The sequence below is a fragment of the Terriglobales bacterium genome (assembly GCA_035487355.1).
Classification (GTDB): Bacteria; Acidobacteriota; Terriglobia; order Terriglobales; family Acidobacteriaceae; genus QIAW01.
In genome coordinates this window covers 1-48165 of the sequence record DATHMF010000021.1, presented here as the reverse complement: position 1 = coordinate 48165, position 48165 = coordinate 1, and the positions used below count along the sequence as shown (strand labels likewise).

Genomic DNA, 48165 nt, shown 5'->3' with positions numbered 1-48165 from the left:
AGCACCCCGAGCGGAGCCGAGGGGGCTGCGGAGCCCTTAGCACAAAGTTACGCATTCAAGAGTGCGGGGCTTAGGCCCATGTGGTCTTTGAAAACTCATTTGTGGTGCCGTAGTTCTGAGGGCTGTGCATCCTGAGGACTGAGGACTAACGACTAAGGACTGTCCAGCTAGTCCCCCGCCTGAAAACAAGTTTCCCCAGTAAATACAAGCCTATCGGAGTGTTTTGGGGGCTGCACCGACCAGCTAGCAAGGGTGATAATATACTTGACGAATCAAACTTCCTCCTGTATGCTGTTTTTATGTTCAGATTCAAGCCTAAGTACAAAAGCTTTAACGAACGCAACACCTTTCGAGATGACCCATGGGGAACATTAGCGTTCATAGCTTTCATTGTTGTTGTGCTTGTTCTGATCCTATTAGGAAAATGATTATGCCCTCTCCAAAGACATTGCAGCAGGCTATCTTGTTCTACTCCAACCCGGATAACTGCCTTGAGTACATGAAGGCTATACGGTGGCCTGATGGTAACGTCTGCTGCCCGACCTGTGGCCGCACTGATGTTGTGTTTCTCAAGAATCAAAGGAAGTGGCAATGCAAGAGCGTACATCCCAAGCGCCAATTCAGTGCCAAAGTGGGAACCATCTTTGAAGACTCGCCTATCGGTCTGGACAAGTGGCTCACCGCTGTCTGGATGATTTGCAATTGTAAGAACGGAGTTAGCTCTTACGAGATTGCACGCGCTATTGGTGTCACTCAGAAGTCGGCATGGTTCATGATGCATCGCATTCGTCTGGCAATGCAGGACGGCTCTATGGTGAAACTCGGTGGTGGTGGAAGAGAAGTAGAAGCCGATGAAACCTTCATTGGTGGCAAGGCGAAATTCATGCACCTTGCAGAACGTAAGCGCCGTATCACTTCCAGAGGTGGCCACAACGATAAGACTACCGTCTTTGGAGTTATGGAACGCGGGGGCAATGTTCGCTGCCAAGTGATATCTACTACTAGACGGCACGCCATCCAAAAGGCAGTTAAGGAAAATGTTGCTGCTGAGTCGGCTCTGTACACTGACGCCTTGGGTTCCTATCGCGGAATGGAAAACGAATATGCCCATCAGGTGATTGACCACGCTATCGCTTACGTCAATGGCCGGGTGCACACTAATAGCATGGAAAACTTCTGGAGCCTGTTGAAGCGTTCCATCGGGGGAACCTACGTTAGTGTTGAACCATTTCATCTCTATCGTTACCTTGATGAGCAATGCTTCCGTTTCAATAACCGGAAGGATGCAAACCGTAAACCTCTTAGCGATCTTGCCCGTTTCAATCTCGCCATGAATAACATAGTCGGAAAGCGTCTCACCTATACTGAGCTAACCGACAAGGTGGGACAAACGGAAACCTTCTAAGCATTACCGTGGCGCTTTGCGTCAGATGCGCGGGGGCCGGAAGCCTTAGTTTTCCGGCCTTTTGCTTTCTTCTCCGCATCTAGCTTGGCCTTTAGTTCCTTGTGGCTCACTTTGATTATTTGGCGCATTGTTTGGTCGAAGTTCTCAAATTCCTTGTTGCTCATCTCGTCTCCTAACTACGGCTAGCCTTAAGTCTATTGATTGCATGTTTAGATTTTGGACTGTCATCCGGTTCAATGCCACCATACATAATCTGCTGAGCGAATATGCTGTAGAACGTTTCTGCTACTGTGTCTTCGCCTTCAAGGTGTTTGCGGATGAAATAACAAGCTAAATCGGCGAGCTGTAGCCCAACAGAATCTTTGGAGTCTCCAAAGTACATTTCGTCATGGAGATACCATAGACCTGTTCCCCAGTGCGGAGGGCGCATTTTTGTTCGCAATTGACGATATGTCTCCTTAAGAAGATTGCGCTTACCTTTATCCGTGCTATCTAAGATCAGGAGTGCGTACTCCAACCCATGCTCAGCTCCTAATTCTTCGGTTTTCTCAGTCATTACAATCGGAATTACAGGCATACAGATACGAAACGCAATATCTGTTGGACTGGCGGATGCGTAACTTTTTTTTGCGATAGCGCTAGTGTCAACGGCACCATAAATGATTGGAATTTGTAATTGCTTGAGAGTACCAAGCAAATAGCGTATAGCTGAAAACCGCACTTCTTGATCAATCCCATCAAATACGCCACTTCCATGATAGAGTTCCCACCCCTTGAATTCTTGAAACTGTACTAGACGGTCTGGTGGAATGATATTTGAGATAGTGATTGCCAAACTTTCTTCGATTGTTTGGAATTGTTTGTCATGAATAAATACAGCGGCTAGAGCTTCACACTTTACATGTTTCTCATCTGCGGAATCGTCAATATAGCCAATAAACACAAATGTTCTCCCTTTCACTGAAGGTGCCATTACCGCACCACCGCCTGACCCATCATCCCCTTGCTTAGATGATTCGTCAAGTATATTATCACCCTAGCAAGGTACCCCCCTCCCCACCCGCTTCGCAAAGTCGGACGAGCACGAGGATGCTGAACCCGCGAGGCCAAACTCTGAGGCAAAGCGAAAGGATCGATCAGTTTGGAGCTCTCAGCAAGTTACCCGCTCAAAAGCAGGTTTCCCCAGTAAATACGCGCATATCAGAGTGTTTTTGGGGGATCCACTGACTAGCAGCAAGTCCCCCCATGCCGGACGCGCAATCTGTACAAACAGGGCCGTTGGTCCCCACACCAACGGCCCAAATTGCTTTAAGACGCAGGCTCTCCTATTGTCTTACGGCCCAACCGTGATGTAGTCCATGTCCGGACCGAAGGCGGTGTTGTTGTAGAACTTCACGTTGTTCGACCCTGCGTTCAGCGTAACCTTCACCGCGATGCCGGGAGCGGTCGCAGTCCAGCTTGTGCCTGTCGCTGACACTGAACTTCCCGTCCCGCCGTTCACGCTGTAAAACAGTGTACGCGTACCGCTCACCACCGGAAAGATGGTCAGCGTATAGGTACCGGCGGTTGAGACCGTGATGTTGTTGATCACGAGGAAATTCGAAGTGTTACTCCCGATGAATCGCACTCGCTGGCCCCCGGAGCAACCCGCACAGGCCGCCACGGCAACCGCTCCGGAAAGCGTATTGCCGCTGGCCTCGGCTTCGTACTTGGTGGTTGTGACTGCAGCGCTCACCACCAGGGTTACCGTGGTGCTGTGGCTGAGGCTGCCGCTGGTGCCGGTGATCGTCAGTGTGTAGGTTGCCGGCGTCGTGGAGCTGGTGGTGGAACAACTCACGGTCGATGATCCTGAACCGCCACTGATGGAGGGCGCACTGCAAGTAACACCGCTCGGCAGTCCGCCTACCGCCAAACTCACTGTACCGCTAAACCCATTGCTGGGCGCAACGGTTGCCGTATAGCTGGTACCGCCACCGGCGGTTACCGTCTGCGATGATGGTGATGCTGAGAGCGAAAAGTCCGGTGGAGGCGGAGCGTTCACGCCCAAAGTCACTGTTGCGCTGTGACTGAGGCTGCCGCTGGTGCCCGTAATACCCAGTGTGTAAGTCCCTGCCGCCGTAGAGATGGCCGTCGAACAATTCACCGCTGCCGAACCCGATCCACCACTGATTGAAGCCGGACTGCAACTCGCCCCGCTAGGCAGACCGCTCACACCCAGACTTACCGTTCCGTTAAATCCGTTGCTGGGCGTTACGGTGGCGGTGTAGCTTGTGCTTCCGCCGGCGGTCACGGTTTGCGAAGCCGGCGCCGCCGACAGGGAAAAATCTGGCGGAATAACTGAGCCACAAGCGCCGCTGTAGCCTATATTCGCCGCCGCCGCCGCACCCAACCGGTCGCACAACTGTGCCAGATACAAGCTGGATGGAGTGACGTGCGTACCCAGAGATTCGTAAATACCGTTGGGCAACGTGGAAGGGCCACCTGGAGCACCAGTGGTAACTTCTGTTCCCACGCAGCCGATGCACCAGTTGTTTACTCCCGGAGGCTCTTGTACCAGGAAATCTGGACTGGTAACGTTCCAGGCCACGGCCCATCCTGCATCCCAACCCTGGCCAGAGCCAAAGTTGCCGCGATCGGAAAAGGCAATCCCTGGAGTTCCGGACGTACCCCCCGGGAACTGGCTGCTATCCGCCAATATGCCGGTCGCCCAACGCTGGTGGGGGGCAAAGCCCCGGCTATCAGAGTTGCTATTGAGCAATACAACCGGGCCCGTGACCTCAGCCTGAACCACATACGCCCACACGCCAGTATTGCCCTTGGAAGAGCACTTGTTTAGCAGGATTCGCGTACCACTGATGCCGAAGTCGGCCGGTCCTGCCGAATGGGTGAAGGCCAGGCTATGAGTGATGGTGACATTGTCGAGTGTGATCTGCTTGGTACCACCCCCGATGCTGATGCTGTTGTCGGTGTCGTGCACGATGAGGTCCTGAACCCATCCATTGATAACAGTGTTCATCGACAAAGCCTGAAATTGTGGCATTGAGATATCAACATCCGCGGCTGGTGCCGTGACGCTGAGATGTTCGACGCCAACCTGCGCGATGCGGCCAGCAAATGTGTACTTGATGATGGAGCCGGCGGGCGGGTTCAGAAGACTGGAGTCAAAGGAATCGGTGATAGGAGCGTCCAGGGTGATCTGGTTACCGTTGATGGCGGCGATGGTGCGATCAGTGTGAATAATGCTACCGACCGAGATCCATGTCTGGTGCGCGCCGTTGCGCGTCAGGGTATCCATGTTCATGAAATGGACCCAGGGCGCTGTCACCGGCCGTTGAACCAGGATCGTGTCGCCTACGTTGAAACCCGAAGTGCTGTTGACGTTGAAAGAAAGCGCACCCGAGGGGACAAACGAGTCAGTGATCGAAGCAGAGCTGCCCACCGTGGTTGCCGAACCAGAACCGCTGATGGAGAGCAGCAGGTGAGGCGAGCCGGTCATATTCAGATTGCTGCCGCCTGTTCCTGAGCCGCTGCCGCGCAGCACGACACCACCGGCCGTGATGCTGATTGTGCCGGAGACATTGTAAGTCCCAGCCTGTAACAGCACTGCGCCTCGAAAACCATTGGCATCCGGCGTAAGCGCTGAAACCGCGTTGATAGCAGCCTGTATGTGTGCGGTATTGTCACCACTGACTGGACTAATGGTTTGGACCACGGGCACGACCGGCAATTTCATGCCACCGCCTTCGTATCCCGCATAGGAATAATCCAGGATGCGGTTGCCGTTAGCATCCGTCTTATAGTGCAAATGGCCATCCGAGCCAGTAAAGACCCATGTGGAAGTCGCCTGCCCAAAGAGCACACAAGGGACTACTAAAAATGCGACCGCTAAATGTAAAAACAATAACAATCTCTTCATCGTGGAGCCTCCGTTGAATCGTGTTTTCTTTGCGATGCTGTTCAAAAATAAGGGTGGCCCCAAGTTCGAGCGCCATAGCACGCGAACCAAAGACTCACCCGATCTCTCACAAGGCCGTTACTGCGCCGTGAAATTACACACTTTCAGGGTTCCGCTGGACGTGCTGCTCACCAGAGCACCCCAATGGTCGAGACTGGTCACCGCGTTTTGCTCCGTGCGAAAAGCAAAGTTCGTGCCCACTGTCTGCTCCGAACCGCCTGCGGGCGTCACGAACACAGAATAGGTATGAGCAGTAACATTGATTGCCAGCCGGAAGTGATAGCTGCTTCCTCCCGAATATTGGATTGTTGAGTTGAAGTAGCCGCCGCCGTTGCGTGCCTGTATGACTCCTGAGGTGGCAAAGGCAACAATGTTGGCAAATCCGGTGAATGCGGTCTGCGCTCCTTTCGATATTCCTACGGCTGAGCTCTGGCCCGAAACGGATGGGGTGGCATCAAACACTGCCGTAAAGCTTCCACTGTGCGCGGAGAAGGCAGTGTTGTTCCAGGTGCCATTCGCGGTTGCGGTGGTGCAAACCATCGCCGAGTTCACGGTGAGATTGACGGTCGTGCTGTGGCTGAGGCTGCCGCTGGTTCCAGTGATTGTCAGTGTGTAGGTTGCCGGCGTCGTGGTGCTGGTCGTGGAACAACTGACCGTCGAGGATCCGGAGCCGCCGCTAATCGAAGGCGCACTGCAACTGGCCGCACTCGGCACACCGCTAACCGCCAGATTCACTGTCCCGCCAAAACCATTACTGGGCGTTACGGTTGCCGTATAGCTGGTGCTTCCGCCCGCCGTCACCGTTTGTGATGACGGTGATGCGCTCAAAGCGAAATCCGGCGGAGGCGGAGCGTTGACCGTCAAACTGACCGTCGCACTATGACTAAGAGTGCCGCTCGTTCCCGTAATGGTGAGAGTATAGGTTCCCGGAGGCGTCGACACCGTGGTTGAGCAACTCACGGTTGACGAACCCGAACCGCCGCTGATTGAGGGTGCGCTGCACGTAGCTCCGCTGGGCAATCCACTCACACCCAGACTGACCGTCCCGCTAAACCCATTGATCAGTGCAACAGTAGCCGTGTAGCTAGTCCCGCTGCCAGCGATCACCGTCTGCGATGCGGGCCCTGCCGACAATGTGAAATCCGGCGGAGAAGAATGAACACTGATCCAGTGTTTCATCCAGAGAATGCCCGACGTCATGATGGTCGAACCCTGTTGTCTTCCCGAAGCAATGGCAGCGTTGGCTATCGGCTTGTAAATGGCCGTGTTGTACGGCGTCAGGAAAAACCATCCGGGGAGAAGATAGTTTTGGGTTGTGCCGCCCGAGCCATCAACCTTCGTAAAGTAAAGATCCGGACCGTCTGCAATTGCATGGACTACCGTATCGGCATAGGTTTTCATCTGTTGGGCCGTGGCGTTGGTATAACTGCCTGCGTAGGCCCGCGTGAGTCCCCACATATCGTACTGGCCGTGTCCGACGTCCTCGCCGGTGGTGCGGCCGGTGCAGTCGCCGAAGTTGCAATATCCCCAGTTGAAGACGGCGGCGCCGTCGGGTGCGGTAGACGGCAGACCATGATTCACAAACAGGTTCGTCGTGTTCTTGACGATGGCCGTATACATTGTGACCTGACCGGGATTGTCGCCCAGGATCACATGGCATTGCGCCAGCCGCTGATAGGCATTGAGCAGCATCATCATCACATTCCAGGCATTGACGTTATGAAAGCCAGACTGGTACCCAAGTGATGTGCTGGGGCGCCTGATCAAGAGCGTATTGGGATCAATGAAGTACTTCGTGAATGAAGTACTCATAGTGAATTCCAGCATGGAGACATAGGTCTTTGCCCGCGCCAAATAGGTCGTGCCGAAATGATTCGGGTCGCCGTCAGGCACGGTATCGTTCCAGATGGAGGGGGTCTTCAAAATGTTGTAGGCGGTATAGCCCATGTGTCCAACCGTATCCCCAACCTCGCTTTCGTAGTAGGTGGGGTTGGAACAGGTGGAGCAGTTCGGCGGCCAGACGGGCTCTACGTTCCCCGTCCACATCACCCGGTGCTCGCCGAGAGGAAGATCGTTACGATGAATCAGCCAGGTATCGTTCCACCGGATAGCCAGATTGAGCAATTGAGTGTGCTCTGCGCTCAAGCTGGGAATGTCCCCGGTAATCACGTACAGGTCGTTCATGGCCTCGAGCGTGACTCCGCCAGGACCGTCCGCCAGATAGTTGTGGCTGGTTCCCGGATCCTCAATGGTTGGGATCGGAAGAGCCGTCACGTTGTTGATGAAGGTATCAACCTCGTGCTGCGTCACCTCGCCATCCAGGCTGTCAATTACATACTGGGCGTGCACGCGTGTTGCCGCCCCTAACCAGAGGCACACGCAAACTGCAACTGCTATCCAGTGAAAAAAATTGCTCTTGGATTTTCGTGTTGCGCGAATCTTTTGCCGCGTTGTCAACTGTCTCTGAGACCAAATCATGTATCCTCCGTTGTGGTTGCATCTTTAATAGATCAATAGATCCCGCTATTAATAGATCCGCTATTGCCTTCAGCACCCCTCATCGCCGGGATCTGCATGGGGGCTCACTGGTGCCACAAATATCGAGCAGATATGAACTGTCGACATTGCGCACCCTGGTTAAGAGGATGCGGTCCAGCTTATCTGCAGGACCGCATCCCTCACTTTGGGCCATTGGTCCGCACACCAATAACTCCAAAACCTCTTAAAACTGTTCTATTTATGTCTTCAACGGATGCTGGCGGGCCTGGCTTGAACGCGGATATCCCACAGAATCCCTGGTGCGGGCTGACTTTTATACCCGCGTCTATGGCTTCGGCAAGTGAATTTACGGTATAGACAGATGCTTAACCCGTTAAAGGGCTTGATAAATATCGTGGTTAGGGTTCCAGGTTAAAAGAATGTCAAGACTTAGGTTAAAGACCACTATTTAGGAGGAATTTCTTCTTGTAATCTGGGGGCGCGATAGGTCACGACCGAAATATCAGCGGGCGCCATCGGTCGTCGCGTAATTCTGAGCAATGCTTCGAAGTATGGAAAGCTGTTTTTCCCGGCGCTCCGCGCTATGTCGCCGTTCTGTTGAAGGCGCCATCGAAATTTCCACATGTAGTCTTCAAAAGTCAGAAAATCGCCGGTAGAGGAGTAATCCTGCGGGCTCATACAAGAGATGATGGCCACGTTTCCCTTCTTTCCAGGACTCGGCAGAAGGGCGATAATCGCATAGCTCTCCTCTTCGTTCCCATTTTGTTTAGGGATCCGGTATTGGTCCTGCTCCGCTCCGGTTGCCCACGTATCCACAGGATAATAACTTTCCGATGCGCCATCGTACTTCCACCGCAGGCCTACTTGTTTGTCAAAGAGCTGTATCCAGGGATTTGAATTTCCATTGCCCAGCATGATTGCGTTGAACATCTGCAGCCGTCTTCGGGAATATTCTTTGGGAAAACGTACCACGGTGTGCGCCGAGAAAAATTGTGACATGCGCGAAAGTGTCCAGAAAAATTGGATGGTTGCATTGCTGGAAGACCCTTTTAACGCCATGGATTCCGCAAAATCCCGATCTACTTTCGCGACGGCCGGCATCTTATCTGCCTTGTGCATGTAATTTCCATCGAGATAATCTTCGAGACTGACCGGCTTATGTAACATCTGTTGGTAGAGTTCCAGCGCCGAATCGTCCAGAACTACATCTGTCGTGCCAGCTCCCTCTGGAACCAGAATTTGCGACCAGAATTGATTCACCGTAGGCGCCAGCATGCGCTCCTGTAGGCTTGGGCGTAGAGGCGGTCTTGGAGCAGGAGCAGAACTAGGTACAGGTATAGGTTGCGCCGGGCGAATGAAATGAAGCACTGCGAGCGTTGAAAAACACCCAAACATTGCTGCCAGTATCACCGCAATCCAGCTCTTCCAGTTGGACCTCAGTGGGATGGTTGGCTGGGCAACAGGCGTCGCCCCAGGCGCAGTTGCAGGTGACGGCATCGGTACGGCTGCAGCAGGCCGCGCGCGAAAAACCGGCGCGTAGTTCCCTTTCACAATTTCTATGATGATCGGTTCGTCGCGGCCTTCTTCTTCAAAATACTGTTCCAGGCGTTTGCGCAGCAGTGAAGCATGCACACGCGCAATATTGTCGGTCGCGGTATCGTAATCCCGGGGACGCTCGAAAACATTGCACCCAATCTCCTGCTCACCGATTTCCTGGACATCATCGTCAAGAACGCGGCCGCAAACATACATCAACAGGTCATGCAACCGGGCAGACTTATTGAAGTAGCGGCTCGAGGCAACTCGCTCCACCAGCGTTCGATGAGAATCGGTCACTTTATTGTCGATTGTATGGTGGTTCGCGATAGAACCCATATGGGGAAAACAACTCCTCGGCTGGCCACAACTCGAGGCTCGGTTGGGGAGAATAGCAAACGTTCAACCTATTTACAACGCCGAATTCAGCTTGTGAAACGCTGGTTCCGCAGGTTGTAATATCGCTTTCACTTCCCCGTGTCAAACAAAAACTACCAAACAAAATCTATAGCGGAAGTTGAAGCATTTTGTGTGAGTTGTGAGTGGAGCGCGTACAGCGGATTTCACGCGGCTATTCAGGAGCGTTAAGACTTGGGCCGCGCGGGCCTTTTGCGCAATTGCCAATTATCTCTTGTTCTTAGAGTAGATAGGATATAGATACTAGATTAATGACTACATTTGTATGGACGGCCCGCCTGGGTGCGCTGACAGCGCTGCTTGTCATCGCACGCCTCTTCTATATAGATGATACCGGCTTCAGCGTCATTTTAGTTCTGCCCGGCTTCCTGTTTCTTATCAATCTGCTGGCTTTGCCGCGAAAAAGAGCTTTGGCGTGGTCGGTGGTCCTGGGATGCACTGCATTTGTCATCTGTGGTCTGATTTTGTTGCTCGCTGCTATCGGGTTCTTCGATGAAAGGTCTTCCACGATTTTTGTCTTCAAATACGTTGGCCTGCTCACTGTTGCCCAAGTTGCACTCGTCTGGGGGGCCATTCGGACGTATTACTCACGGCAGCGCAAAGATCCAGAATACGAGAGCCCGGAGCGCAAGATCAAAGACGGCAAGATTCTCAATGGCGCCATCGTCGGGGGTGTAATTCTTACTGTTCTCTTTTTGGTCATACTCGCCGCTCTTCCCACATTCATCCGGTCGAAGGTTCATCGCAATGATGCTGGGGCCATCTATTCCTTGCGCGTTCTTAACGAGGCTTTGGCTGCTTACCGCAAAGATCATTCTGGGCAGGGATATCCTGCGAGTCTCACGTCTCTTCAACCTTATTCTTCCTTCAACGGACACAGAATTGACCCACGCCTGCTTTGTAGCAATCCCTCCTGCATCAAAGACGGCTACGTTTTCACATATAGCTTAAGCAATTCAAAACCTCTGATGGCCGGCTATTCCCTAATAGCCCGGCCAGTGCGTTATGACCGAACTGGATCAAAGAATTTTTATACGGATGAATCGGGCGGCATTCACGCGGCCAGCGAAGACCGCGTCCCTCTGGCCAGTGATACCCCGCTCGACTACGGCCCACTCAAACCCGAGGAGCAAAAACCTCTGCCTGAAGATTTGGATTAGCAATCAATCCCTTGTTTTCAGATACCAGGGAACGTTGATGACAACAATGCGGCTGTTCCCCAGAAAGTACAGCATGGTTTTGAGCACTGCGGCCCGTTTATTGTGGAGAAGGTGGTTATACCAGCGGTTCTCAACCAGCTCCGGGATCACGACTGCAATTTGTCTCTCCGGATGCTTCTTTGCCTCTTTTTGGACGATTTCGAGGATTGTGGTCAGCACCCGCCGATAAGGACATGGTGCGATCTCGAGTACTGGAGCAGGATAACCTGCTTGCACCGCAGGCTCAGTAACCAGGTGTTTCCAATTTTTCTTAAGGTCCTCGCCATCGCCTTCGACGACCGCAACATGGATTGCTTTAACCTCCGGCGACAGCTCTAAAGCAAAACACAGAGCTTTTTCTGTAATTTTGTTCCAGCCGGTGATGGGCACGATCGCGATGGGAGGAGTGAGCTTCTTCAATTCAAGCGGTGTATCTGATTTCAGCTCCCTAGCGATTCGCGCATAGTGCCGCCGGACCGCCTTCATCGTAATGAGCAAAATTGGTATCAGAAGCACCGTGATCCATGCGCCCTCAACGAACTTTGCAACCAGGACCACAACCACTGTCACCAGCGTCACCATCGCGCCGAGCCCATTCAACAATTTGCTATGGAACGCACCTTTGCCGCCAACGCGCCTCCAATGCATCACCATGCCGGCTTGCGAGAGAGTAAAGGCGAGAAACGCACCAATCGCATACAGCGGAATCAGACGGTCGGTAATACCTTTAAAGATAATCAGCAAAACTCCCGCGAGAATCGCCAGCACGTAAATCCCATGTGAGAAAACCAGTCTGCGGCCGCGGGATGCGAACGAGGACGGCAGGTATTTATTGAGTGCAATAATCTGGCAGAGGCGGGGAAAGTCGGCAAATGCAGTATTGGCAGAGAATGCCAACACCAGGAGAATGGACACGATGGAGACAAAATAAAAGATGCCCTTGCCGGCCACCGCTCCCAGCAATTGCGAGAGCACGCTTTCATATCCCGGCAGGCCCGGATCAGTCGCGCCAACCTGATACATTTTGGCCAGATAGGCGATTCCCGCCAGCAGCAAGATCAAAATACCGATGATGATGGTGAGAGTGATGCGCGCATTCTTCGTCCTCGGCTCGCGGAATGCACGCACGCCGTTGCTCACAGCTTCAACACCTGTCATGGCGGTGCATCCACTGGCAAAAGCTTGCAGCAGGAGCCAGGCTCCAACCATGCTGGTCATGGGTAGAAGTGGATGCGGAGCCACGACCGGCACCGGATGGCCTCCGCTTGCAATCACCCGTGCAATCCCGATCAGGATTGCAATGCCCAATGTCCCCACAAACATGTAGGTGGGAATCATGAAAACTGCGCCTGCCTCACGCATTCCGCGCAAATTAACAATGGCAATGAAGATTAAGATACCCAGGCAGAGTCCCATCGTGTGCGGCTGAAGCCGGGGCACGGCTGAGATGAGGGCGCCAACCCCGGCAGAGATTCCCACCGCTACTGTCAATATGTAGTCAATCATCAGAGCTGCCGCAGCCAGCAACCCTGCATTTTCTCCCAGGTTTTCCCGTGCGACGGTATACGAACCACCACCCTGAGGATACGCGGGGATGGTCTGCATGTATGAAAAGTACACAATGATCAGCAAAATGATAATCGCTGTACTGATGGGAAGAATGTAATGCAGCCCAAGCGCGCCCAGCGGAATCAGCAGGGTAAGCGCGGCTTCCGGGCCGTAGCCTGCTGAACTGAGTGCGTCCAACCCGAAGATGGGGACACCAGTGATGGGACCAATCTGCTCAGCGCGTTCATCCGACGTTCGCAGTGGCTTACCGAATATCAGGTCTGACAATGACATGCAGATCACCTCGGAACTGCCTAAGATACAAGCCCACCAGTCTACATGCAGTCCTCTGTCTTCAGTCCCCAGTCCTCAGTAAAAACAACCGCAAAAGCTTTTCGCCGCAAATGAACGCGGATCAACGCGGATTTTTGGACGACCGCAGGGACCCCCACCCCCTTGCGCGCTAGGGGTTGGAGCCCCCAAAATCGCTTCTGACCCCCGTCATTACTGGCGAAAATCAATCCGGGGAGGGAGACTTGCTGCTCGTCCAGTCATCAGTCCTCAGTCATCAGTCCTCAGAATCCCGCATCCCGTCGAATTTTCAAAGACCTCAGAGGCTAACTGCTTTTCGAGCCGTGGACTGCTTCTCCATGATGGCCCGCAGTTTCCGAGAAAGCAAGGTTTTGATACCAGGGTGATACCGCTCGGGAAGGCTGTGCACTAGAAGGTAGCGTAATTGTAGGTTGGAAAAGTCGCTGGCACGGTTCCGAGGCTGGGCGAGGGATTGGTTTGCCCTGCATTGTTGATCGTGTCATTGGTTGCGGTGTTGTTGAAGCCCGGAAGAGGAGCGCTGTTGAGCAGATAGTCGCTTGGGCTATTGCTATTTCCAAACGTGGGGTTGATGGTTTGGGGATTGACTGCCACCGTTCCTCCTGCATCTTCATTCATTGCCACAGGCAGCGGGGGTGCCGTTCCGTTTTGCCAGGTTGTGTTCCCTCCTGCCGGTGAGTTGAAGGTAAGCGAAGTCCACGCGGTGTTTGGATTCCCAGGTTCACCACAACTGCTGGCATTCGCAGGTGCCTTGGTTAAGACATGGAAGGCCTTGCTGTAGCCGGCAAATGCGCCGTCGGTCCTCCAATAGAGGTTGCCGGTAAAATTCTGGAATTGGTTGTAGGGCAGACCACATGAGTAAGCGCAGCCCTGCACAACGTAGAACCCCCTCGAACTGTTGAGGTTGGATTGATCATTCAGGTCAAAGTAAAAGATGTTGTTGGTGATATTGACCAGGGGCACGCCTCTTGGATTCGAGTCGCAGCCCTGGGGCCATGGAGTCTGCTCTGCGAACATCGCGAAACGCCCATACGCAAAGATATTGTTGTTGAAGGTATTAGGCTGCTGGCTGGCGGCTGGCCCGTTGGTCATCCAGGCGGTGCTGGCTGACATGTTGTAGACAACATTGTTTTGTACATCAACATTCGCGGACTGCGCATCCAGGTATATGCCCTCGCCGCCATAGCCGGTTCCGTGCAGGCTTAAGGGATTGTCAATGATGGATGAGTCGGTGGTATCGTGCACCAGGTTGTTGTAAATCCTGTTCCCAGTCCCGCTTCTCTGCGCGCCGCCGATGTTGTAGTAAAGCGTTCCTCCGTCGGAGGTGATTCCCTGCATGATCTGCCGGATATGGTTGTACTGGCTGAGGATATTGGTACCGTTCGCACCGGGATTGCCGGGACATCCGAGATTACAGACAGAAATACCCGCGTGGTAGCCATCGAGAATGTCGTTATGCAGATAGGTGATATCGTGGCCGTTGCCCTGGGCGATGCCTTCGCCATCGGCAAAGACGCGTGAGTATCCCTGGATAAGGTTGTTTTGCACCGTAACAAACTGCACGACCTTTGCAGCCGTGTCAGAGCCCGTGGGCATATGCCCGATGCGGACTGGGCTGTCGCCGATGTCGTAAAGCGTCGAGTTTTGTAACAGTGCGCATGGTGTATTGATCCCGCATGAGGAAGGTGGCCCCACATTCGCGCCAAACAAAATACCCGAGGCCGAGGTATGCCTTACGGTCACAGTATCAAAGGTCACGTTCTGGCAGTTTTCACAATCAATGGCTTGTGGGAGCGGCATTTCTCCGTTCACGTCATTGTTGAACCCTGTGGACGAAGGTATGAAGTTATCGGTCTCGAAGGTGATGCCCTGAAAAGTTACGAAGCTGAGGTTGCTGGCTGAGATCAGGCTTGCTCCGACGTAATCGGTTGCAGGCGCACCCGGAATTACGCCGCCAAGCTGCGGGATCACAACAGTATCTGTATTCGGGTTCTCGCTTGCGTTGGCGACGTAGTTCAGAATCCACTGCGAATTGGAGCGATCGAGGAACCACAGGCCGGTTTGTCCCGCGGCCTGGGCCGCGTCAAAGGCATCTTTCGTATTCTCGACCATGTAGCGATGCCCTATGCCTGGGCCAAAGAAGTTATAGACGCCTGTATTGCCCTTGGTCGGAGCAGTGAAATAGATAATGTGATTCACTGGGTCAACGCAATTGACCCTCATCATATCCACTGTCCAGGCATCGAAAAGCGTAAGTTCAACGTCTCCACCAGGATAATGATTGGAAGCATTTACAGTGCACGGACTCGATGGATTCCCAGTATAGGAACCGCTCAGGTTGAGCCAGGTTGTGACCGGGTCATTGGGATTATATTGAAAGCGATCGAGGCACTTGGACTGGGTCGCATCGTTGCTGTTGGTGACACTGGGGCAGCTGGTGGTCCCCGGAGGAACCTCTGCGGCAACTCTCAGAAAAGTCCCGAGATTGCACAACGACGTGCTCACTGGCTGCCCGGTTTGCGTGGAGAAACAGGTGCCGCCATTCATGTAGTACCCGACGCCCGAAGATGATTCCAGGCGCGAACGCAAGCGGCGCTCTCCGTTATAGAACAGATATTCAAACGGTTGCAGGGGCACGTTGGTTTGAACGTTTGCCGGTAGCTGCGCCTGCCAGAGATTGCCTGAAACATTCGTCCAGGTAAGCCCAAGGCCTCCGGCTCCTACCAGCACTCCTCCACTGAGGATTGGGATCTCGCTCGGGTAATTCTCCCAGGTGATGAGAGCGCTGCTGGAGGTCCCTGAATCAGCAGCGCCGCTGAAAGTCAGCGTTCCCGGCTTGGTGGGGCTGAGTGGAAGGTAGTAAGTGCCGTTTCGCAGCATGACATAGATCGGATTGCCTTTCGCCGTGCTTTCAACTGCAAGCTGCGCCCGGGCCGGCGAAGCAAAGGGCCCGTCGCCGCTGCCATTGGGAACCGGCAGCATGCCGCTGAAGGTACTGTCATTCCCATTCTGGGCAACGTAGAAAGTGATGGCATTGATGGGGCCGACGCTCAGGTTGGCGGAACCACTGATCGAGGTGATGGGATCGGTCGCGGTGATTATAGTCTTATTCTGTGCAACTGCCGTGGCTACTCCGCCAGCAGAAATTGTGGCGATGCTGGGATTGCTGGAAAGCCAATTGACACTGGGAGTCAAAGAGTTGGGAATCGCCCGGTTGACACCATCGCTGTAGCTGCCGGTTGCCGTGAAGGCCAAAGTGTTACCCAGATTGGGAATATTGGCGGGATTCGGCGTGACTGTAATGGAAACCAGCACGGCAGGGTTCACAGTCAGTGAGGCACTTGCATTGACGCCTCCGTAAGCCGCCGTAATATTGATCGGCCCTCCTGGACTTATGCCCTTGGCCAATCCTTCAGTTCCCGCCGCATTGCTTACGGTTGCGATGGCAATATTGGCCGAGGACCACGTCACTGAAGCCGTGATATTTGTGCTGCCTGGGCAACTTCCGCTGCCAAATAAGCCCGTAGCGCTAAACTGTTGCGTCAATCCTGCAAAAACGGTCGCGCCGGAAGGTGATATGCAAATGGCACTCAGAGGGTTACTGGTCACGATGATATTCGTGCTGCCGCTGAAAGGGCCAGCTCTGGCTGTAATTATGGCTGTGCCGGGATTGTTAGCGGTTACCAATCCAGTAGTGGCATCCACGCTGGCCACAGCAGAATTTGATGACGACCAATTGAGCGGGGCCACGACGGTTTGAAAACCACCCATTTTTGCGACACCACCCAGGAACGCGCGTTTGACCGTGAGCGGTTGCGTTTGAGTGGGTTGCAGCAGAACGTTCTTCGGGTTGAGCATAAGGCGGGCCGGCCCCTTCTGCCCCCAGCAAAAAGCCCCAGCCATCACCGTAGAGAGCAGAAACACAAACCCTGCGGCGAACTGACACCTCGAACTTCGCATGGAGAAAAAAGGATTTATATCCACTTTTGTCAGCGCCCTGTTCAGCCAAAAGGTCTCTCTTACATGGATCTGATCTGCTTCCTTGAAACCCGGTATTGTTAGTAACCCAATGAATCTCCTGAAGTTGTGAATCAGGGTGAATGTTTTGGAATGAAGATTGGGGTAAAGCGGTTTGTTTTCAATGTCCTGGTGGTCCGAGGGCATCCAAGTCGTGGGGTGGTACTTGCTAGCTAGTCAGTGGACCTCCCAAAACGCTCTGATATACGCGTATTTACTGGGGAGACTGGCTTTCGGGCAGGAGACTAGCTAACAGATCTGTTAAAACAGCTCCCCCAGTTGGGAAGCTCCAAAGGGCATACCCAAGTACCAGTCCTCAGCAGCAGAATTATTACTCCCCCACCCCCATTACTTGGAGTAGTCTCAGGGTCTCAGGGGAGCTAAGTCCTTACGATCGAATGACATATGGCAGGGATAGAGTAGTCAGTCAGGGAGTGGATTCGTTCTAAGTCCTCCGCAGCCAAAACAGGGCCTGCGCCCCTCGCAACAAGTTTTCAAAGAACCTAAAGAGGACACCCCCCGCATTCTTGAATGCGTAAACGGAGACACACGTCTAGCACAATTATGACCTAAAATTGCCAAGGAAGCAGCAGTTTGATACCAGAGTGATATCATTTTAGACCTTCTTTTCCGCCGCGAATGAACGCGGATGAGCGCAGACAAACCCCACACGCGCTACGCGCGAATGGGGCACCCCGGTTTATCTGGGGCACCCAGCCGTGTTCGTGGGTCCGCTAAAGTTATTGAAACTCTGGCAATGCGGATGTTGGCCGCCGGAAAAGCGGCTTCCGGGAGAGTTCACGTCACAGTGGCAAAAGAGATCTATCCACTGCGGCCGACCTGCGCTCGAGGCTTGCAGCAACGCGGGCCACGCGCTGATACGACTGCAACCGGTCCGCATGCTCAAAGGTATCAGCCACTACGATCACCTCGTCAGCTCTCGTATCGTCTACCAACTTTTGCAGCCCCGCCGTGACTGTGGCCTCTGATCCCACAATGGCTGCGCGCAATTTGCTCTCGACTGCCGCACGCTCACGGTCTTGCCATAGGGGCTCCATGGAGTCGACCGGGGGCAGCAATTCCACTGGCTGGTTTCGGATCAGTCGCAGAAAGCGCTGCTGTGCTGTCGTGAACAACCGCTGGGCCGCCGCATCCGTCTCCGCTGCAATCACCGGCACCGCTATCATAAGATGCGGTTCTTGCAGTGCCCTTCTTGGCCGGAATTGCTCGCGATACAACTGAGCCGCTGTATCCAGGTAGTCAGGAGAAAAATGTGCCGCAAATGCAAAAGGCAAGCCCATCTTCCCTGCCAGCCCAGCGCTGAAGGCGCTTGACCCAAGCAGTGTGATCGGCACATTGCTTCCTTGTCCGGGAATTGCCTTCACCACCTGGCCTGGTTTCTCGGGTCCGAGGTATGTCTGCAATTCTTCGAGAAGCGCCGGAAAATCTTCCCCGTCTTGATTCAAGTCTCGTCGCAGGGCCCGCATCGTCTGGATATCCGCGCCGGGAGCACGCCCCAACCCCAGATCGATTCGTCCCGGATATAACGCCTCCAGCGTCCCGAACTGCTCCGCCACCACAAGCGGGGAATGGTTCGGCAGCATTACTCCGCCGCTGCCTACACGTATCGTCTTCGTCGCGCCGGCCACATACCCGATTAGCACCGGCGTGGCCGAGCAGGCCAAGCCGGCAATGGAATGATGTTCTGCGAGCCAGTAACGTTTGTATCCCCACTCCTCAACATGCCGCGCCAGGTCCACAGACCGCCCAATCGCGCTGCTCGCGGGCTCTCCGGCCCGCATACTCACCAGGTCCAACACCGAGACCACAATCTCATTTCCCATGGCAAATTAGATGAACCAACCGCGCCAGCGATGCTAACTCAATACTGGGGACAACTCCACCTTACCACTTGCTATACCGCCGCTTTTGCAACCCTTGTTCCCGCTGCTCCCATTAGTTCTTCAGAAATCGTAGCAAGGTCGGGTTCAGGTCGGCCAAAAAAACAAAGCCCCTGCCAGAACAGGGGCTTTAAATCACATCTCTAAAGTAAATCTAAATATCGTAGTAGAGCGCAAACTCATACGGATGCGGACGCAAACGCATCGCGTTCACTTCCTTCTCGCGCTTGTAATCAATGTAAGTCTGGATGACCTCTTCGGTGAACACATCGCCCTTCAACAGGAACTGGTGATCGCTTTCGAGAGCGTCCAGAGCATCGTCCAGGCCACCGGGCATGGAGGGGACCTTGGCCAGCTCCTCCGGTCCTAGATCGTAGATGTCTTTATCGAGTGGTTGACCGGGATCAATTTTGTTTTCGATTCCATCCAGCCCGGCCATGACCATGGCTGCAAACGCCATATAAGGATTGCAGCTTGGGTCTGGCGGACGGAACTCCACGCGTTTCGCCTTGGGTGATGCCGAGTACATCGGGATGCGGCACGCTGCCGAGCGATTACGGCGTGAGTACGCCAGATTCACCGGTGCTTCAAAGCCCGGGACCAGGCGCTTATAGGAGTTCGTGGTGGGAGCGATGATCGCCGCCAGCGCCGGGCCATGCTTGATTAATCCGCCGATGTAGTGCAGCGCCATCTGCGAGAGGCCGGCGTAACCGTCACCGGCAAAGAGCGGTTTGCCGCTCTTCCATAGCGATTGGTGGGTGTGCATGCCGCTACCGTTATCCTGGAAGAGCGGCTTGGGCATAAAGGTCACGGTCTTGCCGTACTGGTTGGCCACATTTTTCGCGACGTACTTGTAGATCATCATGTTGTCGGCCGAGCGCACCAGCGAGTTGTACTTGAGGTCAATTTCGGTCTGCCCGCCAGTGGCGACTTCGTGGTGATGGCACTCCACTTCCAGGCCGCACTGATTCATGGTCATGGCCATCTCGGTGCGCAAGTCCTGATAGTGGTCGGTCGGAGGCACCGGGAAATAACCTTCTTTGAAGCGCGGGCGATAGCCTAAGTTGTTCTCCGCGCGTCCTGAGTTCCAGCGGCCTTCTTCCGCGTCAATGTAGTAGAATCCGTGCTGCTCGCGCTGGTCAAAGCGCACGTTATCAAAAATGAAAAATTCAGCTTCCGCGCCGAAGTATGCCGTATCGGCGAGGCCGGTGGCAGTGATATACATCTCCGCCTTCTTGGCAATGTAGCGGGGATCGCGGTCGTAGCGCTGCTTGGTCACCGGGTCAATCACATCGGCAACCATCACCAGCGTGGGGACCTCGGTGAACGGATCCAGGATGAACCAGGTTGGGTCGGGGATGAGAAGCATGTCACTTTCGTGGATCGCAGCCCATCCGCGAATCGAGGAGCCATCCATGCCGAAGCCTTCTTCAAATGAAGCTTCACTCACCTGGTCAATCGGGTAAGAAACGTGGTGCCACAGGCCGGGGAGATCGGTGAAGCGCAGGTCAAGCATTTTGACCCCGCTCTTCTTCACGAACTCCAAAACTGTCTTGGGATCAGACATAAGCTCTCCTTGAGGCCCGGCTCTCAGGCCCGGCCAAATTTGTTATGAATTGTCAGGGTTAGAATCAGTGTATTGCTTGATAAAATTCCTTAATACGGCAAAACAATTTATCATATAGCTACACGTATCAGATTATGAAATTGATTGTTTTTATTTGTGCAATAAAGACCCTTTATCCCTAAATGGATTTCGACCAAATAGAGACGTTTCTTGAAGTTGCGCGGCACTGCAGCTTCTCGCGTGCCGCTGAGAAGCGTTTTCGCACGCAGCCGGCCATTTCCGCGCAGATTCGCGGCCTGGAAGAAGAAGTGGGCGCCAAGCTCTTTGACCGCACCGGAGGAAAGGTGAGCGTTACCGCCGCGGGCAAGGCTTTTCTCGAATACGCCGAACAGACCGTGGATTCCCGCAAGCAGATGATGGTAAATCTGGCTGAAATGGAGCGCATCCCGCGCGGCGAGCTGATTGTGGCGGCCAATGAGGCGACCTGCCTGCATATCCTTCCTGAAGTTTTCGCCGAATTTAAAAAACGATACGCCGGAGTGGCGGTGAACGTCCGCCGCACCGAGCGGGTGAAAACCCTGGAATCCATCATTGATAATTCCGTGGATTTCGGCGTAGTCTCGCTACCTGTAAACGATAGCCGGATGACCCTGATTCCAGTCCACCGCGATGAGTTGGTGGTGATTGTTCCGCCACAACATCCGCTGGCAAAAACGAAGTCGGTTAACCTGGCCGACGTGGTGAACTATCCCCTGCTGCTGCCCAAGGCTGGACGCACGCGCGACGTGTTGGAGAACCTTTTTCACGAGCATTTCCTGAAGGTCAACATCTCGATGGAACTCGATTCCAGCGAACTCCTGAAGCGCTTTGTGGCCGCCGATATTGGGGTAGGCTTTATCGCGCGCTCCAATATCCTGGAGGACGTAAAAGCCGGGGTCCTGGCCTTCCTGCCCATAGCCAATGCCCAGATCAAGCGTGATCTGGCCCTTGTCTACCGCAAGGACAAAGCCCTGAGCCGCTCTGCGCTTGCCTTCATTGATATCGCTGTCGAGCTGAAGACGGCGGCACAGTTCCCTGCCACCATCCAGCACAAACTCAGGAAGCACTCCCATTAACAACTCTTTAACAAAATTTTTCCCGCACGAAGCCCCTCTGTGTGTTAGTTTTTTAGTTTCGCACTCATTGCAGATAATTTCCTTTTCGGAGGTTTAGGAATTGGGCAAAGACATGGTCCCCAAAAAGCTTTTTCTCACCAAGGGGGTGGGGAGACATAAAGAGCGTCTTTCATCATTCGAACTGGCATTGCGTGATGCCGGTATCGCCGCGCAGAACCTGGTGCGCGTGTCTTCTATTTTTCCGCCCAATTGTAAGCTGATCTCCCGCAAAGATGGATTAAAGTATCTCGATCCCGGCGAGGTTGTCTTTGCCGTGATTGCGGAAAACTCCACTCGCGAACCCCACCGTCTGGTCGCCTCCAGCATCGGTGTGGCTCTTCCTGCCGACCGCAGCACCTACGGATATCTCAGCGAACACCATTCTTTTGGTGAAACCGACGATCAAGCCGGTGACTACGCCGAAGAACTGGCTGCCGAGATGCTGGCCACTACCCTGAACGTTGACTTTGACCCCGACCGCTCTTGGGATGAAAAGAAGGAGATCTACCGAATCTCCAACAAGATTGTGCGCACGGCCAACGTCACGCAATCGGCTGTTGGTGACAAGCGCGGCCTGTGGACAACGGTGATCGCCTCGGCGGTACTGATTTTCCAGTAAGCCAAAGCAAAGACTCACCGCGGATTTCACGGATCACGCGGATTTTTTGAACATCTTGAGTATTAGGCTAGTCCATTTTAAGGACTACTGTGTTCTATGCTTTGTGCCGCCCTAACGGGGCTCGTGCTCTGTTTTTCAGCTCCCCAGCACTTACGTGCTGGGCTACCAAATGCCGCCCCATTCGGGGCTCAAAATGAGATACAGCAAGACTTAAAAAGGTCTAAATGACAACTGCTGCATTTCATTGAGAACTGTTTTGCGGTTACCTGCATCATAAGAAACCGGGATTCCCTTTTTCTAGCTGTCATTTTGGCATCGTTCTCCTCGGTGCCTCAGTGTCTCTGTGGTTAAAACTGATTTGGCAGAATGCTGAATGCTAAAATCAAACGCAATGTCCACTTCGAACGCCCAAAATTTTCGTATTGGATTGGTACAGCTTCGCTGCACACCCGATCCCGATGAGAATCTGGCTCGCGCGGTCGGGCGGGTGCACGAAGCCGCCAAGCTGGGCGCGCAGGTGGTCTGCCTGCCTGAGCTCTTCCTTACACAGTATTTCTGCCAGCGCGAAGATGCTTCCCTGTTTGATCTTGCTGAGCCCATCCCCGGCCCGACGACAGAAAAACTTTCTCTGGCCGCGCGCCAGGCGGGTGTTTCAGTAATTGCTTCGATTTTTGAAAAACGCGCGCCCGGCATTTATCACAACACCGCGGCCATGATTGATGCTGACGGCAAGCTGCTGGGCATCTATCGCAAGATGCACATCCCCGACGATCCTTTGTATTACGAAAAGTACTATTTCACTCCCGGGGACCTCGGTTTCAAAGCCTTCGATACAAAATTTGGGCGAGTAGGCACGCTGGTTTGCTGGGACCAATGGTACCCCGAGGGTGCGCGCCTGACTGCGCTGCAGGGAGCGCATGTGCTCTTTTATCCGACGGCCATTGGATGGCATCCTGCGGAAAAAGCGCAGTATGGCGAGGTGCAGCACGATGCCTGGCGCACCATCCAGCGCGCCCATGCTATCGCCAATGGGGTCTACGTTGCCGTGGTTAACCGCGTTGGGCACGAAACCGGAGACATCCGCGGCAAAGCTGCTTCGGGTGCTGGACTTGAGTTTTGGGGCGGATCATTTATCTGCGATCCCTTTGGCAAAGTGTTGGCTGAGGCATCGCCCGATAAAGAAGAGATCCTGGTGGGTGAAATAGATTTGCATGCCCTGGAGGATATCCGCCGTAACTGGCCTTTTCTGCGCGACCGCCGCATAGACAGCTACGGCCCCATTGCGCAGCGTTTTCTGGATTGAAGTTTTTTCACCACGGAGACACAGAGGCACAAGAAAATTGAGTCATTGATTCATCGGATCATTGGGTCATTGAAGAATTGGGTAACTGCGTAATCGGGTAATTGAGTAACTTTGCGAATTACGATTCGATTTTGCACTTAATCTGTGGCAAACATTTTGCTTTTCTCTGTGCCTCTGTGTCTCTGTGGTAAAAACTAGCAATTTTGAAGCTCGAAAATTGAAATTGACTCGCCCCAAGACGTTGACTGAGGCACTCAAGCCCACTTCTCTCGGCTACCGCATGCCCGCCGAGTGGGAACCCCACGCCGCCACCTGGATCGCATGGCCGCACAACGCCGATGACTGGCCGGGGCGGTTTGAGCCGATCCCGTGGGTTTATGCGGAAATTGTTCGCCAGCTTGCCCGCGTCGAGCAGGTTCGAATCGTGGTCAACAGCGTACAACTGGAGGCCGAAGCCCGCAAGGTTCTTTCTTCCGTTGGTGTTGACTTGCATCAAGTGTCATTTCACCGCTGGCCGACCGACCGCGTCTGGACCCGCGATTCCGGGCCAATCTTCATCCGGCGCGATGATCACTCTTCCGGCAAGCGCCTGGGACGTCCTGCCCGCCGCTCGGAATTTGGAGACCTTTCCTGCCCGTTCGCCATCACGCACTGGCACTTCAATGCCTGGGCCAAATATTCCAACTGGCAAAAGGATTCGCGTCTTCCCGGCCACATCGCCACACTTCTGGAGCTGCCGGCCTGGCAGCCAACAATCCTAGTTAAAGGAGAGCAGCATCGCGTTGTACTCGAGGGCGGCAGCATTGATGTCAACGGGCACGGCACGCTACTCACCACTGAAGAATGCCTCTTGAGCGCCGAGCAGGCCCGCAATCCCGGCTTGGACCGCCGCTGCCTGGAGGCGGTTTTTGCCGATTACCTGGGAATTCGCAAGGTCATCTGGCTCAACAGTGGCATTGCTGGGGACGACACTCACGGCCACGTGGATGATATCGCCCGCTTCGTGGGCCCTTCCACCGTGGTTGCGGCCGTGGAAAAAGATCGCAAGGACGTCAACTTTGCGCCGCTGGCTGAAAATCTGGCACGCCTGCACGCTGCTACTGACCAAGACGGCCGGCCGCTGCGCGTGGTCGAGATCCCCATGCCCGAGCCGATCTTTTATGAAGGAACACGCCTGCCCGCCAGCTATGCCAATTTCTACATAGCCAACGGGTTGGTGCTGGTACCGGTCTTTAACGACGCCAACGACCGAATTGCCCTCGATGTCATCGCTGCTCTGCTGCCCACTCGGAAAGTTGTCCCCATTTATTGCGGGGATTTTATATGGGGCTTTGGCGCGATCCACTGTGCGACCCAGCAACAACCCCGGTAGCAGTTGGCTCTTTGCAGGAAGACACCAAAACCTTAAAGATAGGCAGTTGGTTAGATGTTGTCCTAAAGGACAATATCTAATATTGGCCATTAGGACAATAAAAATAAACATATTTGTCTATCTGGACATGTCCTATTCTGATAGTCTTATAGTCCCCCCAAATTGTGTCCTGAGGAGTACCTCTATGCTTCGGTCTATCCTGACTGTTAAGCTCGTCATCCTTCTGTCCTCTGTTCTGGCTTTGGCTCAATTCCGCACGGTAACGGTGCAGAATGCCACGGGCAATCCCGTTCCAACAACTATTCAAAACAGTGGGCCTATTCCAATGACTATTCAAAACGATAGTCCCATTGCTACAACTGTAACCAACACGCCCACGGTGAATGTAAATGGACCCGTGCCTGTGCAAGTGGGCGGTACTGTGAATGCGGCCATTACCAACACACCCACCGTGAACGTCAATGGCACCGTGCCCGTGCAAGTGGGCGGTACTGTGAACGCCGCCATCACCAACGTACCCACCGTGAACGTCAATGGCACCGTGCCCGTGCACGTGGGCGATACTGTGAATACTGCTATTACCAACACACCCACGGTGAGCATCAATGGCACCGTGCCTGTGCAAGTGGGCGGTACTGTGAATGCGGCTATTACCAACACACCCACCGTGAACATCAATGGCCCCGTGCCTGTGCAAGTGGGCGGTACTGTGAATGCGGCCATCACCAATGTACCCACCGTGAACGTCAATGGCCCTGTGCAGGTGACCGGCCAGGTGCAGATAGTCGGCACGCCTAGCGTTTCCGTCAGCAACCTGCCCACGGGAACTGCTGGACCGGCGAATACCACCGTAGTTCTTGTCAAAAGCCTCGACAATCCTGCGCAACAGCCGTTTCAGACAGCAGTATCGTGCGCCACTCCCGCCGGACTGGCGGGCAAGTGCACGGCAAGCTTCAATGTCCCGGCCGGAAAAGAGTTTGTCATTGAGTACCTGCAAGTCTCCTCAACCGGGAATATTATCAATGGCATACCGCACTATGAAGTTCTGACCACCGCGGGCGGGCAGGCCCTGACCTATCTGTACCCCGCAGGCATTAAACTTGCCAGTGATAGCGCAAGCGACGAGCACATGGTGCGAATCTACGCCGACCCGGGAAGCATGATCCAGTTCACGGGAGCTCAGACGGTAAACGGAGCAGGCATCACGTTTAACCTGGTAATGTCTGGCCATCTGGTAAATACGCCGTAAGAGCGCAGGTTAGGCTTCAGTTGCCGGCGGCCAGTAACCGGTTGGGTTTGCTCGAACCTGCTTAATTTAAGATAAAACCACTGGCCATGAGCATATCGGACGAATTGTGGATGGAAGAGGCCCTACGCGAGGCCCTGCGCGCTCAGGCCAACGACGAAGTCCCTGTCGGCGCGGTCATTTTGCATCAGAAAAAAATCATTGGCCGGGGATACAATCGCAACCGCGTGGATTCTGACCCCAGCGCGCACGCTGAAATTGTTGCGCTGCGCGAGGCCGGCGGCTTTCTCGGTAATCATCGCCTCGAAGGGTGCGAGATGTTTGTCACCATTGAACCCTGCGCCATGTGTTGTGGCGCCCTGGTGCATGCCCGCCTGGCGCGTTTGGTTTACGGCGCAGATGATCCCAAAGCCGGAGCGGTACGATCCATCATGCAGGTCATAAACCACCCGAAGCTGAACCACCAGATGGAGATTATTGGGGGAGTGCTGGCAGGAAAATGCACCCAGATGATGCAGGCTTTCTTTCAACAGAGGCGCGGGTAGGCGAATTCAGGCAGAACGGTAATGAGGCCGGGATTTCAAAGTCTCAGTAAGCGCGCTCAGCAAAGACTCTGGCCGCGGATCAACCGTCAGGGTGCCAAAATCATATAGAGAGAATGGGCTTTCGGAGAACACAATCACAGGCGTTGAGGGACTGCGCTGGCCCACCAAAGAGGCCATTTTCTTGCGTTCCACGTTTTTAACGCTGCTGCAAAGAAGAACCATATCGAAATCGCCCTGGAGAAATTCTTTCACAAAGGCTTTGTACGTATCCGCAGTGGTCAAAATGTAGCGGGTATCCTCGACATGCTCCAGGAGCAATTTGCGCACATCTAAAAGCAAAACAGGATCGCGACCTGCATAAAGAATTGTTATTCGCCGTTCTGTTTTCCTTCTTAGCATGGGAAAACGTTAATAGCCTATATTACGTTGTATATTTTTCAGTGCAAGTTAATTTTTTTGCTTCCTGTTGTGGGAAAAGTTCCGCTTTGAAACTACAGCCTTTTCTCCCTGATTGAGACATGGACAGTATTAAAGTCATGTAAAAGTGATGCAACGCCAATGGGCTTACGTCAGTCCCTCGTTGCGGGATGATACACCCGCTCAAATGTGATAGTTCAACGTCTTACGAGGATGTCTGGTGTGGGCAACTTGGCTTCCCAACCATTGCGCAGGAGTTCGGGAACCGAGTGGTCTTCTTGTGGGTATCCAATACATAGGTATGCAATCAACTTCCAGTGCTCGGGAATATTCAAACTGGCATTGACCTTCGCAGGATCGAGAATAGAAACCCAGCCCACACCTAATCCGTGGCTCCGTGCGGCCAACCATAATGTATAAACTGCCAGAACGGCGGAATATTCCAGGGTTTCAGGCATGGTCATTCTGCCCAGGCCGCTGCCGGACTCGGTATGTTGATCCAAGAAGACAGCCAAGTGGACCGGGGCATCACGAAGACCCGCCAGCTTTAATTTCGCATAGAGCTGGGCCTTCTCACCCGAATATGCATTTAAAGCCTGCTGGTTGCTGAGTTCAAAATTCTCTCGTATGGATTCACGGGGCTCGGATGACTCCACCAGAACGAACCGCCAGGGCTGGCTGTAACCGACAGACGGAGCAAGCGAAGCCAAAGCAATGAGGTGCTCGATGAGCTGAGGGTCCACGGGATCGGTACGAAAGTGGCGTACATCGCGCCTCCACTTAAGCAGGTCTTCGAACTGGCTTCGGAAATGTTGGTCGAAAATGGGCTTTTCCATCAGCACTTGCCCTAGAAGGCCAATCAGCTATACTACCGCGTGTTGAATATCATAATTTATAGGAAAAATTGAGTTATGCAAATTTGCTCACTCATACCAGCAGCCACTGAAATACTCTATGCCCTGGGACTGGAAGATTCGATTGCAGGCGTGACCTTTGAATGCGACTTTCCACCGGAGGCCCGTAAGAAACCCGTGGTCCTGGACACGATCCTTGAGCATTCGCTGTCACCTGCCGAAGTTGACCGCACAGTGCAGGAGTTCTCTTCGCATGGAGAGAGCCTGTACCGAGTCCACACAGAGTTGCTCAAAAAAATCAAGCCTGACTTGATTGTCACGCAAGAGCTTTGTGACGTCTGCGCGGTGGGCGCGTCCCATGTGGCCAAGACACTGCATGAGCTGCCCTCGGCGCCGAAGATCCTCTCGTTAACTCCGCATACTTTAGAAGATGTTTGGCGTGATATTGAAGCGGTTGGTGAGGCAACAAGCAGGCAGCAACAGGCAGCGGCCCTGGTGGCTGATTTGCGAAGGCGGGTTGAACGAGTAAAGCAATATTCCTACCCTTATCGACCGAGGGTGCTGTCGCTGGAGTGGTTGAGTCCTCCTTTTAATGGTGGCCATTGGGTTCCGGAGATGGTTGAGCTGGCCGGAGGTATTGATCCGCTGGGCCACATTAGTGAACCAAGCCTGGAATTCAGTTGGGAGAAAATTATCGCAAGCGATCCAGACATCGTGCTGGTTATGCCGTGTGGCTACGACTTGGAGCGAGCCATACGCGAATACCGCGAGACCGAGTTTCCATCGGGATGGAACGACCTGAAGGCTGTGCGCAGCGGCAATGTTTTCGCCGTCCATGCCAATGCGTATTTTTCTCGTCCTGGGCCGCGGCTTGCTACCGGACTCGAGATTATGGCGACACTTTTCCATCCTGAGCGCAAATTTGAAACTCCGGCGAAGAGTTGGGCGAAGCTGTAAGGCCAAAAGAAAGATTTCGCCGTGGATGAACGCTGATTTGCGCGGATTCTTCAGAGAATACCTTCAAGCAGTTCGCGCTCAGGCTACACTGCTTCCGCCCTCAAGACGGCCCAAGACCTAGATCCTTCGACTCGCTACGCTCGCTCAGGATTTCGCCTGCGGGCTCCCGCTTCGCTCACGCCCGCAAAACGGTTCAACTTGACTCGTGACAGCTTACACGGTATAAACCGAACAGTCTGGTTATGGGAAGTGCGGTGAGATTCCGCCACTGCCCCGCAACTGTAAACGCTAAGAAACCGAACACATTGCCACTGGGAATTTACGAACTGGGAAGGCCGTTCGGTAAGGTTAAATTCATCCTTGAGGCGTAAGTCAGGAGACCAGCCAGACTCCCAATCATTGGGCGATTCCGGCTTCGATGGGAGAGCCGGACAGCTTTCTGTTGAACGTTCTCAAACACGCAAGCTGATTCTTCCCGCTCGGCGCAACATATTGCGCAAGGCGAATTCATGCAAGCGAGAAACCGAAAATCGGTGACTCTCGTTCTCGGAGGCGCGCGCAGCGGCAAAAGCCGCTACGCCCAGCAACTGGCTGCTCGCGCAAGCAAGGTCACGTTCTTTGCGACTGCAGAGGCCTCTGATGATGAGATGCGCCGCAAAATTGAGCGCCACCGCCAGGACCGCCCGGCTTCATGGGTGACGGTAGAAGAGCCGGTCGAGCTGGACAGCGCGATGCGTGAACACGCCGCTTCTGCCGAAGTGTTGCTGGTTGATTGCCTGACTTTATATGCCGCGAACATCATGACCCATGACAGGGAGAATATGGACCTGGTGCACAAGCGCGTGGAACGCCTGTGTGAAGCCTTGCGTTTTGTTTCGCCCTCGGTGGTGCTTGTTTCCAACGAGGTTGGCAGCGGAGTGGTGCCTTTCTTCCCTGCCGGAGTCCTGTTTCGGGAATTGCTCGGAGAAATTAACCAGAGAGTAGCAGCGATTGCCGATAACGTGCTGATCATGTTTGCAGGACTCCCGCTTGCGCTTAAAGGAAAGGTTGAGATCGAACTATGAAGGCGTTCATGGTGGCCAGTCCGGTAACTGGCAGCGGCAAAACCACGGTGACGCTTGCGCTTATGGCAGCGCTGCGAAGACGTGGTTTCACTGTGCAGAGCTTCAAGTGCGGGCCTGATTTCATTGACCCGGCACATCATGCCTGCGTCACGGGCCGGGGCTCACGCAACCTGGATTCATGGATGCTCGACGCAGAAGCCAACCAAACGATATTTGATCATGCCAGTCAAGGCGCCGACGTTGCCGTGGTTGAAGCCATGATGGGCTTGTTTGATGGAGTCGCGGGAGGCAGCGAGCAAGGCAGCAGCGCGGAAATTGCCAAGCAACTGAGTATTCCCATCGTTTTGGTGGTTGACGTTTCGACCGCTGCACGCAGTATTGCCGCTGTGATTCATGGGTTTGAAAGTTTTGATACCAATCTGAGAGTCGTGGGAGTGGTGCTGAACAAAGTTGGCGGAGAGGGGCATTTGCGGCTTCTGCAAGAGGCAATACAGGGTTCATGCCGCAGCGCTGTTCTCGGTTCCCTGCCGCATGCAGCCAAGTTACATATTCCTGAACGCCACCTTGGGCTGGTGACCGCTGCGGAGCAGCCACTTTCAAGCGAACAAATTTCTCTTCTCGCAGACTTGGCGGAACGTCATATTAACCTGGACGTCTTAATTGGTGCTTGCGAATCTACTCAGCCGGCTTTGGGAGGCGAAGCAAAATTTATTTCTACGAAAGCAGCCACTCCGGTCAAAACTGACCAGGATGGTTCTGCACCCAAGGTTCGCATCGGCGTGCCACGGGATCGAGCGTTCTGCTTTTATTACGAAGAAAATCTTGAGCTCTTGCGAGATGCGGGCGCTGCAATTATTGAATTCGACTCGCTCGAATGTAATCATCTTCCTGCCGGACTCGACGCCTTATATTTCGGCGGCGGCTACCCTGAGCTTTTTGCCGAACAGCTCAGCCATAACCATTCGCTCATTGGCGATATACGCCAGTTTGCTTCTTCAGGAAAACTTATCTACGCCGAGTGCGGCGGCTTGATCTACCTTTCCGATCAACTGCGCACGCTCGATGGATGCATCTTCAAAATGGCAGGGGTACTGCCGCTTGTTATCGAAATGACCCGTGGGCCGGTAAATTTTGGCTACACGGAAGTAGTTCTCGAACGCGAGTGCCTGCTTGGAGAATCTGGTAGTGTCGCGCGCGGGCATAGCTTCCATTACTCAAAGATTGCCGAATCGGGAAAGTTGGACCATGTGTATCGCGTTTTCTACACGTTGAGTGGACGCTCTGAACCAGAGGGTTTCGTTAAGAACAACGTGCTGGCGAGTTATATCCATCTTCATTTCAAATCCAATCCTGCATTGGCAGCCAGTCTGGTGGCACATGCGTACGCGGCGCGGGAGGCAGCAGTAGCTCAGTCATGAAAAAGTATCTATCGACAGTTGTGTTGTTATTGCTCCTTACGGGCCACTGCCTGGCTCAGCGGACGGTGCAGGATGAATTGGGACGCAAGGTAGTTGTTCCCGAGACTCCGCATCGCATCATCACATTGGCGCCCAGCATTACCGACACCGTGTATGCGATCGGCGCCGGTGCAGACATAGTGGGAGTGAGCAATTACACAAAGTATCCAGAAGACGCGACTAAAAAACCAAAAGTCGGAGAGCCGCTCAATCCTTCAATTGAGACGATCGTGGCCCTTCATCCTGACCTCGTGCTCGCAATTCAGGACATGAACCGGGCGGAAACGGTAGAACAACTTGAAAAACTCGGCATTCCTGTCTTCATGGTCAATCCTCACGGAATTACAGGCATCTACACTTCGGTTGCCAATTTGGGAGATGTGCTCAATCGCAAGCGAGATGCGGACGATCTTCTCGCCCGTCTGCATAGCCGCGAACAAGCAGTGCGCAATCGGGTGAAAGGTAGAGCTGGCCCACGCGTCTTCTTTGTGGTGTGGCCCGACCCAGTCATGACTGCCGGCAAGGATGCCTTTGTCACAGAACTGATTGAAACTGCTGGGGGAAAATCCGTTACCGATGACTTGCCTCAAGATTGGCCGCAAATCAGCCTTGAAGCATTGGTAGCGAGAAAACCGGATTTTTTGATTTTTGTCCGTGGGCAGTTTGTGATTGACGATCTCAAAAAGAAGCCCGGTTGGAACAGCCTGGAAGCCGTAAAAGCGAACCACGTGTTTTATACCGACGACCGAATTATCCATCCAAGTCCGGTGGCATTCGATGCGCTGGAGGACCTGGCAAACCAGTTTCACCCGTTGGCGGCACATTAGCTGTTTGCATGCCGCCTGTACATCAACGCTGTACGAACCGAATCGTAATGGGAAGCTCGGGAAAGCGGTGAGATTCCGCTACTGTCCCGCAACTGTGAGCGACGTTTCTATCACCAGCAAAGCCACTGCCGTCGAAGGCGGGAAGGCGCTGGCGCTGAGTCGCAAGTCAGGAGACCGGTCCTGTTGCCGATACGACTTCTCTTTCGAGGAAAAGGAGACTTATGCAACACCGGATATTGAACCGTATCATTTTCTTTTTGGGAATTTTGATTTGGTTGCTTCTACCTGACTTTGGAGCAGCCACGGAATTGGGCACGATCAGAGGCACAATCAGTGATCCCTTGGGCGCGGTTATCCCTAACGCTCAAGTCGAGCTGTTTCGTGATACGGAACAAGCTGGCACGACTACGACTGACACGCTTGGAGATTTTCAGTTTTCGTCTTTGCGCTCTGGACGTTACCATATCCGCGCACGGGCCCCGCAATTTACGTCGGAAACAAGTCCTGATGTTTATTTCGGCGGAGGGACGACCCAGATCAACCTCAGGCTTAAGGTCGGCACCACAACCCAGGAAATCGTGGTCTCGGCGACGGGAACGGAAATACCGGATTCCCAAGTAGGCGCTTCGGTTTCTGTGATCAACCAGGACCAATTCCAGAACAAGCTTGACGTGCTCGAACCGCTGCGGCTCGTGCCTGGCCTTCAGGTAATCCAAGTGGGACAAAGAGGCGGACAAACTACCTTGTTTTTGCGCGGAGGAAACGAAAACACAAACAAAGTGTTACTGGATGGAATTCCGATCAACGACATTGGCGGAGGTTTTGGATTCGCGAATCTTGCCGACACCGGCATCAGCCAAGTCGAAGTATTGCGAGGGCCTAACAGCGTACTCTATGGCGCTGACGCACTTTCAGGAGTCATCAACCTGACCACGCGGCGTGGCACTACTCCGTTGCCGGAATTCATTTACTCAGGCGATGGCGGGAATTTTTCTACGATGCGCCATGAAGCATCACTCGGCGGAGCCTATCGCCAGTTCGATTATTTTTCAGACTTTTCTCGCTTTGACACTCGCAACAGTGAGCCGCACAGCGCGTTCCACAACGGTACATTTGCAGGAAATTTCGGCTGGGCGCCAACTTCTTCCACACAACTGCGCCTCACGGCGCGGCGTACGGTAACTGCTTCCAGTCTTCCCAATGCCCTGGATTTCTTCGGCATCGCCGATGACTCTTTTCAGAAAGAACAGGACACCTACATAGGAGCATCGCTACAGAACCAAACTACGTCGCATTGGCTCAATCAGGTCCGTTACGGAGCTACGAGACTGCGCTCGCAGTTTGAAAATCTCTCTCCGACCGGTATCCCCTTTGATCCGTTGCCCGACGATCCACTTGGATTTGGCCTCAATTACCTGGGAATGCCCATTACGATTCGCGGTGCAAATGGCTTCAGCACCAGCGGGCAGGCGATTCTTGATTCCGGCGGCGCATATCCCATGCGGTCCGACACGCTCACGAACCGCGATTTTGTTTCAGCTCAATCTGACTATGTTTTCAATCCACATCTGACAGCCTTGGTCGGGTTCCGTTATGAGAATGAACGCGGGTTTACAAACTTTTCGGGAAGCCATACGCCGACCAACCGCGACAACTTCAGCTATACCGTGCAGGCACAAGGCAATCTCTGGACGCGGCTCTACGTTACGGTTGGACTCGGGGTAGAGAACGACCAGATTTTTGGAGTGCACGTCACCCCACGGCTATCGCTTGCGTATTACGTCTTTCGTCCGAATTCTAGTGGGGTATTCAATGGCACAAAGTTGAGATTCAACTTCGGCAAAGGGATCAAAGAACCGGATATCTTTTCAGAAAGCACTTCCCTGTTTAACCTGCTCTCAGGACTCAGCAACGGACAACAGTTGATATCCCAATTCCACGTACGGCCCATCGGGCCGGAACGTTCGCGCAGCTATGACGTGGGAATTGAGCAGACGATATGGAATGCCCGAGCGAAAATTGGCATTACCTTCTTTCATAACCAGTTCACCGATCAGATGGAATTCGTAGACAAGAATGCCTTGCCCTCATTGGGAGTTCCTCTCGACATAGCACAGGCAACACTTTTCGGAGCGACCGTCAACTCAGCCGATTTTCGCGCCCAGGGCGTAGAGAGCGAGATCGAGTTTGATTTAGGACACGGTCTGCGTGCGCGTGGGAGCTACACTTATCTTGATCCGGTTGTGCAGCGCTCGTTTTCGAGCAGTGCGTTGGGACCTGTCACGAATTCGACACTTCCAGGAATGATTCCAATCGGAGCATTCTCACCCTTGGTTGGCAGCCGGCCATTCCGGCGTGCGCCCCATTCCGGGAGCTTCTTGATCTCATACGACAGACGAAAATTTACCGTGGGATTAGGTGGATACCTTGCCAGCCGCCGCGATGACAGCACGTTTCTCAGTGACGGCTTCTTCGGTAACACTATGTTGTTGCCCAATCGAAACCTTGCCGACTCGTATCAGAAAATTGATTTTAACGGGAGTTACAGGGTCAGCCAGTTTTTAAGCTTCTACGCAAGCGTCGAAAATCTGGCAAATCAGCATTACGATGCCGCGTTTGGTTTTCCGTCTTCGCCTCTTGCCTTCCGCACAGGCATTCGCCTTACGCTTGGAGGCGAGTCGTGGAGAATTAAGTAAATAAATAATGTCGCGAGAATCACAACTCGAAGTCCAGGAAACGCACGAGCGCGAGGCTGCCGCTGTAAATCCCCAAAGCAGAACCGGCAGCCTCTTGGCAATCGTGATTGGGCTCTGCTTACTGCTGGTCGTCGAAATATTTCTAGCGACTTGCGTTGGCGCAGTAAGCATGAAACCAGCTACGGTGGCGTCTGTGTTTCTCAACCGCCATGCAGAAACCTTGCAGACAGAAAAGACCATCGTTTTCCAAATTCGACTTCCACGCGTTTTGGCTGCGGCGCTGGTCGGCTGCGCTCTTTCCATTGCCGGTGTGTTGTTCCAAGGACTGTTTCGCAACCCGATGGCAGACCCTTACGTCATCGGCACTCAGGGTGGAGCTGCTTTGGGCGCAACCATCGGAGTTGTGCTGATGCCGCATGTCTCGCTCCTGGGCTTTGGAGCGACTGCTTCCCTGGCGTTTTGCTTCTCATTGTTGACCATGGTGGTTGTGTATTGGCTGGCACGCGTTGGTGGACGCACTCCGATTGTTACTTTGCTCCTGTCTGGTCTTGCTTTGAGCACAATGCTGTCATACTCCACCACGTTCGTAGTTTTACTTCATCCTGAGTCCGACGTTGCCATCCGCCTGCTGACGACCTGGCTTCACGGAGCGGTTTCCAACACCGAGTGGCCACAAATAGCACTCGTGGCAGTGATGGTAGGCATCGGAGCTCTTTTGTCTTTGCTCCTGACCCGCTCACTCAATGCACTTTGCCTGGGCGACGACTACGCGCAACAGCTCGGCATCAGGGTCGAGTTGCTCAGAGCTTCGATCATTGTTGTTGGTTCTCTTTTGACTGCGGCCGCCGTGGCGATTGGAGGGCTGATTGGATTTGTCGGTCTTGTCATTCCCCATTTGGTACGCCTGCTCATCGGGCCCGACCATGTCCGGCTGCTGCCGATTGCTGGGCTTGCAGGCGCGATCTTTCTGATCCTGGCGGACACGCTGGCGCGCACTGTGCTTTCGCCCTCTGAGCTTCCAGTCGGAATATTGACGGCATTTGTTGGCGGGCCGGTCTTTCTTTTCCTGCTCCGCCGCAACAAGCGGGAGTATGCCCTATGAGGACACTGCTCGAATTACGCGATATCACTTTTTCTTACGGACCGCAGTCCATCTTGCACGAGGCTTCTTTGGGCGTGAAAGAGGGCGAACGGGTGGCCATCATAGGACGCAATGGATCAGGCAAAACCACATTGTTGCGCATGGCTGCCGGACTTCTGGATCCGCAACAGGGTATGGTTTTTCTGGATGAATGCGCATTGAAGAAAATGCGTAAGCGCAACATTGCCCAGTTCGTTGCCTTTGTTCCACAACAGTTGTTCGTACCTTTTGAGTTCACAGTAGAACAATTAGTCTCACAGGGGCGCACGCCCTACTTACGCGCACTGCACAATTTGCGTACAGAAGATTATGCGGCGATCCATGAGGCCGTGTCACGGACGCAGATTACACACCTGCGCAAACGGATCTTCAATCAACTCAGCGGCGGCGAGCAACAGCGCGTCAAGATTGCAATTGCACTGGCACAACAACCAAAGCTGCTCCTGCTCGATGAGCCCACGCAGCATCTCGATATTGGGCGGCAGGCTGAAATCCTCGAGTTGCTTCTGAAACTCAATCGGGAAGGCGTGACGATTGTGGCGGCAATCCATGATTTGCATGCGGTCCAGCAGGCATTTCCGAAAGTTGCCCTGGTGCATGAGCAGAGGGTTGTACAAGGCACAGCTTCAACCATGCTTCGTCCTGAGCTGCTGGCGCAGGCTTTCGGTCTAAATAGCCACGCGGCGCTACCGATCCTGCGACAGGCTGACTACTTCTCTTCGGAGGTGGAACACATTGAACGCGCACACTGAAAAAATAGCGCCTGCAGATCATCGCCTGCTACAGGAGACCGTTGAAGCCATCTCGCTGCCAGATTCCGGTTGGCTGGCCCACGCACGCTCTCACCTCGACTGCCTGACGAAGCCGATCGGCAGCCTGGGACGACTTGAAGAAATCGCCGCAAAGATCGTTGCGATTCAACAGACGGCGCAGCCGCATGTGGAACGAAAGGCCGTTTATGTGTTCGCTGCTGACCACGGAATCACCGAGGAGGGCGTGAGCGCGTATCCAAGGGAAGTAACCTGCCAGATGGTATTGAATTTTCTGAACGGAGGCGCGGCCATCAATGTTATTGCTCAACATGTGGGGGCCGAAGTTGTAATCGTAGATGTCGGCGTGGATGCGGACTTTTCTTCAGTGCATGGAATGTTACACAGGAAGATTGGCCGGGGAACGCGCAACATGCTGCGAGGCGCTGCCATGGAAGAAGCGGAGATGCTGCAGGCGATCCATGTGGGGATTGAACTCGCAGATGAAGCCAACCGCCAGGGCACAGAGCTAGTGGCAGTGGGTGAGATGGGAATCGGCAATACCACCGCGGCCAGCGCGATCACAGCCGCTTTGACTGGAGTGTCTGCTTCACTTGTGACCGGCGCGGGAACCGGCGTAACAGGCACAGCGCTGGAGCAAAAGCGGGCCGTCATTGAGGCTGTTCTGGCAAAGCATGGGTTGAAGGCTTCTGATCCGCTCAATATTTTGCGCTGTGTGGGTGGATTCGAGATTGCCGCGATCACCGGCATGCTCTTAAGCTGTGCACGTCATCGCATTGTCACGGTCATTGATGGATTCATAGCCACTTCTGCCGCAGCCGTTGCCTGTGCCCTACAACCCAAGTTGCGCGAATGCCTGGTGGCCGGCCACCAATCACAGGAGCCGGGACATCGCATCCTGCTCGAACATCTTGACCTGCAACCGATATTGCAGTTGAACATGCGGCTGGGAGAAGGAACCGGAGCAGTGCTCGCTTTTGGCGTCGTCGAAGCTGCAGTGAAGATTTACAACCAGATGGCGACGTTCAGTTCGGCGCATGTGAGCACAGTGAAAGCATGATGGGTATCTTGAGAGACTTGCTTCTGGCGTTACGATTTCTGACGCGGCTTCCGGCTCCAACGGTGCCCTACACTCCTGACTCGTTGGCACGCGCCGCCAAATTCTTTCCTCTTGTGGGGTTGCTGGTAGCGGCGGGTGCGGTTGGTCTGAACAAAATACTGAGCAATCATTTAGACCGGAACGTCATAGCAATTGTGGTGCTGACGTACTTCGTCGTGATTACAGGCGGTTTTCACGAAGATGGTCTGGCTGATGCGGCGGATGGCTTTGGCAGCGGCTGGAACAAAGACCAAATCCTGACCGTCATGCACGACAGCAGGATCGGGAGTTACGGAGCGATTGCACTGGTCTTGTCATTGCTCGCCCGCTATGTTTTGTTGAGCAAGTTATCGCCGAACAAGTTTTCGCTCTATATCATCGCAGCGCATGTTCTTTGCCGCTGGAGCACACTTCCTTTGAGCTTCTTTTTGCAGCCAGCGCGAGAGCAGGAAGGACAAGGCGCCCATGTGGCAAAGCAAATTTCCGTGGCGACACTGGTTTTGGGCACCCTGTTCACGATGGCGGTGTGCTATTGGGCGCTTCGCAATGCAAGTTGGGTTCCTGTTGCTACGGCAACAGCGGTGACACTCGCCAGCGGTCTTTATTATAAGAGCCAGATTGGCGGGGTTACCGGAGATTGTCTTGGTGCTACGAACCAGCTCACGGAGATTGCGGTTTATTTTTGTGGTGTGCTGGGGACGTAGATCTATTCACCACGGAAACACAGAGAAAAAATGGGTGATGGCAGTGCCTTCAGAAACTACACTCTTGCTGGTTCGTCATGCGCATTCGATGATGGCGGGACGTTTCTGTGGGCACACTGACACTGCTTTGAGTGACATTGGCAAGAAGCAGCTTTGCGATATCGCCAATTGTCTTGAGCGCTGGCCCATCAGCAAGGTCTATACCAGTGACTTAAAACGTGCTTATGACACCGCGGCAGCGATTGCCGCCCGGAAATCTCTCGCGCTTCGGGTGCGTGAGGGTTTACGCGAAATCAGTTTCGGGGAGTGGGAGGGCCTTTCCTGGACTGAGATTGAAGCCAGGGACCCGGCAGCCGCATCTTTATGGCTCGGCGATTATCCTCTGCAGCCTGCTCCGGGCGGTGAGTCTTTCCAGCAATATCGTTCACAGGTTGAGGCTGAACTTCAAGCGGTCTTGAAAGAATCTGAACATGGCTGCGTGAGCGTTGTCACTCATGCGGGGTTTATCCGGGCGGCGCTGGTCAGCATACTTAGCATGAGTGAAAAGGCGATGCACAAGATTGAAGTTGATTATGGCGGAATCACGATATTGCGTTACGCGCAGCAGAGTTGGCGGGTTGACGGCGTCAACTTTGCTCTTAATTCTTAACCGCAGAGGACGCGGAGGAGCGCAGAGGAAATTTTTTTCTGTCAGCTCCCGGCCAAAGAACCTCGTCGTCCTAGCCGTCTTTTAACGGCCTTGATATGATCTATTTGTCGCGTATATTATCACTTAATAATCAACGTTTTAACTGATATTTATAAAGTACTACTTCCATATGCTTTACTGCAGAATAGAAAGTACAGCGACCTTATCTATACCTCTACATGGTGTACAATCCAACTAAATTCCTTACGATGACGATCAAACAAGTCGCAAAACGGGCCAAGGTATCCATCGCGACGGTTTCCCGAACGTTACACAACAGTGCATCTGTAACCCCAGAAACTGCCAAGCGAGTACGACGGGCCATCAAACAACTGGATTACCGTCCCGATACCAATGCGCAAACCCTGGTCTCAGGCCGCAGCCACATATTAGGCCTGGTGGTTTCTGACATCACCAATCCGTTCTTCCCGGAATTGATCCGTGGATTTCAAGATGTGTCGCTGGAAAACGGCTATGACGTATTGATTACGTCCACCAACTACGAGAGCGCCCGCATGGCGCATTCTGTAGGACGCATGATTGAGCGCAAGACCGACGGCGTTGCCATCATGACCTCAGAGATGGACCGGTCGCTGATCAACCAGCTCGCCAGCCGAAAGGTGCCTCTGGTTTTCCTGGATGTAGGTAAAGTCCGCAAAGGAGTCTGCAACATTAAAGTGGACTACGCGCAAGGCATCACGCAGGCGGTAGACCATCTGCGCGGACTGGGGCACTCTCGTATCGCGTTTATCAGCGGACCGGGGACGCTGAAATCGGCGCGCGTACGGCGGGAAGCATTTCTGCGCTGCCTGGGCCGGCGCGTGACCGAGCACAGTGACCTGGTAGAAGAAGGCAACCACAAAGTAGACGGAGGGCTGAGCGCTATCACCCGCCTGCTGCAGCGCCAGAATCCACCTACGGCCGTGCTCGCTTCCAATGACCTGACAGCTATCGGCGCGCTGCGCGGTATCCGACAAGCCGGGCTCAGTATCCCAGAAGACGTTTCCGTCGTCGGCTTCGACGATATTGACATGGCGCAGTTTACCGAGCCTCCTCTGACAACCGTCAGGCTGCTGCGCTCTGAACTGGCCAGCCTGGCCTGCAATGCCCTGCTGCAATCTATCCGGGGAAATACAAAGGGCGCCGAGTTCGGTATTGGGACCCATCTCATCATCCGCGAATCAACGGGCAAGGCGAAAACCAAGCGGCGCGTGATTACGATGCCGTCTGGGGTACGGTCGTAATTCCCGCAGTTTATTTTTATCGCAGAGGACACTGAGGAACGCCGAGGAAGCCAAGGTTTTTTGTTGGCGTCGTCTTCAGATTCTTGCAGAGAAATAGCAATAAGAAACGTGTCGAAAAAAAACAACCGCAATATCCTTCCCTTTCAAGCGTCGCTCAGAGCGAGCTTCGCTCAGCATGCTTGGGCGAGACGCCAGCGCTACGGCACACAGCCGGGGACGGCTGTGCCACACTAGCACACAAAGAAAAAGGCCTCGATCAGCCATCCCATTTTGGGAGATGGCCAATCGAGGCGTCAGCATGGAGGTTAGAAGGGGGTTGAGTTTACAGCGTTGATTCTTGGAGCTTGCCCGGTGGAGGACTGCGTGTTCACCACATGGAAGCCATTCACGCCGTTGAAGCCCAGATCGTAAGGACTTGCTGATCCGCGATCAAAGGTGACTCCATCGAGCGTGACGTTCTGGCCGTCAACCACGATGAACGCTGGTCTTCCGTCATTGGCGTCGAAGTGGACCTGGCTGTTATGGAATGTGATTCCGCTCACATGCCGCAGCCACCATCCATACGACGGCTTGGTGCCCTGGCCCGCCGGCTGCCAATCATTAGTCTCCGGAGGATTGATGTTGACATCCGATGCCGGATGCCCGCCCGGTTCTGTCAGGTTTACATTGTCAATGGTGACGTTCTGAATGGGAACACCCGCACGTCCGCTCATCGTGTTCGTGAATTCCCCACGGCCACTGCGGGAGTGAACCGCGGTCACGTTGCTGATGCTGATGTTGCGGATGATACCGACGGGTGGCCGCGGGCCGCCGCAACGGGCACGATCACCCGTCTTGATCCAAATCGGGACGGTTGTGCCCGACATGGTGATGGTGTCGTAGGTTATGCCGTCAATGACAGCACCGTCATTCGAGGTGATCCCGATTCCGGCCTTGCCGGCGGCTGTGATGGTGAGATGATCGAAGTGGATATTCGAGTAACTACCGCACGTCTCGGAGCCGAATTGCGTAGCGTTGTTGCCGGTCGAAAGGATGTGGTCATTGAAGATGTGAATATCCGTGTTGAGTACATCCCTGCCTAGAGCGAAATCGCTCTTGAGACACATGGAATCGTCACTCCCCTGGATATCAGAGTTGCTGACGGTAACATGCTGGCTGTTGATGAGATTGAAACCGTCTCTCTGGTTGGCTTCAAGAATGTGCACGTTATCCACGGTCATACCAACGATGCCGTTGACCAGGATGCCGAAATGGCCTCCATTCCTGATGGTAATGCCGGTAACGGTAACATTGTTGCACTCCCGCAGCGAGATGGCCTTGTCGCCCTGCCCACTGCCTGGGTTGCCGGTAACCAGGCGACCACCACCATCGATGGTGCCAGTACCGGTAAAGCCGATGTTACTGAGATGCTCGCCCCAGATCAGCGCGGCATGGAAGTGGCTGTGGCCGAAGTCCTGGAAGGCGCTAAACGGATTTGGCTCAGCCGGATCCATGGCACCGGTGCCTCGGATGGTCGAACCGGCGTCCAGTTGCAGGGTTACGTTACTCATCATATGGATGGAAGTTGAGGCATAAGTGCCCGCGGGGAATTCGACGGTGCCTCCACCACTGGCCGCGCTGGCCAATGCAATGCAATGGTTGATGGCGCCTGCATCATTGGTAGAACCATTACCGGCTGCACCGCAGGCGGTCCTCACATTGAATACATTTCCAGTGCTGCTGTTTACCGTAAGCAGTGTGCTGGCCGTGGCGGAAAGTGTGCCGCTCGTGCCGGTAACGGTTATCGTCGAGCTTCCAGAGGTGGACGTTGAAGTGGTAACGGTCATGGTTGAAGTGCTGGAACCGTTCGCCGGAACCGTAATCGCCGAGGGACTGAAGCCGGCCGATTCGCCTGAGAGCAGACCGCTGGCGCTCAGTCCTACAGAGCCGTTGAAGTTGTTGTGCGAGGTTGCCGTCACGGTGTAGCTGGCGCTGTTGCCTGCGGTTACACTTTGCGACGCCGGAGAAACCGCGAGCGAGAAGCTGGGCACCGTAGCCTGCGTAACCACCACGCTAGCCCCTGTGCTGTGCGATGTGCTGCCGCTTGTACCGGTGATAGTGAAGCTGTAGGTGTTCGCCGCAGTTGAGGCGTCCGGGGAGACTGTCAGCGTTGAAGATGCCGGACCGCTCGTGATGGTGACCGGCGTCGGACTGAAGCTGGCACCTATGCTGGCGGGCAGTCCGCTAACGCTCAAAGCAACATTGCCGGTGAAGCTATTGGAAGGAGTCACGGTAACGGTGTAGTTCGTGGGAGTGCCCGCGGCTGTGGTCTGCGAAGTGGGCGAAACAGAGACCGCGAAGTTGGGCTGCGGGATGCCAGTTGAAAAGTTGCAAACCGTGAGCGTACCCGACGTAGCGCCCACAAAGACTCCAAGATTATCGAGGCTGGTCACCGTGTTCTGCTCGGTGCGGAAGTGGAAACCGGTTCCGACGGTCAACTCTGATCCTCCCGGCGGAGTTACAAAGATGTCGTAAGTATGCACGGGAACGTTGACCACCAAACGGAAGTGATACGTATTTCCGCCGGAGTACGGGATGGCCGGTGTGGGCCCGGAATAGCCTCCACCGTCACGCGCCAGAATCACACCCATGGTGCCGTTAAATGCAACCAGGTTGGCAAATGCGGCATAGGCAGTCCCTGCCCCGTGCGAGAGTGCGACCACGCTGTTCATGTGGCTCAACGAAGACGTGGCATCAAAGGTGGCCGTGAAGGTCCCGGTTTGCGCCGTGAAGGGCGAGTTGACGAACCCACCGCCTCCTGTGGCCGTTGTACATTGTGCCGCGCACTGAGCGGAAAGCGCCGCCACGATCAGCACGCACAATATTATCGTTCTGCAAGGTAATACACGTTGCATTCTGGTTTCTCCTTACCGTTTCAGCGTTTGGGACGCTGGAAGCAAGCAAAAATTGACGTTTTGGTGCCAATTTCATTGCACTGTGAATTAACAAGTTGAAATTAACCCGTCGAGAGGCCTAAAGGCTGCCCAACGAATTCGGCTGCGTCACTTGTTCTGCCTGTGCGGAAGGTTGAAGTGTGACTTTCGACAAAGAGCGAAGAAACAAACGGGTAAACGTTTACATCTTCCGTGAATTGTGTCAAATCAATATTGCTAAACGAAACATTTAAAAAGGCTGAATATTGGGGCCGGACCAATCGTTTCATAGGAGCTGTAGAAATCGGGCAGCGCGCAGCATGACATCGGTTTTCGGGGTACAAATGAAACTCTCCACTGGATTTGCAAGCCATCCAGTGGAGAGGGTAAATAGTTTATATCAACCCCAGCGTCAGAAGGTGATGCGCAGGGCGAACTGCATGATGCGCGGGTCACGAGCGCTGGTGACGCGTCCGAACCAGTCGGTGGCTCCAGGCACCTGGAGATTGGCCACATTGCCAAATTGGTCGAACTTGGGACTGGTGTTCACTCCAGAGAATTGCGTGTGGTTGAACACGTTATAGGCCTCGACACGGAACTGGAGCTTCACTCGCTCGGTCACATCAAAGTTCTTGAAGAGCGACATGTTGAAGTTCGCGATTCCGGGGCCGGTGGCGATGACCGCGGGTCCGTTTCCAATGATCATGTTGCCATTAGCGTCCCGGGGCAACTGGCATATTGGATTACACACCAAGCTAGCCGGCAAAGTGAAGGCCACTGGGTTGAAATAGTGGAAGTAATTGCGATCGCCTCTGGGCAGCACCCGATCCGCAATGATCTGGGGACGCCAGCCAGGACCGCCGCCGGTGATATCTGTGTTGACACCACTTGGGAATTGCAGGTTACCCGAGCTTCCAAAGTAATCGGAGCTGCCACCGTTGTTGCCACCGTTAAGGAATAGAGGAGCTCCGCTGTTGAACCGGGTGATGCCAGCAACCTGCCAGCCATCGAGGGCGTTTCTGACAAAGCCGTTGTCCCACAGCCGACTGGCTTTGGGCAAGCTGAACAGATAATTGATGGCGACTACATGTCTGCGGTCATACGTAGCCAGACCGTAGTTATAGACCTTTGGCGAGAGCCCGCCTCCCACAATATTGGACTTGTCAGCGTCGTTGTAGTCCATGGCTTTTGACCACGTCCACACACCGCCAAACTGCATACCATGAGAGAAGCGATGGGTTACCTGGGTCTGCAGAGAGTGATAACTAGAATTGCCGGTAAAGGTCAACACCGGCACCTGGGAATAGCTGCCATAGCAGCAGGAATAGCGCAAGAAGTTGTCATTCTGGAAGTTGGGGGCGGTAAGGGGGTTGCTGCCAAGATTGGCAGTATCAAGGAACCCAAATCTTGACCCCAAGGGCACCTGGCCAAGGTCAGTAAGCTGCCCCATGTGCCGGCCGAAACTGCCGACATAGGCGACATCCACAACGGTCGCAAAACCAATCTCACGCTGAATGCCAATGCTGGCGTTGTAGGCTACCGGCTGCCTGCTATTGCGCAGCAACATGCGAGCGATGTTAACCGGGCTCTGGAAGTCCGCCAAAGCCGGATTCAGGTAATAGTTAAGCGAGCTAGAGAGAGTGCTGTTGTTAAACTGCTGTACGTTAAGGGCAAGTGGCGGCGTGTTATCCGTGTCGCCTAAGACCCCTGATCCCTGGCGTGGATTGTAGTTGATGCCGAACCCACCGCGCAGGGCAGTCTTGCCGTCACCAAAGACGTCCCAGGCAAAGCCGAAGCGGGGCGCAGTGTAAACACCTTCGAAATCAATCAGGCCCTGAGGATAACCGTTAATGCCGGATATACCAATACCATCAGGCAGGGGTCCATTTGGCCAACTTCCATATCCGGCTCCAACAAATTGCCCGATGATTGACGTGGACAATGGATTTCCATTGGCGTCGCATGCCGACTTAGTAATCGGGTTAAAGGCAGCACGTACCTGCTTCGCGTTCTTGCAGGTCCCAGGAGCAATTGATATGTCTTGGTAAAGCACCGGCGCCGTGGCGGGATTATAGAGAGATTGGTTCAACGTGGCCGCCATATGCTGCCGGACAATCTGCGGCAGGCCGGCGGTAAAGCGTACGCCGATGTCCAGAGTGAGGCGAGGCAGCGCCTTCCATGTGTCCTGCACATACCATTCCAGAATTCGGGTTACGGGACCTTGATTGGCAACATTCTTGGACTCACTGTAGGTGTTGAAATTTCCCAGCAGTCCATTGGCGTAACCGTTTCCACTGTTGTTATTACCACCGGTGAAATCAAAGTTGCCCTCGCCGTTGGAGGTACCGCTATGAAGCTGCCAGTAGGTGGCACGCTCGGCCTGAATGCCAACCTTAAACTGATGATTGCCCCAGATTTTGCTGATACCTTCGGTAAGGCTGTAAGTGTAAGCATTATTATTCAGCGGGAAACGATTATCGTACGCGATATTGGCTGTCTTGCCGCTCCCGAACTTTGCCGCAGGAATCAAGCCCAACAGATTCGTAGCGGAAGTGAGTTGCCCAGGGGCAGAAAAGAGCATCGATTCGTTGAAGCCGACGTTCGCTCTCAAAAGACTGTTCATGGTGCTGGCAGGTACAATTTGGTGCTCACGCCAGTCGGCCCATCCGAAGGTGAACTCATTGACCAGCGTAGGATTGATGATCCAAGTCACGGTTCCGCCCACGTTGGGACCAACGATGGTGTAATCCATAGGACCCGGGCCCCAGGTATTCTTATTGGCCGTTGAAGCAGTACCGTTATCATGGGTATGCAAATTCATACCACGGATAAAGGCCTTCAGATTGTTGGTGAAGTTGTAGTCAATGCGGAGAATCTCCTGCCGAACCGGCCTGTCGCTTGTATCCGTGATCTGATAGTTGTAACCATTGATCGCCGCGAAGTTTGGATCCATCCCAGGTAACGGCATAGGAAAAATGTTCAGCAGCGCCTGTGTGTTGGGATCAATCCGGTTGGTGGGAATGATTCCGCCAGTTCCTGTACCGCCAGGGTTAGGAAAACAACCGGGATCGCCAACTTTCTTGCAAGTCTTACCAGCTGCAATCTGCACAGGATCACTGAGAACCAGTGGTTGCGCAACACCATTCTTGGAGCCATTATAACTGTGCGAGAAATCGCCCTGGCGCTCTAGCGCAGTAGGAACCAGGAATTGGCGCGTGCTGTTAGGCTGGGTGTTCTTCAGAATTTCCTGCGAAAAGAAGAAGAACATCTTGTCGTGATTAGTATTGAAATGATTGGGGATGAAAACCGGCCCACCGACGTTGTAGCCGAAGGTCTCATAACGATACTTATTTTTCGGCGGCAGCGCTCCGGTAATCTTATCGCGTTTTTCAAAGTCGAAGAAATTTCTGGCGTTGAAAGCTTCGTTGCGGACGTAATCGTAAGCCGCGCCGTGGAAGCTGCGCCCACCGCTCTTGGAGAGTACATTGATAATGGAGCCCGCGCCCTTGCCGTATTCCGCCTGGTAGCTGTTCTGCAGCACCTTAACCTCAGAGATCGCGTCCATATTCAGGGGTGTATCCAGATTGGAGCCGCTGCGCGGGGTGGCCGAGATGCCATCCATATTCATGCCGTTGTAGTCGCCGCGAGTGCCCGACATGGCGGCGGGAGACTTGAAGGTTCCCAGGGAATCGTTGCCCTCTCCGTCTTCCACGACACCAGGCAGAACATCAAGCAGTGCCATAATGTCACGGCCGCGTGACATGAGGTTGGTCACCTGGGTGGAATCCAGAAGCGCCGAGCGCTCGCCGCTATTGGTCTGCACCGGCGTGGCGTTGGCTTCTACGGTAACCGTTTCTTTGACGCTACCAAGCGCAAGACGCAAATCCCCTGTCGAGAGCCGCTCGGACGCGCTCAAGTTCAGGTCCTTTTTTTCCAGCTCCTTGAAGCCCTGGGCCTTGACCAGCACTGTATAGGCACCAGGCTGGAGCGTGGCAAAGATAAAGTCGCCTAAGTTTCCGCTTTTGGCCGACCGGGTCTCTCCCGTTTGCTGGTTGGTCAGCGTGACCTCAGCATTAGGAATGACATCGCCGTTGGAATCCAAAACTCGTCCGTAGATGTCGCCGCTGGAACTTTGTGCCCCAGCAATATTGATAAGTGAAAAACACACCGCCAGAATAGCGGTCAGTGCGAGAAACTGCCGTTTCATAAAACTCTCCCCCTAAGAAGAAACAATGTTTAGTCATCCACTGAATAAGGCCCGTTTTTAGACTTTAGAGTTCGCTGGCACTATTCAGTTGGATGTATAGAGCGGTACGTGATTATCTTGATATGTAATCGTTTTCATACCCTCTGCGGACGAACTGTACAACAGAAACTTGGATAAATTCAATAGGAAAAACTTATGATTTCATATGTTGAAACGCTGGGGGCGGATAGCAAACTTTACAGGCTTGACTTCAGGTAAAAACTGACATTCGGGTCTTCCCTGCTTAAAGCTGGTTAGCCGGTACTTTGCTGGTGGTATTTCAGACGGAGGGTTTTTTCCTTGCCATTAATCATTCTCAAATAGGAAACCGTTGTCTAAACTCAGGAAAACTCAATAATAAAGTCAGAAAAACTGGGTTACGTTGGCAGGAGATTCGATATTCACAATTACACTCGTCATGCCTTGGAGCCTCAAGCCTGCGGCAAGGGACCGACCCGACGCGACTAAACCCGCCG

32 protein-coding genes and 2 riboswitches are annotated in these 48165 nt (G+C 53.9%); of the genes, 19 read left to right on the top strand and 13 right to left on the bottom strand.

Going from position 1 to position 48165, the window contains the following annotated elements; translation table 11 throughout:
* The first annotated feature begins 430 nt into the window (after positions 1-430).
* The gene (locus tag VK738_04140) at positions 431-1405 is read left to right on the top strand and encodes an IS1595 family transposase (GenBank protein ID HTD21818.1); all 975 of its coding nucleotides are present in this window, start codon (positions 431-433) and stop codon (positions 1403-1405) included.
* On the opposite strand, the gene VK738_04135 is transcribed toward VK738_04140, so the two are convergent.
* The 5 genes from VK738_04135 to VK738_04115 all read right to left on the bottom strand — a co-directional run bounded on the left by VK738_04135 (position 1402) and on the right by VK738_04115 (position 9734).
* Positions 1402-1569: a hypothetical protein gene (locus VK738_04135; protein ID HTD21817.1), complete on the bottom strand. Its 168-nt coding sequence runs from the start codon at positions 1567-1569 to the stop codon at positions 1402-1404. The two genes, VK738_04140 and VK738_04135, sit on opposite strands and share 4 nt — an antisense overlap.
* An 8-nt stretch (positions 1570-1577) precedes the next feature.
* On the bottom strand, positions 1578-2378 hold the full coding sequence (locus tag VK738_04130) for a DUF3800 domain-containing protein (GenBank protein HTD21816.1): 801 nt from the start codon (positions 2376-2378) through the stop codon (positions 1578-1580).
* A gap of 360 nt (positions 2379-2738) precedes the next feature.
* The gene (locus VK738_04125; GenBank protein HTD21815.1) at positions 2739-5321 is read right to left on the bottom strand and encodes a hypothetical protein; all 2583 of its coding nucleotides are present in this window, start codon (positions 5319-5321) and stop codon (positions 2739-2741) included.
* Positions 5322-5438: 117 nt separating this feature from the next.
* Positions 5439-7739 (bottom strand): hypothetical protein, encoded by a 2301-nt coding sequence (locus tag VK738_04120; protein HTD21814.1) that lies wholly within the window; start codon positions 7737-7739, stop codon positions 5439-5441.
* A gap of 564 nt (positions 7740-8303) precedes the next feature.
* Complete coding sequence (locus VK738_04115) at positions 8304-9734, bottom strand: hypothetical protein (GenBank protein HTD21813.1); 1431 nt, start codon at positions 9732-9734, stop codon at positions 8304-8306.
* A 329-nt stretch (positions 9735-10063) separates the two neighbouring features.
* On the opposite strand from VK738_04115, the gene VK738_04110 reads away from it, so the two are divergent.
* A complete protein-coding gene (locus VK738_04110; GenBank protein HTD21812.1) occupies positions 10064-10972 on the top strand; it encodes a hypothetical protein in 909 nt (302 codons plus the stop codon).
* A gap of 3 nt (positions 10973-10975) precedes the next feature.
* Here VK738_04110 and VK738_04105 read toward each other — a convergent pair whose 3' ends face one another.
* The 4 genes from VK738_04105 to glnA all read right to left on the bottom strand — a co-directional run bounded on the left by VK738_04105 (position 10976) and on the right by glnA (position 20374).
* Positions 10976-12853, bottom strand: a complete 1878-nt coding sequence (locus VK738_04105; protein ID HTD21811.1) for an APC family permease — start codon at positions 12851-12853, stop codon at positions 10976-10978.
* A 426-nt stretch (positions 12854-13279) separates the two neighbouring features.
* Positions 13280-16747, bottom strand: coding sequence for an Ig-like domain-containing protein (locus tag VK738_04100; GenBank protein HTD21810.1), 3468 nt, complete (start codon positions 16745-16747; stop codon positions 13280-13282).
* A gap of 962 nt (positions 16748-17709) precedes the next feature.
* Positions 17710-18750, bottom strand: coding sequence for an LLM class flavin-dependent oxidoreductase (locus tag VK738_04095; GenBank protein ID HTD21809.1), 1041 nt, complete (start codon positions 18748-18750; stop codon positions 17710-17712).
* A 211-nt stretch (positions 18751-18961) separates the two neighbouring features.
* The gene (gene glnA / locus VK738_04090; protein HTD21808.1) at positions 18962-20374 is read right to left on the bottom strand and encodes a type I glutamate--ammonia ligase; all 1413 of its coding nucleotides are present in this window, start codon (positions 20372-20374) and stop codon (positions 18962-18964) included.
* A 182-nt stretch (positions 20375-20556) separates the two neighbouring features.
* On the opposite strand from glnA, the gene VK738_04085 reads away from it, so the two are divergent.
* The 6 genes from VK738_04085 to tadA all read left to right on the top strand — a co-directional run bounded on the left by VK738_04085 (position 20557) and on the right by tadA (position 26613).
* Positions 20557-21489 carry a LysR family transcriptional regulator gene (locus tag VK738_04085; GenBank protein ID HTD21807.1) on the top strand — a complete coding sequence of 311 codons (933 nt, stop codon included), beginning with the start codon at positions 20557-20559 and terminating at the stop codon, positions 21487-21489.
* A gap of 112 nt (positions 21490-21601) precedes the next feature.
* Positions 21602-22147 (top strand): arginine decarboxylase, pyruvoyl-dependent, encoded by a 546-nt coding sequence (locus VK738_04080; protein ID HTD21806.1) that lies wholly within the window; start codon positions 21602-21604, stop codon positions 22145-22147.
* 391 nt (positions 22148-22538) lie between these two features.
* On the top strand, positions 22539-23450 hold the full coding sequence (locus VK738_04075; protein ID HTD21805.1) for a carbon-nitrogen hydrolase: 912 nt from the start codon (positions 22539-22541) through the stop codon (positions 23448-23450).
* 217 nt (positions 23451-23667) lie between these two features.
* On the top strand, positions 23668-24822 hold the full coding sequence (locus VK738_04070) for an agmatine deiminase family protein (protein HTD21804.1): 1155 nt from the start codon (positions 23668-23670) through the stop codon (positions 24820-24822).
* Positions 24823-25006: 184 nt separating this feature from the next.
* Positions 25007-26071 carry a hypothetical protein gene (locus tag VK738_04065; GenBank protein HTD21803.1) on the top strand — a complete coding sequence of 355 codons (1065 nt, stop codon included), beginning with the start codon at positions 25007-25009 and terminating at the stop codon, positions 26069-26071.
* Positions 26072-26157: 86 nt separating this feature from the next.
* Positions 26158-26613, top strand: a complete 456-nt coding sequence (gene tadA, locus VK738_04060) for a tRNA adenosine(34) deaminase TadA (protein HTD21802.1) — start codon at positions 26158-26160, stop codon at positions 26611-26613.
* A gap of 6 nt (positions 26614-26619) precedes the next feature.
* On the opposite strand, the gene VK738_04055 is transcribed toward tadA, so the two are convergent.
* On the bottom strand, positions 26620-26940 hold the full coding sequence (locus VK738_04055) for a hypothetical protein (GenBank protein HTD21801.1): 321 nt from the start codon (positions 26938-26940) through the stop codon (positions 26620-26622).
* A gap of 287 nt (positions 26941-27227) precedes the next feature.
* A complete protein-coding gene (gene bluB / locus VK738_04050; GenBank protein HTD21800.1) occupies positions 27228-27866 on the bottom strand; it encodes a 5,6-dimethylbenzimidazole synthase in 639 nt (212 codons plus the stop codon).
* A gap of 75 nt (positions 27867-27941) precedes the next feature.
* Between bluB and VK738_04045 the strand changes: the two genes are divergently transcribed.
* The 11 genes from VK738_04045 (at position 27942) to VK738_03995 (ending at position 40531) form a co-directional block, all read left to right on the top strand.
* On the top strand, positions 27942-28841 hold the full coding sequence (locus VK738_04045; GenBank protein ID HTD21799.1) for a cobalamin-binding protein: 900 nt from the start codon (positions 27942-27944) through the stop codon (positions 28839-28841).
* Between the two features lie 220 nt (positions 28842-29061).
* A riboswitch (cobalamin riboswitch) is annotated at positions 29062-29245 on the top strand.
* A 105-nt stretch (positions 29246-29350) separates the two neighbouring features.
* Complete coding sequence (cobU, locus tag VK738_04040) at positions 29351-29905, top strand: bifunctional adenosylcobinamide kinase/adenosylcobinamide-phosphate guanylyltransferase (protein ID HTD21798.1); 555 nt, start codon at positions 29351-29353, stop codon at positions 29903-29905.
* Positions 29902-31323, top strand: a complete 1422-nt coding sequence (locus VK738_04035) for a cobyrinate a,c-diamide synthase (GenBank protein HTD21797.1) — start codon at positions 29902-29904, stop codon at positions 31321-31323. Before cobU ends, VK738_04035 begins: the two co-directional genes overlap by 4 nt.
* The gene (locus VK738_04030) at positions 31320-32189 is read left to right on the top strand and encodes a cobalamin-binding protein (GenBank protein ID HTD21796.1); all 870 of its coding nucleotides are present in this window, start codon (positions 31320-31322) and stop codon (positions 32187-32189) included. The genes VK738_04035 and VK738_04030 overlap by 4 nt, the downstream gene beginning before the upstream one ends.
* A gap of 22 nt (positions 32190-32211) precedes the next feature.
* A riboswitch (cobalamin riboswitch) is annotated at positions 32212-32387 on the top strand.
* Between the two features lie 110 nt (positions 32388-32497).
* Positions 32498-34885: a TonB-dependent receptor plug domain-containing protein gene (locus tag VK738_04025; GenBank protein HTD21795.1), complete on the top strand. Its 2388-nt coding sequence runs from the start codon at positions 32498-32500 to the stop codon at positions 34883-34885.
* A gap of 7 nt (positions 34886-34892) precedes the next feature.
* Positions 34893-35987, top strand: coding sequence for an iron ABC transporter permease (locus VK738_04020; protein HTD21794.1), 1095 nt, complete (start codon positions 34893-34895; stop codon positions 35985-35987).
* Entirely contained in the window at positions 35984-36778 is a 795-nt protein-coding gene (locus VK738_04015) for an ABC transporter ATP-binding protein (protein ID HTD21793.1), read from the top strand. Before VK738_04020 ends, VK738_04015 begins: the two co-directional genes overlap by 4 nt.
* Entirely contained in the window at positions 36762-37856 is a 1095-nt protein-coding gene (gene cobT / locus VK738_04010; GenBank protein ID HTD21792.1) for a nicotinate-nucleotide--dimethylbenzimidazole phosphoribosyltransferase, read from the top strand. The genes VK738_04015 and cobT overlap by 17 nt, the downstream gene beginning before the upstream one ends.
* An 8-nt stretch (positions 37857-37864) precedes the next feature.
* Positions 37865-38599 carry an adenosylcobinamide-GDP ribazoletransferase gene (cobS, locus tag VK738_04005; protein HTD21791.1) on the top strand — a complete coding sequence of 245 codons (735 nt, stop codon included), beginning with the start codon at positions 37865-37867 and terminating at the stop codon, positions 38597-38599.
* Positions 38600-38636: 37 nt separating this feature from the next.
* Positions 38637-39248, top strand: a complete 612-nt coding sequence (locus tag VK738_04000) for a histidine phosphatase family protein (GenBank protein ID HTD21790.1) — start codon at positions 38637-38639, stop codon at positions 39246-39248.
* A 248-nt stretch (positions 39249-39496) separates the two neighbouring features.
* Positions 39497-40531, top strand: a complete 1035-nt coding sequence (locus VK738_03995) for a LacI family DNA-binding transcriptional regulator (GenBank protein ID HTD21789.1) — start codon at positions 39497-39499, stop codon at positions 40529-40531.
* 305 nt (positions 40532-40836) lie between these two features.
* Here VK738_03995 and VK738_03990 read toward each other — a convergent pair whose 3' ends face one another.
* Together VK738_03990 and VK738_03985 are read right to left on the bottom strand one after the other, a co-directional pair.
* Positions 40837-43425 carry a glycosyl hydrolase family 28 protein gene (locus VK738_03990; protein ID HTD21788.1) on the bottom strand — a complete coding sequence of 863 codons (2589 nt, stop codon included), beginning with the start codon at positions 43423-43425 and terminating at the stop codon, positions 40837-40839.
* A gap of 430 nt (positions 43426-43855) precedes the next feature.
* On the bottom strand, positions 43856-47650 hold the full coding sequence (locus VK738_03985; protein HTD21787.1) for a carboxypeptidase-like regulatory domain-containing protein: 3795 nt from the start codon (positions 47648-47650) through the stop codon (positions 43856-43858).
* Between the last annotated feature and the right edge of the window lie 515 nt (positions 47651-48165).

What these genes read in the sequence shown, in the direction of transcription:
- VK738_04140 (HTD21818.1), top strand. Translation starts at nt 431, where the DNA reads ATGCCCTCTCCAAAGACATTGCAGCAGGCTATCTTGTTCTACTCCAAC.
- VK738_04135 (HTD21817.1), bottom strand. Translation starts at nt 1,569, where the DNA reads ATGAGCAACAAGGAATTTGAGAACTTCGACCAAACAATGCGCCAAATA.
- VK738_04130 (HTD21816.1), bottom strand. Translation starts at nt 2,378, where the DNA reads ATGGCACCTTCAGTGAAAGGGAGAACATTTGTGTTTATTGGCTATATT.
- VK738_04125 (HTD21815.1), bottom strand. Translation starts at nt 5,321, where the DNA reads ATGAAGAGATTGTTATTGTTTTTACATTTAGCGGTCGCATTTTTAGTA.
- VK738_04115 (HTD21813.1), bottom strand. Translation starts at nt 9,734, where the DNA reads ATGGGTTCTATCGCGAACCACCATACAATCGACAATAAAGTGACCGAT.
- VK738_04110 (HTD21812.1), top strand. Translation starts at nt 10,064, where the DNA reads ATGACTACATTTGTATGGACGGCCCGCCTGGGTGCGCTGACAGCGCTG.
- VK738_04105 (HTD21811.1), bottom strand. Translation starts at nt 12,853, where the DNA reads ATGTCATTGTCAGACCTGATATTCGGTAAGCCACTGCGAACGTCGGAT.
- VK738_04100 (HTD21810.1), bottom strand. Translation starts at nt 16,747, where the DNA reads ATGCTCAACCCGAAGAACGTTCTGCTGCAACCCACTCAAACGCAACCG.
- VK738_04095 (HTD21809.1), bottom strand. Translation starts at nt 18,750, where the DNA reads ATGGGAAATGAGATTGTGGTCTCGGTGTTGGACCTGGTGAGTATGCGG.
- glnA (HTD21808.1), bottom strand. Translation starts at nt 20,374, where the DNA reads ATGTCTGATCCCAAGACAGTTTTGGAGTTCGTGAAGAAGAGCGGGGTC.
- VK738_04085 (HTD21807.1), top strand. Translation starts at nt 20,557, where the DNA reads ATGGATTTCGACCAAATAGAGACGTTTCTTGAAGTTGCGCGGCACTGC.
- VK738_04080 (HTD21806.1), top strand. Translation starts at nt 21,602, where the DNA reads ATGGTCCCCAAAAAGCTTTTTCTCACCAAGGGGGTGGGGAGACATAAA.
- VK738_04075 (HTD21805.1), top strand. Translation starts at nt 22,539, where the DNA reads ATGTCCACTTCGAACGCCCAAAATTTTCGTATTGGATTGGTACAGCTT.
- VK738_04065 (HTD21803.1), top strand. Translation starts at nt 25,007, where the DNA reads ATGCTTCGGTCTATCCTGACTGTTAAGCTCGTCATCCTTCTGTCCTCT.
- tadA (HTD21802.1), top strand. Translation starts at nt 26,158, where the DNA reads ATGAGCATATCGGACGAATTGTGGATGGAAGAGGCCCTACGCGAGGCC.
- bluB (HTD21800.1), bottom strand. Translation starts at nt 27,866, where the DNA reads ATGGAAAAGCCCATTTTCGACCAACATTTCCGAAGCCAGTTCGAAGAC.
- VK738_04045 (HTD21799.1), top strand. Translation starts at nt 27,942, where the DNA reads ATGCAAATTTGCTCACTCATACCAGCAGCCACTGAAATACTCTATGCC.
- cobU (HTD21798.1), top strand. Translation starts at nt 29,351, where the DNA reads ATGCAAGCGAGAAACCGAAAATCGGTGACTCTCGTTCTCGGAGGCGCG.
- VK738_04035 (HTD21797.1), top strand. Translation starts at nt 29,902, where the DNA reads ATGAAGGCGTTCATGGTGGCCAGTCCGGTAACTGGCAGCGGCAAAACC.
- VK738_04030 (HTD21796.1), top strand. Translation starts at nt 31,320, where the DNA reads ATGAAAAAGTATCTATCGACAGTTGTGTTGTTATTGCTCCTTACGGGC.
- VK738_04020 (HTD21794.1), top strand. Translation starts at nt 34,893, where the DNA reads ATGTCGCGAGAATCACAACTCGAAGTCCAGGAAACGCACGAGCGCGAG.
- VK738_04015 (HTD21793.1), top strand. Translation starts at nt 35,984, where the DNA reads ATGAGGACACTGCTCGAATTACGCGATATCACTTTTTCTTACGGACCG.
- VK738_04000 (HTD21790.1), top strand. Translation starts at nt 38,637, where the DNA reads ATGGCAGTGCCTTCAGAAACTACACTCTTGCTGGTTCGTCATGCGCAT.
- VK738_03995 (HTD21789.1), top strand. Translation starts at nt 39,497, where the DNA reads ATGACGATCAAACAAGTCGCAAAACGGGCCAAGGTATCCATCGCGACG.
- VK738_03990 (HTD21788.1), bottom strand. Translation starts at nt 43,425, where the DNA reads ATGCAACGTGTATTACCTTGCAGAACGATAATATTGTGCGTGCTGATC.
- VK738_03985 (HTD21787.1), bottom strand. Translation starts at nt 47,650, where the DNA reads ATGAAACGGCAGTTTCTCGCACTGACCGCTATTCTGGCGGTGTGTTTT.